This window comes from Roseivivax lentus (genome assembly GCF_900156805.1).
In the GTDB taxonomy this organism is placed as follows: Bacteria; Pseudomonadota; Alphaproteobacteria; order Rhodobacterales; family Rhodobacteraceae; genus Roseivivax; species Roseivivax lentus.
In genome coordinates this window covers 166,145-219,706 of record NZ_FTOQ01000004.1, presented here as the reverse complement: position 1 = coordinate 219,706, position 53,562 = coordinate 166,145, and the positions used below count along the sequence as shown (strand labels likewise).

General features: G+C 66.4%; 61 protein-coding genes (2 of these 61 only partly in view). 32 read left to right on the top strand and 29 right to left on the bottom strand.

All coding sequences use genetic code 11. The features are described 5' to 3' along the window. The 3 genes from BW990_RS09790 to BW990_RS09780 form a co-directional block, all read right to left on the bottom strand. Window positions 1-49: the beginning of a GNAT family N-acetyltransferase gene (locus tag BW990_RS09790; protein WP_076447665.1), read on the bottom strand. It extends 479 nt beyond the left edge of the window; 49 of the gene's 528 nt are visible here — the first part of the coding sequence; the start codon lies at window positions 47-49; its stop codon lies off the left edge, out of view. Between the two features lie 133 nt (window positions 50-182). Further along, window positions 183-1,682 carry a signal recognition particle protein gene (ffh, locus tag BW990_RS09785; RefSeq protein WP_076447662.1) on the bottom strand — a complete coding sequence of 500 codons (1,500 nt, stop codon included), beginning with the start codon at window positions 1,680-1,682 and terminating at the stop codon, window positions 183-185. A gap of 317 nt (window positions 1,683-1,999) precedes the next feature. Beyond that, entirely contained in the window at window positions 2,000-2,581 is a 582-nt protein-coding gene (locus tag BW990_RS09780) for an FMN-dependent NADH-azoreductase (protein ID WP_076447660.1), read from the bottom strand. 123 nt (window positions 2,582-2,704) lie between these two features. Here BW990_RS09780 and BW990_RS09775 point away from each other — a divergent pair, with 123 nt between their 5' ends. Next, window positions 2,705-3,586 (top strand): LysR family transcriptional regulator, encoded by an 882-nt coding sequence (locus BW990_RS09775; protein ID WP_076447658.1) that lies wholly within the window; start codon window positions 2,705-2,707, stop codon window positions 3,584-3,586. A 6-nt stretch (window positions 3,587-3,592) separates the two neighbouring features. On the opposite strand, the gene BW990_RS09770 is transcribed toward BW990_RS09775, so the two are convergent. Beyond that, a complete protein-coding gene (locus tag BW990_RS09770) occupies window positions 3,593-3,940 on the bottom strand; it encodes an ArsR/SmtB family transcription factor (RefSeq protein WP_076447988.1) in 348 nt (115 codons plus the stop codon). 256 nt (window positions 3,941-4,196) lie between these two features. Here BW990_RS09770 and BW990_RS09765 point away from each other — a divergent pair, with 256 nt between their 5' ends. From BW990_RS09765 to BW990_RS09740, 6 genes are all read left to right on the top strand, one after another. After that, window positions 4,197-4,541, top strand: a complete 345-nt coding sequence (locus tag BW990_RS09765; protein ID WP_076447656.1) for an AtpZ/AtpI family protein — start codon at window positions 4,197-4,199, stop codon at window positions 4,539-4,541. Next, on the top strand, window positions 4,531-5,286 hold the full coding sequence (locus tag BW990_RS09760) for a F0F1 ATP synthase subunit A (protein ID WP_076447655.1): 756 nt from the start codon (window positions 4,531-4,533) through the stop codon (window positions 5,284-5,286). The genes BW990_RS09765 and BW990_RS09760 overlap by 11 nt, the downstream gene beginning before the upstream one ends. Before the next feature lie 63 nt (window positions 5,287-5,349). Further along, window positions 5,350-5,586, top strand: a complete 237-nt coding sequence (locus BW990_RS09755) for a F0F1 ATP synthase subunit C (RefSeq protein WP_076447653.1) — start codon at window positions 5,350-5,352, stop codon at window positions 5,584-5,586. 88 nt (window positions 5,587-5,674) lie between these two features. Then, window positions 5,675-6,223: a F0F1 ATP synthase subunit B' gene (locus BW990_RS09750; RefSeq protein ID WP_076447651.1), complete on the top strand. Its 549-nt coding sequence runs from the start codon at window positions 5,675-5,677 to the stop codon at window positions 6,221-6,223. A gap of 8 nt (window positions 6,224-6,231) precedes the next feature. After that, window positions 6,232-6,795, top strand: coding sequence for a F0F1 ATP synthase subunit B (locus BW990_RS09745; RefSeq protein ID WP_076447987.1), 564 nt, complete (start codon window positions 6,232-6,234; stop codon window positions 6,793-6,795). A 120-nt stretch (window positions 6,796-6,915) separates the two neighbouring features. After that, on the top strand, window positions 6,916-7,608 hold the full coding sequence (locus BW990_RS09740; protein ID WP_076447649.1) for a hypothetical protein: 693 nt from the start codon (window positions 6,916-6,918) through the stop codon (window positions 7,606-7,608). Here BW990_RS09740 and BW990_RS09735 read toward each other — a convergent pair whose 3' ends face one another. Beyond that, window positions 7,609-8,772, bottom strand: coding sequence for an alkane 1-monooxygenase (locus tag BW990_RS09735; protein WP_076447647.1), 1,164 nt, complete (start codon window positions 8,770-8,772; stop codon window positions 7,609-7,611). It abuts the gene before it with no gap. Between the two features lie 146 nt (window positions 8,773-8,918). Further along, window positions 8,919-9,977: an A/G-specific adenine glycosylase gene (gene mutY / locus BW990_RS09730; RefSeq protein ID WP_076447645.1), complete on the bottom strand. Its 1,059-nt coding sequence runs from the start codon at window positions 9,975-9,977 to the stop codon at window positions 8,919-8,921. 90 nt (window positions 9,978-10,067) lie between these two features. On the opposite strand from mutY, the gene BW990_RS09725 reads away from it, so the two are divergent. Genes BW990_RS09725 through BW990_RS09715 form a run of 3 tightly spaced genes read left to right on the top strand, consistent with a single transcriptional unit; the run spans window position 10,068 to window position 12,430 of the window. Beyond that, entirely contained in the window at window positions 10,068-10,580 is a 513-nt protein-coding gene (locus BW990_RS09725; RefSeq protein ID WP_076447643.1) for a DUF721 domain-containing protein, read from the top strand. A gap of 27 nt (window positions 10,581-10,607) precedes the next feature. Continuing rightward, a complete protein-coding gene (locus tag BW990_RS09720; RefSeq protein ID WP_076447641.1) occupies window positions 10,608-11,309 on the top strand; it encodes a DsbA family protein in 702 nt (233 codons plus the stop codon). Beyond that, entirely contained in the window at window positions 11,306-12,430 is a 1,125-nt protein-coding gene (locus BW990_RS09715; protein ID WP_076447639.1) for a CaiB/BaiF CoA transferase family protein, read from the top strand. Before BW990_RS09720 ends, BW990_RS09715 begins: the two co-directional genes overlap by 4 nt. 48 nt (window positions 12,431-12,478) lie before the next feature. Here the strand turns inward: BW990_RS09715 and BW990_RS09710 are convergent, their stop codons facing one another. Then, a complete protein-coding gene (locus BW990_RS09710) occupies window positions 12,479-13,108 on the bottom strand; it encodes a TetR/AcrR family transcriptional regulator (protein WP_076447637.1) in 630 nt (209 codons plus the stop codon). A 67-nt stretch (window positions 13,109-13,175) separates the two neighbouring features. Continuing rightward, on the bottom strand, window positions 13,176-13,328 hold the full coding sequence (locus BW990_RS21800; RefSeq protein ID WP_159441622.1) for a hypothetical protein: 153 nt from the start codon (window positions 13,326-13,328) through the stop codon (window positions 13,176-13,178). Window positions 13,329-13,467: 139 nt separating this feature from the next. Between BW990_RS21800 and mbfA the strand changes: the two genes are divergently transcribed. From mbfA to BW990_RS09670, 8 genes are all read left to right on the top strand, one after another. Next, a complete protein-coding gene (gene mbfA / locus BW990_RS09705) occupies window positions 13,468-14,442 on the top strand; it encodes an iron exporter MbfA (RefSeq protein ID WP_076447635.1) in 975 nt (324 codons plus the stop codon). A gap of 47 nt (window positions 14,443-14,489) precedes the next feature. Further along, window positions 14,490-15,191 (top strand): nitroreductase family protein, encoded by a 702-nt coding sequence (locus BW990_RS09700; RefSeq protein ID WP_076447632.1) that lies wholly within the window; start codon window positions 14,490-14,492, stop codon window positions 15,189-15,191. Between the two features lie 58 nt (window positions 15,192-15,249). Next, window positions 15,250-16,179: an AEC family transporter gene (locus tag BW990_RS09695; RefSeq protein ID WP_076447629.1), complete on the top strand. Its 930-nt coding sequence runs from the start codon at window positions 15,250-15,252 to the stop codon at window positions 16,177-16,179. 62 nt (window positions 16,180-16,241) lie between these two features. Next, complete coding sequence (fghA, locus tag BW990_RS09690) at window positions 16,242-17,072, top strand: S-formylglutathione hydrolase (RefSeq protein WP_076447627.1); 831 nt, start codon at window positions 16,242-16,244, stop codon at window positions 17,070-17,072. Then, window positions 17,069-17,530, top strand: a complete 462-nt coding sequence (locus tag BW990_RS09685; RefSeq protein ID WP_076447624.1) for a YaiI/YqxD family protein — start codon at window positions 17,069-17,071, stop codon at window positions 17,528-17,530. The genes fghA and BW990_RS09685 overlap by 4 nt, the downstream gene beginning before the upstream one ends. After that, window positions 17,527-18,147 (top strand): HAD family hydrolase, encoded by a 621-nt coding sequence (locus tag BW990_RS09680; protein WP_076447622.1) that lies wholly within the window; start codon window positions 17,527-17,529, stop codon window positions 18,145-18,147. Before BW990_RS09685 ends, BW990_RS09680 begins: the two co-directional genes overlap by 4 nt. Next, entirely contained in the window at window positions 18,144-19,058 is a 915-nt protein-coding gene (locus tag BW990_RS09675; protein WP_076447619.1) for an ornithine cyclodeaminase family protein, read from the top strand. Before BW990_RS09680 ends, BW990_RS09675 begins: the two co-directional genes overlap by 4 nt. Continuing rightward, window positions 19,043-19,993 (top strand): alpha/beta fold hydrolase, encoded by a 951-nt coding sequence (locus tag BW990_RS09670; RefSeq protein ID WP_234990206.1) that lies wholly within the window; start codon window positions 19,043-19,045, stop codon window positions 19,991-19,993. The genes BW990_RS09675 and BW990_RS09670 overlap by 16 nt, the downstream gene beginning before the upstream one ends. Here BW990_RS09670 and BW990_RS09665 read toward each other — a convergent pair. Further along, a complete protein-coding gene (locus tag BW990_RS09665) occupies window positions 19,977-21,218 on the bottom strand; it encodes an MFS transporter (RefSeq protein WP_076447613.1) in 1,242 nt (413 codons plus the stop codon). The genes BW990_RS09670 and BW990_RS09665 overlap by 17 nt on opposite strands. A 74-nt stretch (window positions 21,219-21,292) precedes the next feature. After that, window positions 21,293-21,694, bottom strand: a complete 402-nt coding sequence (locus tag BW990_RS09660) for a tellurite resistance TerB family protein (protein WP_407690130.1) — start codon at window positions 21,692-21,694, stop codon at window positions 21,293-21,295. A gap of 148 nt (window positions 21,695-21,842) precedes the next feature. Between BW990_RS09660 and BW990_RS09655 the strand changes: the two genes are divergently transcribed. The 3 genes from BW990_RS09655 (at window position 21,843) to BW990_RS09645 (ending at window position 26,513) form a co-directional block, all read left to right on the top strand. Further along, complete coding sequence (locus BW990_RS09655; protein WP_076447607.1) at window positions 21,843-23,420, top strand: lysine--tRNA ligase; 1,578 nt, start codon at window positions 21,843-21,845, stop codon at window positions 23,418-23,420. A gap of 109 nt (window positions 23,421-23,529) precedes the next feature. Next, window positions 23,530-23,943 (top strand): DUF4864 domain-containing protein, encoded by a 414-nt coding sequence (locus tag BW990_RS09650; protein WP_076447604.1) that lies wholly within the window; start codon window positions 23,530-23,532, stop codon window positions 23,941-23,943. 287 nt (window positions 23,944-24,230) lie between these two features. After that, window positions 24,231-26,513, top strand: coding sequence for a glycosyl hydrolase family 28-related protein (locus BW990_RS09645; protein WP_076447602.1), 2,283 nt, complete (start codon window positions 24,231-24,233; stop codon window positions 26,511-26,513). A gap of 58 nt (window positions 26,514-26,571) precedes the next feature. Here the strand turns inward: BW990_RS09645 and BW990_RS09640 are convergent, their stop codons facing one another. Further along, complete coding sequence (locus BW990_RS09640) at window positions 26,572-27,066, bottom strand: HugZ family pyridoxamine 5'-phosphate oxidase (protein WP_076447599.1); 495 nt, start codon at window positions 27,064-27,066, stop codon at window positions 26,572-26,574. A gap of 20 nt (window positions 27,067-27,086) precedes the next feature. Next, a complete protein-coding gene (locus BW990_RS09635; protein ID WP_076447596.1) occupies window positions 27,087-27,776 on the bottom strand; it encodes a hypothetical protein in 690 nt (229 codons plus the stop codon). Between the two features lie 131 nt (window positions 27,777-27,907). Between BW990_RS09635 and parA the strand changes: the two genes are divergently transcribed. The 3 genes from parA to zapE are packed head-to-tail and all read left to right on the top strand — an operon-like array spanning window position 27,908 to window position 30,517. Continuing rightward, window positions 27,908-28,549 carry a ParA family partition ATPase gene (parA, locus tag BW990_RS09630; RefSeq protein ID WP_076447592.1) on the top strand — a complete coding sequence of 214 codons (642 nt, stop codon included), beginning with the start codon at window positions 27,908-27,910 and terminating at the stop codon, window positions 28,547-28,549. Between the two features lie 56 nt (window positions 28,550-28,605). Further along, complete coding sequence (locus BW990_RS09625; RefSeq protein WP_076447589.1) at window positions 28,606-29,454, top strand: DUF6206 family protein; 849 nt, start codon at window positions 28,606-28,608, stop codon at window positions 29,452-29,454. Beyond that, entirely contained in the window at window positions 29,447-30,517 is a 1,071-nt protein-coding gene (gene zapE / locus BW990_RS09620; protein WP_076447586.1) for a cell division protein ZapE, read from the top strand. The genes BW990_RS09625 and zapE overlap by 8 nt, the downstream gene beginning before the upstream one ends. Before the next feature lie 311 nt (window positions 30,518-30,828). Here the strand turns inward: zapE and BW990_RS20990 are convergent, their stop codons facing one another. The 6 genes from BW990_RS20990 to BW990_RS09590 form a co-directional block, all read right to left on the bottom strand. After that, complete coding sequence (locus tag BW990_RS20990; RefSeq protein ID WP_143526130.1) at window positions 30,829-31,398, bottom strand: LysM peptidoglycan-binding domain-containing protein; 570 nt, start codon at window positions 31,396-31,398, stop codon at window positions 30,829-30,831. Between the two features lies 1 nt (window position 31,399). Then, the gene (locus BW990_RS09610; protein WP_076447584.1) at window positions 31,400-31,966 is read right to left on the bottom strand and encodes a rhodanese-like domain-containing protein; all 567 of its coding nucleotides are present in this window, start codon (window positions 31,964-31,966) and stop codon (window positions 31,400-31,402) included. Window positions 31,967-32,067: 101 nt separating this feature from the next. Further along, window positions 32,068-33,342 (bottom strand): bifunctional folylpolyglutamate synthase/dihydrofolate synthase, encoded by a 1,275-nt coding sequence (locus BW990_RS09605; RefSeq protein ID WP_076447581.1) that lies wholly within the window; start codon window positions 33,340-33,342, stop codon window positions 32,068-32,070. Between the two features lie 46 nt (window positions 33,343-33,388). Further along, on the bottom strand, window positions 33,389-34,336 hold the full coding sequence (gene accD, locus BW990_RS09600; RefSeq protein WP_076447579.1) for an acetyl-CoA carboxylase, carboxyltransferase subunit beta: 948 nt from the start codon (window positions 34,334-34,336) through the stop codon (window positions 33,389-33,391). An 82-nt stretch (window positions 34,337-34,418) separates the two neighbouring features. Beyond that, window positions 34,419-35,297, bottom strand: coding sequence for a CPBP family intramembrane glutamic endopeptidase (locus tag BW990_RS09595; RefSeq protein ID WP_076447576.1), 879 nt, complete (start codon window positions 35,295-35,297; stop codon window positions 34,419-34,421). Beyond that, window positions 35,297-36,241 (bottom strand): fatty acid desaturase family protein, encoded by a 945-nt coding sequence (locus BW990_RS09590; RefSeq protein WP_076447573.1) that lies wholly within the window; start codon window positions 36,239-36,241, stop codon window positions 35,297-35,299. The genes BW990_RS09595 and BW990_RS09590 overlap by 1 nt, the downstream gene beginning before the upstream one ends. A gap of 99 nt (window positions 36,242-36,340) precedes the next feature. Here BW990_RS09590 and BW990_RS09585 point away from each other — a divergent pair, with 99 nt between their 5' ends. Further along, complete coding sequence (locus BW990_RS09585; RefSeq protein WP_076447570.1) at window positions 36,341-36,958, top strand: HAD-IA family hydrolase; 618 nt, start codon at window positions 36,341-36,343, stop codon at window positions 36,956-36,958. A gap of 72 nt (window positions 36,959-37,030) precedes the next feature. Here BW990_RS09585 and lpdA read toward each other — a convergent pair whose 3' ends face one another. From lpdA to sucC, 9 genes are all read right to left on the bottom strand, one after another. Further along, window positions 37,031-38,419 carry a dihydrolipoyl dehydrogenase gene (gene lpdA, locus BW990_RS09580; RefSeq protein ID WP_076447567.1) on the bottom strand — a complete coding sequence of 463 codons (1,389 nt, stop codon included), beginning with the start codon at window positions 38,417-38,419 and terminating at the stop codon, window positions 37,031-37,033. 37 nt (window positions 38,420-38,456) lie between these two features. Next, complete coding sequence (locus BW990_RS09575; protein WP_076447565.1) at window positions 38,457-38,852, bottom strand: MAPEG family protein; 396 nt, start codon at window positions 38,850-38,852, stop codon at window positions 38,457-38,459. Further along, window positions 38,849-39,415, bottom strand: a complete 567-nt coding sequence (locus BW990_RS09570) for a hypothetical protein (RefSeq protein WP_076447562.1) — start codon at window positions 39,413-39,415, stop codon at window positions 38,849-38,851. Before BW990_RS09570 ends, BW990_RS09575 begins: the two co-directional genes overlap by 4 nt. Next, on the bottom strand, window positions 39,412-39,801 hold the full coding sequence (locus tag BW990_RS09565) for a cupin domain-containing protein (RefSeq protein WP_076447559.1): 390 nt from the start codon (window positions 39,799-39,801) through the stop codon (window positions 39,412-39,414). Before BW990_RS09565 ends, BW990_RS09570 begins: the two co-directional genes overlap by 4 nt. 99 nt (window positions 39,802-39,900) lie before the next feature. Beyond that, on the bottom strand, window positions 39,901-41,493 hold the full coding sequence (odhB, locus tag BW990_RS09560) for a 2-oxoglutarate dehydrogenase complex dihydrolipoyllysine-residue succinyltransferase (RefSeq protein WP_076447556.1): 1,593 nt from the start codon (window positions 41,491-41,493) through the stop codon (window positions 39,901-39,903). A gap of 5 nt (window positions 41,494-41,498) precedes the next feature. Next, window positions 41,499-44,471 carry a 2-oxoglutarate dehydrogenase E1 component gene (locus tag BW990_RS09555; RefSeq protein ID WP_076447553.1) on the bottom strand — a complete coding sequence of 991 codons (2,973 nt, stop codon included), beginning with the start codon at window positions 44,469-44,471 and terminating at the stop codon, window positions 41,499-41,501. Window positions 44,472-44,631: 160 nt separating this feature from the next. Beyond that, window positions 44,632-45,519 carry a succinate--CoA ligase subunit alpha gene (gene sucD / locus BW990_RS09550; RefSeq protein WP_076447550.1) on the bottom strand — a complete coding sequence of 296 codons (888 nt, stop codon included), beginning with the start codon at window positions 45,517-45,519 and terminating at the stop codon, window positions 44,632-44,634. Window positions 45,520-45,571: 52 nt separating this feature from the next. Next, a complete protein-coding gene (locus tag BW990_RS09545) occupies window positions 45,572-45,871 on the bottom strand; it encodes a hypothetical protein (protein ID WP_234990205.1) in 300 nt (99 codons plus the stop codon). Further along, window positions 45,868-47,061, bottom strand: a complete 1,194-nt coding sequence (sucC, locus tag BW990_RS09540) for an ADP-forming succinate--CoA ligase subunit beta (protein ID WP_076447547.1) — start codon at window positions 47,059-47,061, stop codon at window positions 45,868-45,870. The genes BW990_RS09545 and sucC overlap by 4 nt, the downstream gene beginning before the upstream one ends. 312 nt (window positions 47,062-47,373) lie before the next feature. On the opposite strand from sucC, the gene BW990_RS09535 reads away from it, so the two are divergent. After that, a complete protein-coding gene (locus tag BW990_RS09535) occupies window positions 47,374-48,402 on the top strand; it encodes a glycosyltransferase family 2 protein (protein ID WP_083950538.1) in 1,029 nt (342 codons plus the stop codon). A gap of 2 nt (window positions 48,403-48,404) precedes the next feature. Continuing rightward, window positions 48,405-49,412, top strand: coding sequence for a glycosyltransferase family 2 protein (locus tag BW990_RS09530; protein ID WP_076447541.1), 1,008 nt, complete (start codon window positions 48,405-48,407; stop codon window positions 49,410-49,412). Between the two features lie 3 nt (window positions 49,413-49,415). Here BW990_RS09530 and mdh read toward each other — a convergent pair whose 3' ends face one another. Next, window positions 49,416-50,378 carry a malate dehydrogenase gene (gene mdh / locus BW990_RS09525; RefSeq protein WP_076447538.1) on the bottom strand — a complete coding sequence of 321 codons (963 nt, stop codon included), beginning with the start codon at window positions 50,376-50,378 and terminating at the stop codon, window positions 49,416-49,418. A 170-nt stretch (window positions 50,379-50,548) separates the two neighbouring features. Between mdh and BW990_RS09520 the strand changes: the two genes are divergently transcribed. Beyond that, on the top strand, window positions 50,549-51,301 hold the full coding sequence (locus tag BW990_RS09520; protein WP_076447535.1) for a sulfite exporter TauE/SafE family protein: 753 nt from the start codon (window positions 50,549-50,551) through the stop codon (window positions 51,299-51,301). Window positions 51,302-51,316: 15 nt separating this feature from the next. Here BW990_RS09520 and BW990_RS09515 read toward each other — a convergent pair whose 3' ends face one another. Continuing rightward, the gene (locus BW990_RS09515) at window positions 51,317-51,625 is read right to left on the bottom strand and encodes a hypothetical protein (protein WP_076447532.1); all 309 of its coding nucleotides are present in this window, start codon (window positions 51,623-51,625) and stop codon (window positions 51,317-51,319) included. Window positions 51,626-51,825: 200 nt separating this feature from the next. On the opposite strand from BW990_RS09515, the gene BW990_RS09510 reads away from it, so the two are divergent. The 4 genes in view from BW990_RS09510 to BW990_RS09495 are tightly spaced (at most 19 nt apart) and all read left to right on the top strand, a layout consistent with a single transcriptional unit that may run on beyond the window. Continuing rightward, window positions 51,826-52,677: an HpcH/HpaI aldolase/citrate lyase family protein gene (locus BW990_RS09510; RefSeq protein WP_076447530.1), complete on the top strand. Its 852-nt coding sequence runs from the start codon at window positions 51,826-51,828 to the stop codon at window positions 52,675-52,677. A gap of 5 nt (window positions 52,678-52,682) precedes the next feature. Next, complete coding sequence (locus BW990_RS09505; protein ID WP_076447527.1) at window positions 52,683-53,228, top strand: NnrU family protein; 546 nt, start codon at window positions 52,683-52,685, stop codon at window positions 53,226-53,228. A 19-nt stretch (window positions 53,229-53,247) separates the two neighbouring features. After that, complete coding sequence (locus BW990_RS09500) at window positions 53,248-53,451, top strand: DUF1737 domain-containing protein (RefSeq protein ID WP_076447524.1); 204 nt, start codon at window positions 53,248-53,250, stop codon at window positions 53,449-53,451. Next, window positions 53,448-53,562, top strand: partial view of a MaoC family dehydratase gene (locus BW990_RS09495; RefSeq protein WP_234990204.1) — the 5' portion only. It continues 944 nt past the right edge of the window; only the first 115 of its 1,059 coding nucleotides appear in the window; the start codon lies at window positions 53,448-53,450; its stop codon lies off the right edge, out of view. The genes BW990_RS09500 and BW990_RS09495 overlap by 4 nt, the downstream gene beginning before the upstream one ends.

The following is a 53,562-nucleotide window of genomic DNA, read 5'->3' as shown; positions in this document are numbered from 1 at the left end:
GCAGGATCAGCCGGTCGCTGTGCAGAACGGGCGCGTTGGTGAGGCTCATTCCGGGCCTCTGGCGCAGGCGGCGCGGGAAGGGCGGGCGTATTTGGAAAGAGGCAAGACAGGGCGCGCGCGCACCTGTCCCGACGCCGCGGGAGCGGCGGGGCGAGACAGGGGATATGCGGCGCGCTGCAGCATCACTTCTTCTTGCCGAAACCCGAAAGACCGCCGGGCAGGCCGCCACCCATTCCGCCAAGGCCGCCCTGGCCGCCCATGGCCTTCGCCGCCGCCTCGAGCTGCTTGGAGTCCATCTGCGACGGATCCATGCCGGCGGGCATGCCGCCCTTGCCGAACATGCCGCTCATGGCCTGTTTCAGCATGCCGCCTTTGCCCATCTTGCCCATCTTCTTCATCATGTCGCCCATCTGGCGCTGCATCTTCAGAAGCTTGTTGAGGTCGGACACTTCGAGGCCCGCGCCCTTGGCGATCCGCTTCTTGCGGGAAGCCTGGAGGATCTGCGGGTTGGCGCGTTCCTTTTTGGTCATGGAATTGATGAGCGCGATCTGCTGGCGCAGGATCGAATCGTCGATGCCGGCACCCTCCATCTGCTTGGCCATCTTTCCCATGCCGGGCATCATGGACATCATGCCTTCCATGCCGCCCATCTTCATCATCTGCTCGAGCTGCATGCGCAGGTCGTTCATGTTGAACTGACCCTTCTGGAAGCGCTTCATCATGCGCTCGGCCTGTTCGACCTCGAGCGTCTGCTGGGCCTTCTCGACGAGGGCCACGATATCGCCCATGCCGAGGATGCGGCCCGCGACGCGGTCGGGCTCGAAGGTTTCGAGCGCGTCCATCTTCTCGCCGAGACCCACGAACTTGATGGGCTTGCCGGTCACCGCGCGCATCGACAGCGCCGCACCGCCGCGCCCGTCGCCGTCCATCCGGGTCAGCACGACGCCCGAGACGCCGATCTTGTCGTCGAATTCCTCGGCCACGTTCACGGCGTCCTGGCCGGTCAGGCCATCGACCACCAGGAGCGTCTCGCGGGGGCTGACGGTGTCGCGCACGGCGGCGGCCTGGGCGATCAGATCCTGGTCGATATGCAGGCGGCCCGCAGTGTCGAGCATGTAGACATCGTAGCCGCCGAGGCTCGCCTGGGTCTTGGCGCGCTTGGCGATGGCGACCGGGTCCTCGCCCTTGACGATGGGGAGCGTATCGACGCCGATCTGCTTGCCGAGGATCTCGAGCTGCTCCATCGCCGCGGGGCGGTTCACGTCGAGCGAGGCCATCAGGACCTTCTTGCGGTCGCGCTCCTTGAGGCGCTTGGCAAGCTTGGCGGTGGTGGTGGTCTTGCCCGAGCCCTGCAGACCGACCATCAGGATAGGTGCGGGCGCGTTGTCGATGCGCAGCGTGCCGGGTTCCTCGTCGTCGCCCTTGAGGACGGCGATCAGCTCGTCATGGACGATCTTCACGACCTGCTGGCCGGGGGTCACCGACTTGGTGACAGCGGCGCCGGTCGCTTTCTTCTCGACGGCCTTGATGAAATTGCGTGCCACCGGCAGCGAGACGTCGGCCTCAAGGAGCGCGACGCGCACTTCGCGCAGGGCCGTGCGCACGTCGTCTTCGCTGAGCGCACCCTGCTTGGTCAGCCGGTCGAAGACGCCACCCAGGCGATCTGACAGATTCTCGAACATCGGGGGTGCCCCCTCCTCATTCTGGATACCTGTCCCGAAGATGGGGGCAGGGCCGCGGCGCATCAAACCCAAAGGTCCAAACCAGTAACGCCCCCGTGGGCGCAACGCGCTGACGGAGGTCGATCCCGGGCATGGCCCATGGGACCGGAAGCGTGGCACTTCCGGGTAATGGGCGGCGTATAGGCGGCTGGGTGCGTGCCTGTCAAGCGGTGGGGCTGGTGGGCGCTCGCCCCGGGCGGGCGGCAGGCACGAGAAAAGCCGCCGGATGCGATCCGGCGGCTGGTTTTCGCGTTCTGGTGCCCTGGTGCCTGCGGGGCTCAGGCGGCGAGGTCGTCGATCTGCGCTTCCGCGGCGCGGATCGTCGCCTCGGGTTCGATGGCGAGCTGGTCGGCGGTGACGATGTCGACGTCGGTGATACCGATGAAACCCAGGACGTGCCGGGCATAGGTCGAGGCGAAATCGATCGTGGACCCGGCTTCGGTGCCCCCGGAGGCCACCACGAGGATCGCGCGCTTGCCCTCGAGCAGGCCTTCCGGCCCGGCCTCGGAATAGCGGAAGGTGACGCCGGCGCGGGCGACGAGATCGATCCAGGTCTTGAAGCTGACCGGTGCGCCGAAATTGTAGATCGGCAGGCCGATGACCAGCGTATCGGCGGCGCGCAGTTCCGCAATCAGGTCGTCGGACAGCGCGAGCGCCGCCTTCTGATCGGCGCTGCGATCGGCCTCGGGCGTGAAATTCGCGCCGATCCAGTCCTCGTTCACCGCGGGCAGGGGTTCGGCGAGGTCGCGGGTGATGACGCGTTCCGCGGCAAGGCGGTCGATCACGCGGTCGGTGAGCCTACGGGAGATGGAGCCCTCGCGGCGCGCGGAGGTGTCGATGCGGAGAACGGTATGGGTCATGAGGCGGGTCCTTATCGGGAAAGTGAAGATTTCCCTTCTACTTGGCCCTTGCGTCTCCGCACGCAATCCGCCCAAATCCACATGACCTGTGATGATGCGCACAGATATGCGCGGGAGGCCGGGATGGAAAACTGGGACGAGGTGCGCACCGCTTTTCAGGTGGCGCGCATGGGCACGGTGTCGGGCGCGGCCTCCGTGCTCGGGGTGCATCATGCCACCGTCATCCGCCATATCGACGCGATCGAGGCGCGGCTCGGGGTCAAGCTGTTCCAGCGCCACGCGCGCGGCTACACGCCCACCGAGGCGGGCCAGGATCTGCTGCGCGTCGCGCAGACCACCGACGAGCAGTTCCAGCAGCTTACCAGCCGGATCAAGGGGCAGGGCGCGGACGTGTCCGGAGAGCTCACGATCACGTCGCTGATCAATTTCGCGCCGCTGATGGTGCCGGCGCTGGCCTCGTTCCAGGAGGCCTATCCGGATGTCATCGTGCGCTACATGACCGATGACCGGGTGTTCCGGCTGGAATACGGAGAGGCGCATATCGCGCTTCGCGCGGGCGCGCAGCCCGACGAGCCCGACAACGTGGTGCAGCGGTTCATGACCCATCAGGTCGGGCTTTATGCGTCCGAGGAATACATCGCGCGGCACGGACGGCCCGAGACGCCCGGGGCGCTGGTGACCCATCGGTTCATCGGGTCCGAAAATCCCGACAGCCGGGCGCCGTTCTTCCGCTGGCTGAAGGAGAACGTGCCGCGCGAGCGCGTGGTGTTCCGCACGGCGGATGTCCGCGTGATGCTGCGCGCGGTCGTGGCCGGGGTCGGCATCGGCTTCGTCTCGGTACGGGAAGCCGAGGAACAGGGGGGGCTGGTGGAGATCATGCCGCCGCTGGAGGATTGGGCGTCGACCTCATGGCTGGTGACCCATGTGGACCTGCACCGCACGGCGAAGGTTCAGGCGTTCCTGCGGCACATCAAGGAATTCGTGGCGACCAACAAGCTGGGGTGAAGCCGCTCATCCGCCCTGGCGGGCGTCCTCGCCGGTGCCGAATTCCGCCTCCAGAAAACGCTCGAAGGCGTCGAGGTTGATCGGTTCGATCTGGCCGAAGCCCTGCATCCAGATCGCGGCCTCGCGCAGCGCATCGGGTTCGAGCTGGCACCATTTGAGCCGCCCGCGCTTGTCCTGGCTGATCAGCCCGGCCCCCGCGAGGATGGCGAGGTGCTTTGAGACCGCCGCGAGCGACATCTCGAACGGCGCCGCCACATCCGTCACCGCCATGTCGTCCTCGAGCAGCATCGCGAGGATGCGACGCCGCGTGGGGTCGGCGAGAGCGGCAAAGACAAGGTCGAGATCACGGGCCATGGAGTGCGACATGCCGGGCAATCCGCACCGGCGTCAAGCGCCCTGCGGACATACTTAACCCCGGGGTTGAATAACGTCTGCGGGACGCCTGAGGGCGTGATGGCCGGCCTGTGCGGTTTCAGCGGTTTTCGGGCGCCTTAAAATAATGAATAATATTAATTACTTGAAGCTTATCGTGCCGCGACCTGCCGTCGCTTGACTCGGGTGGCGGGCGCGCATAGCACCATGGCGAACTCTGACTGGGGCTGGTGACGGCTTGGACGATACCGACCGCAAACGGCGCATGGACGATCTCGACGCGAAGATCGCGGCGATGAAGGCGGCCAAGGCGCCGCCGAAGCGACACCAGGACGAGCACTACAGCCAGGCGCAGCTTGCCTGGCGGATGGTGATAGAGCTTGTGGCTGGTCTCGGGATCGGCTTCGGCATCGGATACGGGATCGACGCGCTCTTCGATACGCGGCCCTGGTTCCTGGTGCTGTTTACATTGCTGGGTTTCGCGGCGGGCGTGAACGTGATGATCCGCTCCGCCAAGGAAATCCAGGAGCAACGACTGGCCGAACTGGCCGAAGAGGATGAGAGGACCGAAGATGGCAACTGAAGCTGGCGGCGAAGAATCCGGCCTTGTGTTCCACCCGATGGACCAGTTCATCGTCTCCCCGCTCTTCGGGGACGGTCCGGTGGGCATGTTCACCATCACCAACGTGACGCTCTGGATGGCGCTGGCGATCCTCTGCGTGGTCGGCCTCATGGTGCTGGGCACCGGCGGTCGTTCGATCGTGCCCTCGCGCATCCAGTCCGTCGCCGAGCTGGCCTACGGGTTCATCTACAAGATGGTGGAGGACATCACCGGCAAGGACGGCGTGAAGTACTTCCCGTACATCATGACGCTGTTCCTGTTCATCGTCTTCGCCAACTTCCTCGGCCTGCTGCCGATGGCCTTCACCACGACCTCGCATATCGCCGTCACGGCGGTCATGGCGCTGGCGGTGTTCCTCGGCGTGACGATCCTCGGTTTCGTGAAGAACGGCGCCGCGTTCCTCGGCCTTTTCTGGGTCAGCTCCGCGCCGCTGGCGCTGCGGCCCATCCTCGCCCTGATCGAGGTGATTTCCTACTTCGTGCGCCCGGTCAGCCACTCCATTCGTCTGGCGGGCAACATGATGGCCGGTCACGCGGTGATCAAGGTTTTCGCAGGCTTCGCGGCCATCGCCGCGATCTCGCCGCTGTCGGTCCTGGCGATCACGGCGATGTACGGCCTCGAGGTGCTGGTGTCCTTCATCCAGGCCTATGTCTTCACCATCCTGACCTGCGTGTACCTCAAGGACGCGCTGCATCCGCATCACTAACGCAGCGGTGGGTTCTCACCCATCCTACGGCACCAAAGCAATTCCATCGTAAGGAGAAAGATCATGGAAGGCGATATCGTACAAATGGGCGCATTCATCGGCGCGGGCCTCGCATGCATGGGCATGGGCGGAGCCGCAGTCGGTGTGGGCAACGTGGCAGGCAACTACCTGGCCGGCGCCCTGCGCAACCCCTCGGCCGCCGCGTCGCAGACCGCGACGCTCTTCATCGGCATCGCATTCGCGGAAGCACTGGGCATCTTCTCGTTCCTGGTCGCGCTTCTGCTGATGTTCGCCGTCTAAGAGGCGTCCGAGCTATCCTTACGCGACGGGCGCGGCCGGATCATTCCGGCCCGCCCGCTGATTGCAGAGAGGCTTGACGGAGGACGCCATGGCGACCGAAACCACTGCCGCAGCAGGCGACGGGCTGGCAACCAGCCCAGAGACCGCTCCGGGCATGCCGCAGCTCGACTTTTCGACCTTCGGCAACCAGATTTTCTGGCTGATCGTCACGCTTGTCGTGATCTACTTCGTGCTGTCGCGCGTTGCGCTGCCGCGCATCGCGGCGGTCCTGGCCGAGCGTCAGGGCACGATCACGAATGACATCGCCAAGGCGGAAGACCTGAAGAAACAGGCAGCCGAAGCGGAACAAGCCTATGAAAAGGCGCTGGCTGACGCACGCGTCGCCGCCCAGAAGATCGCCGAGCAGACCCGCGAGGAGATCAAAGGCCAGGTGGCCGACGCTCAGGCCAAGGCCGATGCGGAGATTTCCGCGAAGACCGCTGAATCGGAAAAGGAGATCGACGCGATCCGGGCTTCGGCCATGGAAAACGTTGAGGCCGTGGCCAAGGACACCGCCGCCGCGGTCGTCGCCGCGCTGGGCAGCTCCGCCGATCAGGCCGAAATCGACAAGGCCGTCGACGCACGGATGAAGGGGTGAGCACGATGATGACACGCATTGCACTCGCCGCAGCAACGAGCCTCGGCGTCGCCTCCCCGGCCCTGGCCGCGGGCGAGGTCTTCTTCTCGCTGCGCAACACCGATTTCATCGTGCTTCTGGGCTTCATCGTCTTCATCGCGGTGCTGATCTACTTCAAGGTGCCGGGCCTGCTGGGCAAGATGCTCGACGACCGGGCCGCCGGCATCCAGTCGGAACTCGACGAGGCCCGCGCCCTGCGCGAAGAGGCGCAGACGCTTCTGGCGAGCTACGAGCGCAAGCAGCGCGAGGTCCAGGAGCAGGCAGACCGCATCGTGGCCAAGGCCCGCGAGGATGCCGAGGCCAACAAGGCGCAGGCGCTGGCCGATCTCGACAAGTCGATCGAACGCCGTCTCGCCGCGGCGGAAGACCAGATCGCCTCGGCCGAGCAGTCGGCGATCAAGGACGTGCGCGACCGGGCCATTGCCGTGGCGGTCGCCGCAGCCCGTGACGTCGTCGCCCAGAAAATGGGCAAGGCCGACAAGGGCAAGCTGATCGACGCTGCCATCGACGAGGTGGGGCGGAAGCTGCACTGAGGCACCGCTTCACCATGCGTTTTTGGAAGGACCCGGCCCCGCGCCGGGTCTTTTCGTCTTCGGCCCCTGTTCGTGCCCGGGCGGGGTCGCTAAAAGGCGGCATCGTCGCGGAGCCGTCGCATGTCCATCCTGTCCCTGACCCAGAAGGAATTCTCCCGCGCCGCCGGTGCGCGCGCGGTGGTCTGGGTCGATCCCGCCTGCGTGCATCTGCACAGCGGATCGAAATGGCCGGTGTTCCGCAAACGCATGCAGCGGGCGGGACGCGTGGTGCCGAGGGCCCTGCTGGACCTCGCGCGTCCCGCGCTCAAGGCGCGCGAGCCGTTCTTCATTCCGGCCGATCTGTTCCAAGATGGCCAGCCCGTCGCCGAGACGCCGAAATACCGCAAGGTCGCCGATTTCATCGCGCATCGCGACACGCCGAAGGACAGTCTCTGGTACGCCCAGCTGACCGATGAGTTGAAGGCGACGGGCGTCGCCCGGCACAAGGCCATCGAGATGCGCAGCGAGGCGGAGATCCTAGGCTTTCTGGAGGAATATGTCGGCGGCCTGATGGACAGCCTGCGCGAACACGGCTTTTCGTCGGACGAGTCGAGCTACGAATCCGCGGCGCTCATCAATCGCGACGGGTCACTCACCAAGACGGGCTCCGGCAATCACCGGTTCAATATGTGCCATGCGCTGGGGATCGCGCCTTTCCCGCTCAAGATCGTGGGCGCGCATCGCGACTGGTTCACCGCGCAGGACGGCGCGGACGGCGCGACGCTGGAGACACTGCTGTCGCGCATCCAGGAGGTCGGCGCGCAGCACCGCTGATCAGCGCGGCATCGGCGTGCTGTGGCTGTTGTAATCGGACCAGTCGGTGATCTCGGGATAGAAGCGCCGCCGCCATTCCCGCACGCGCGGGTTCATCACGCGCCGCCAGAGCGGCGGGATCATCGCGGCCATGGTCATGACCGGATAGCCGTAGGGCAGTTGCGGCGCCTCGTCGGCATCGTAGTTCTGCAGCAGCGGGAAACGCCGGTCGGGCTTGTAATGATGGTCCGAATGGCGCTGCAGGTTGATGAGCATCCAGTTCGAGGCCATCTGCGCCGCGTTCCAGCTGTGCCGCGGTTTGACATGCTCGTACTTGCCGTCGCCCAGATGTTCGCGGGTCAGGCCGTAATGCTCGATGTAATTCACCAGTTCGAGCTGCCAGATCGCGACCCCGGCCTGCAGCAGGAAGAGCCCGACCCCGGCCCAGCCCGCCACGGCGAAGGCGAGCGCGAGGAAGCCCGCCTGCAGGAGCAGATACAGGAAGAACGGGTTCTTGTGATGGGTCCAGGGCAGGTTGCGGCGCGCCAGCATGTCGCGTTCGGCCTTGAAGGCCGAGACCAGCGACTGCACCAACACCCGCGGATAGAAGCGGTGGAACCCTTCGTTGTAGCGCGCGGTGACCGGATCGCGGGGCGTCGCCACGTAGCGATGATGAACGAGCATATGCTCGGACCGGAAGTGCGAATAAAGCACCATGGCGAGCAGCAGATCAGCCATCCAGCGCTCCCACTTGTTCTTCTGGTGCATCAGCTCGTGGCTGTAATTGATCCCGATCGTGCCGGAGATGACCCCCATCCCGAAGAAGATGCCGATCTTCTCGCCGGTGCCGAGATGCGCCGCGCCGCTGGTGTAGATCAGCAGCCCGAAAAGCGTGGCGGCCTGCAGCGGCGCCCAGATCAGCGTGACAAGGCGGTACCAGAAAAGCTGGCTTTCATCGGTGTCCGGATCGGCATTGTCGAGGTTGAGACCGAGCGCGGCGTCGAGCGCGGTGAACAGGTACCACGTGACCAGCGGCGTCAGTGCGATCCACCAGCCGCCCTTGACCGCGCCCAGCCACAAGAGCGGCGGAAGCCCGACCGAGATCCAGAAGGGCAGGGCCGCCGACAGCCGCGCGATGCGGTCGGGCGACAGGAACCTGGGGTTGGAGAGACCTTGATCGCTCATCTCGGACGTCCATGACTGCTTGGCGGCGGAATTGGCCTCAGGCTACAGCGCGCAGCGGCCCGTCGCCTAGTGCGCAGAAGCGCGCGCTGCCGCAAGGTCAGCGCCTGTTGCGTTTCCGTTTCGTCCACGATCCCGATCCAGACCGCCTATTGCGGCCGGGCGAGGTCGAAGGCCTTGCGCATGAGCGTCGGCAGGTCGGCGGGGCGGAATTCCTCGGGGGCCACGAATTCCCCGCGCTCGGGCGCGCGCTCCATCGGGACCAGCGCCGTGCGCAGGCTCAGGCGCAGGTGAAAATGCGTGAAGGTGTGGCGCGCCTCTGCGGACAGGGTCTTCCACTCGGCGCGGATCGGCGGGGCTTCGGCGGGAGTGCCGAGCGTCTGGTCGATCCAGTCCGAGCCGGGCCAGCCCAGCATGCCGCCCAGAAGCCCGCTGTCGGGGCGCCGCTCCAGCAGCCAGGCACCATCGACGCGGCGCACCAGGTAGGCGATGCCGGTGCGCACCGGCTTTTTCTTCTTCGGGGCCTTCTTCGGCAACTCGGCCTGCGTGCCCGCATCCCAGGCCGCGCAGGCGCCGCGCCAGGGGCAGAGGCCGCAAGCCGGGCGTTTCGGCGTGCAGATCGTCGCGCCGAGATCCATCACCGCCTGGGCGTAATCGCCCGGACGCTGCGCGGGTGTCAGCGCCTCCGCGTGGCGGGTCAGGATCGGTTTCGCCTGCGGCAGCGGGGTGTGCTCGTCATGGAGCCGGGCCATCACCCGTTCGACATTGCCGTCGACCACGGTGGCCGGCTCGTCATAGGCGATGGCGGCGATCGCGGCGGCGGTGTAGGGCCCGACGCCCGGCAGCGTCAGCAGGCCCGAATAGCTGTCGGGGAAGACGCCGCCGTGATCGGCGACCACGGCGCGGGCGCATTTCAGCAGGTTGCGGGCGCGGGCATAATAGCCAAGCCCGGCCCAGGCGGCCATGACATCGACATCCGGTGCCGCGGCAAGATCGCGGACCGTGGGCCAGCGGGCGGTGAAGGCCTCGAAATAGGATTTGACGGCGGCCACGGTTGTCTGCTGCAGCATCACCTCCGACAGCCAGATGCGATAGGGATCGGGCAGCACGCCCGCCTTCCGTGCCGCGGGGCTCACGCGCCAGGGCATGGCGCGAGCATGCCGGTCGTACCAGACAAGCAAGGCTTCGGGCTCGGCGATGTCACGCACGGATCAACGTCCTTTGATCGGGGGCTGGTCGGTCGGGGTGGCGCTGGCCACGCAGGGCTTTAGTATAGGGCGCGAACGGGAGTGCCAAGCATGACACGACAGCAGGGGACGACACGCGGTTTCGCGCAGGCCTCGGGGCTTCTGAAGTCTCGGATCCGTCGGGCGTCCGAGACCCGGGGCTTCGCCGAATCGCGGGTGCTGACCCATTGGCTGGAGATCGCGGGCGAAGAGACCGCGCGCATCGCGCGGCCGGTCGAGATCAGCTATGCCCGCGGCGGCATGGGGGCGACGCTGGTGCTGCTGACCACGGGCGCCCATGCGCCGGTTCTGGAGATGCAGAAGGAGCAGATCCGCGACCGCGTCAATCAGGTCTACGGCTACAACGCCATCCAGCGCGTGCGCGTCACCCAGACCGCGCCCACCGGTTTCGCGGACGGGCAGGTGGCCTTCGCCCCGGCCCCAAAGGCGCCACCGCGTGTGCCCGCGCCCGAAATCGTCACCGAGGCGCGGCAGACCGCCGACGGTGTCGCCGATGACGGGCTCAGGCTTGCACTTGAACGTCTGGCCACCAACGTCTTATCCAAAGTGAAAAATCGGGGCTGAGCGCCCCATCCAAAGGAAGGTGACTTCATGAAACGGATGATCTCCGCGACGGCATTGGCCGCGGTTCTGGGCCTCGGCGGCTGGTTCGCATTGCAGAACAACGGCGTGACGACCAGCACGGACGCGACGGCGGATCTGACCCTGCCCGGGGCCGCCAATGCCCAGAGCGCCGCCGCGTCGGATGGCGGGAGCGCCCCGGCGGTGATGGAGATGGCGCTCGGCGCCGAGGACGCCCCCGTAGAGGTGATCGAATACGCCTCCTATACCTGCCCGCATTGCGCGAGCTTCCACGCCAATGTCTTCGACGAGATCAAGAAGAACTATGTCGACACCGGCAAGGTGCGCTTCGTCTACCGCGAGGTCTATTTCGACAAGTACGGTATGTGGGCGTCGCTGGTGGCGCGCTGCGGCGGCAACCAGGACCGCTTCTTCGGGATCACCGACATGATCTACCAGAGCCAATCCGACTGGGCGCGCGCGGGATCGGATGCCGCCATCGCCGAGGGGCTGCGCAAGATCGGCCGCCTCGCGGGGCTCGGCAATGACGAGCTGGAGGCGTGCCTCACCGACGGCGACAAGCTGCGCGCGCTGGTGGAATGGTACCAGGCCAATGCAGAACAGGACGAGGTGCGTTCGACCCCGTCCTTCGTCATCGAGGGCGAGCTTTACTCCAACATGAATTACGGGGACTTCGCGGAAATCCTCGACGCGAAACTCGCCGATCAATGAGTGTCTCCGCCCCGCGGGGGCCGCTCGAGGGCCTGAAGGTGATCGAGCTTGCGCGCATCCTGGCCGGCCCCTGGGCCGGTCAGACACTGGCCGATCTCGGCGCCGAGGTCATCAAGGTCGAGGCCGCGGCGGGCGACGACACCCGCCAATGGGGCCCGCCCTTCATCGAGCGCGAGGGCGATGTCTCGGCGGCCTATTTCCATTCCTGCAATCGCGGCAAGACTTCGGTCGTGATTGACCTGCGCACCGAGGACGGCCAGGCCGCGTTGCGCGATCTGGTGCGTGATGCCGATATCCTGATCGAAAACTTCAAGGTCGGCGGGCTGGCCAAGTACGGCGCCGACTACGACAGCCTCTCGGCGGTCAATCCGCGGCTGATCTATTGCTCGATCACCGGCTTCGGACAGGACGGGCCCTATGCGCATCGGGCGGGCTACGATTACATCATCCAAGGCATGTCGGGCCTGATGTCGATCACCGGCGATCCCGATGGCCAGCCGCAGCGCGCGGGCGTCGCGGTCACCGACCTGTTCACCGGGCTCTATTCCGTCGTGGGCATCCTCTCGGCGGTGGAGCAGCGGCACCGGACCGGGCGCGGCCAGCATATCGACATGGCGCTGCTCGATTGCGCGGTGGCGGCGACGGCGAACCAGGCCCTGAATTACCTCTCCACCGGCACGCCGCCGGGCCGGACGGGCAATTACCATCCGAACCTGACGCCCTACCAGGTGTTCGAGGTCGCCGATGGCCATATCATCATCGCCACCGGCAATGACGGCCAGTACCGGCGGCTCTGCGCGCTTCTGGGCGTGCCCGAGATGGCCGAGGCGCCGCATTTCCTGACTAATGCGGACCGGATCGCCCACCGCGCCGAGATGACGGACCGGCTGACCGCCGCGACACGCACCTTCACCAAGGCCGATCTTCTGGCGGCCTGCGAGGCGCAAGGCGTGCCCGCGGGGCCCATCAACGACATGGCCGAGGTGATGGCGGACCCGCAGGTGCAGGCGCGCGGCATGCAGATCGCGCCCGAGGGGTTGCCGGGCGTGCGCGCGCCCTTCCGCTTCTCGGATGCCGATCTGGTGCTGGAGAAGGCCGCGCCGAAACTGGGCGGGGGATAGGGCCGGAGGGCAATCGCGTGCCGGCGGCGCGGGAGGCCGCCCGGCGGCTTATTCCGACGTGCCGTAGCGCGCCATGAAGATGCGCACCGCTTCCTCGACATTGCGCAGCTTCTCGGCGTCGGTGACCGGCCCGCGGATATTGAACAGCCGCTGCATGTGCAGGCCCGACTTGCACAATTCTCCGAACTGGTAGGCGGCGCGTTCGCGGTCTTCCTCGGGAATGGCAATATCGCCGCGCGCGATGATCAGGTCGAACAGGCCCAGCATCGCGTTCTTGAACCGGAGCGGGCCACAGCGCCAGAATTCCTCGGCCAGCGCGGGGAAGCGTTCCGCCTCGGCGAGGCACAGGCGGAAATTCTCGATCGCCATGGGCGAAAAGATGATGTCGAGAAAGCTCTTTCCCGCCATGCGCAGCAAGGTTTCGCTGTCGAGCGAGCGGTCGAGATGGGTCACGGCCTCGTCGGCCTGGTCCTGGCATTGCAGGCGCGCGACCTCCATGAACAGCAATTGCTTGTCCGGGAAGTAGGAATAGAGCGTCGCCTTCGAGACACCGGCGGCGCGGGCGATATCGTCCACGCTGGCGCCGTCGAAGCCATCCCGCAGGAAGACGTCGCGCGCGCCGTCGATGACCTGTTCGTATTTGCGACCCTTGCGGATCTTTTCGACTGACGCGTCCATGGTGTCTCCCCTGTCTGGGAAGAAGTATAAACCGTTCAGTTCAGTTTCAACAAACCCTGTGTCGAATTCAGCGGACCTGTTCGGCCGGCGGCGCGGGCCGTGTCACGGTTTCGCCGGAAGCTTGGGGGAACCAGTAATCCACGAAGGACGGTGTGAAGGTGGTCGCGGTCGCGGGACCGGCGAGCACGAGGGCGATTGCCAGGGCGAGCGTATGACGCATGATGATCTCCTGTGGATGATCTCCTGTGTCTGTATCTTCAGAAATAAACTGAACCGATCGGTTCACTTTTTCTTTCGCCACGGGCTTGCCCTTCCGGCTTCCGCACGTAGATTAGAATTCTTCTAAACTGGAGACCGCCATGCGCTTCATCACCAGCCGACGCCGCTTTTCCGATCTGAGCGAGCAGGAAATCCTCGCGCTCGCCATTTCCTCGGAGGAGGATGACGGCCGCATCTACCGGATGTATGCGGAGAATCTCCGCGAGGACTTCCCCGGAACCGCCAAGGTGTTCGACGGCATGGCCGCCGAGGAGGACGGGCACCGGGCGTCGCTGATCGCGTTGCACCGAAAGCGCTTCGGTGAAGTCATCCCGCTCATCCGGCGCGAACATGTCGCGGGCTTCTATGCGCGCCGCCCGGTCTGGCTGGTCGAGAATCTGGGCCTCGAGCGCATCCGCTCCGAGGCGCGGCAGATGGAGCGGGACGCCGAACGCTTCTATCTCGACGCGGCCAGCCGGACCAAGGATGCGGAGACGCGCAAGCTGCTGGGCGATCTCGCCTCGGCCGAGGCCGGCCACCAGAACAAGGCCGACGCGCTGGAGCAGGAGCATCTTTCCGACGCCGCCCGCAGCGCCGAGGATGACGGCGCCAAACGGCAGTTCCTGCTGACCTGGGTCCAGCCGGGTCTGGCGGGGTTGATGGATGGCTCGGTCTCGACGCTGGCGCCGATCTTCGCCACCGCCTTCGCGACGCAGGATACCTGGACCACCTTCCTCGTGGGCCTCGCCGCAAGCGTCGGTGCGGGCATTTCCATGGGCTTTACTGAGGCGGCGTCGGATGACGGCCAGCTTTCCGGGCGGGGATCGCCGGTCAAGCGCGGTTTCGCCTCGGGGGTGATGACCACGCTCGGGGGGCTTGGCCATGCGCTGCCCTACCTGATCCCGGATTTCTGGACCGCGACGATCATCGCCTTCGTCGTCGTCTTCGTCGAGCTCTGGGCCATCGTCTGGATTCAGAACAAGTTCATGGACACGCCCTTCCTGCGCGCGACCTTCCAGGTCGTTCTGGGCGGCGCGCTGGTTTTCGCGGCGGGGGCGCTCATCGGCTCCGGTTGACGCGGGCGGGTCCGGCTGCTCTCAATCCCGGGCAAAGGAGTGCGCCCATGCCCCGTGACGATGACCGCCCGACCTACACGCCGCTGCCGCTGCCCGACCGGGTGCAGCGCACCCCGGACGCGGCCATCGAAGCGGCGGAGGCCTTCCGCGATTACATGCGCAAGCGGCATTCCGTCCGCGACTATTCCGACCAGCCGGTGCCGCGGGCGGTGATCGAGGCCTGTGTCGCCGCGGCCCATACCGCGCCTTCGGGCGCCAACCGCCAGCCCTGGCATTTCGTGGCGATCTCCGATCCGGACATGAAGGCGCGGGTGCGCGCGGGCGCCGAGGATGAGGAGCGTCAGTTCTATGGTGGCGGCGCGGGGGATGCCTGGCTGCAGGCGCTCGAGCCCATCGGCACGGGCGTGGACAAGCCGCACCTGACGCAGGCGCCTTGGCTGATCGTGGTCTTCGCCGAACGCTGGGGCGTGGACGCGGACGGCGCGCGCTACAAGAACTACTACGTGCCCGAAAGCGTGGGTATCGCCACCGGCATGCTGATCACCGCGATCCACGAGGCGGGCCTCGTCTGCCTCGAACACACGCCCAACCGGATGAAGTTCCTCAACGAGATGTGCGGCCGTCCGGAGCGCGAAAAGCCGGTTATGATCCTGCCCGTGGGCTACCCGTCCGACGACGCCACCGTCCCGCAGGCGGCCAAGCGCAAGAAACCCCTGACCGCGGTCATGACAGTTTTCGAGACACGCTGATCTCCGCGAACCCGCCCTTGCGATTGACCCTGCCGATGCAAGCGCCCACAAAGATCGCATGCTGGCGATCTTCCTCAAGACCCTGCCCTTTTTCGCGCTGATCGGGCTGGGATACGGCGCGGCAAAGACGCGATTCTTCACCGAGGAAGCCAGCGCCTACCTGACCAAGTTCGTCTTCTACTTCGCCCTCTCGGCGATGCTGTTCCGGTTCTCGGCGAACCTGTCCATCGGCGAGATCTTCGATCCGTGGCTGGCGGCGGCCTATCTCTGGGCGACGGCCTTCGTCTACGGCATCGCGCTGATGGTGGCCTTCTGGCGCCGCGTGAAGGTGGAAACCGCGGCCATCGAGGCGCAATGCGCCGCCATCGGCAACACCGGTTTTCTCGGTGTGCCGATGCTCGCGCTGCTTCTGGGCGAGGCGGCTGTCGCGCCGATCATCCTGATTCTGTCGATCGACATGATCGTCTTCTCCTCGCTGCTGGTCATCCTGATCGAGGGCTCGCGCGACGGGCGAATGAGCCCGGGCGTGCTGCGCACCATCGGCATCGGTCTCCTGAAGAACCCGATGATCGTGTCGATTTCGCTGGGCCTCATGGTGGCGGCCTCGGGAATGGGTCTGCCGCAGCCGGTCAACGAATTCGTCACCATCCTCGGCAATGCGGCGACACCCGGGGCGCTTTTCGCCATCGGGGCCTCGCTCGCGTCCAAATCCGCCGAGCGGCTCGTCATCGCGGGCTGGCTCAGCTTCGCCAAGCTCGGCCTGCATCCGCTTCTGGTGGCCGTGGGCACGTTTCTGCTGTTCCCGGTCGATCCCTTCGCGGCCGGGGTCGCCGTCTCGGCGGCGGCGCTGCCGGTGGCGGGCAACGTCTTCATCCTGGCGCAGCATTACGGCACCTCGCCGCAGCGCGTCTCGGCCTCTATCCTGATTTCGACGGTGGCCAGTATCGTGACCGTCTCGGCCTGGATCGCCTGGGTGACCGGCGGATAGGCCTTGCCGCGCGCCCGTTCCCCGCGCTAGCCCTTGGTCCGACCCGACATGAGGAGCGCCCGATGGAAACCAAATCCGAAAACCGATGCCATGGCGGGGTGCAGGGCGTCTATTCCCACGCTTCCCAGGCCTGCGGCGGCGCCATGACCTTCGGACTGTTCCTGCCGGAAGAGGCCGCCGACGCGCCGGTTCCGCTGCTCTGGTACCTCTCGGGCCTGACCTGCACGCATGAGAACGCCATGACCAAGGCGGGCGCGCAGGCCTGGGCGGCGGAGCAGGGCATCGCGCTTTGTTTTCCCGACACCTCGCCCCGGGGCGATGACGTGGCCGATGACGAGGCTTTCGACCTGGGCCAGGGCGCGGGCTTCTACGTGAACGCGACCGCGGCGCCCTGGGCCCCGCATTTCAACATGTGGGATTACATCACCGCCGAGCTGCCGATGCTTCTGGGGCGCAACTTCGCCCTCGATATGGAGCGGCAATCGATCTGCGGCCATTCCATGGGCGGGCATGGCGCCCTGACCATCGCCATGCACCATCCGGAGCGGTTCCGCGCCGTCTCGGCCTTCGCGCCGATCGCGCACCCGACGCAAAGCGATTGGGGCCGCAAGCAGTTCACTGCCTATCTGGGCGCGGACGAGACCGCATGGGCCGCGCATGACGCGACGCTTCTGATGCGCGAGCGCGGCTTCGACGGGCCGGTGCTGGTCGATCAGGGCACCGACGACAATTTCCTCGACCTGCTGATGCCCGAAGCGCTGGCCGAGGCGATGACCGCGCGGCGGCAAGAGGGCGCTTTCCGCATGCAGAAGGGCTACGACCACAGTTATTTCTTCATGTCGACCTTCATGGAAGAGCATGTCGCCTTCCACGCAGAGGCGCTCTATCGGTGAGTATCCTCTATGTCGATGCCGATGCCTGCCCGGTGAAGGAAGAGGCCGAACGCGTCGCGACGCGCTACAAGGTGCCGATGAAGCTGGTCTCGAACGGGGGGCTGCGCCTGTCGCGCAATCCGCTTGTCGAGGTGGTGATCGTGCCCGACGGGCCGGACATCGCCGATATGTGGATCGCCGACCGGGCCGGGCGTGGCGACGTGGTCGTCACCGGGGATATCCCGCTGGCTGCCCGCACCGTGGCCTCGGGCGCGCGGACCCTGTCCCATAACGGCGAGGCGTTCACCGCGGCCAATATCGGACCGCGTCTGGCGCAGCGCGACCTGATGGCGGATCTGCGCGCCGCCGACCCGTTCCGGCAGGGCGGCGGGCGGGCGTTCTCCAAGGCGGATCGCGCGCGGTTTCTCGATGCGCTGGAGCGCGAGGTGCGCGCGGCCCTGCGCGAGGGCACGCCATGAGCAGCCGGGCGGTCGTCTTCGATATCGGCAACGTGCTGATCGAGTGGCAGCCGGAACGCTTCTTCGATGCGCGGATCGGACGGCAGGCGCGCGAGCGGCTCTTCGCCGAGGTGGACCTGCACCATTACAACGATCTCATCGACCGCGGGCATGATTTCCGCGCCACGATCTATGACGCCGCCGAGGCGCATGCGGATTGGCGCGACGAGATCCGGCTCTGGCACGATTGCTGGGCCGAGATCGCGGGGCCCGAGATCCCGCATTCCCTGCGGCTTCTGCGCGCGCTGCGCGGCAAGGGTGTGCCCTGCTATGCGCTGTCGAATTTCGGCATCGGGACCTTCGAGGTGGGCGTCGCGAAATGGCCGTTCCTGCGCGATTTCGACCGCAGCTTCATCTCGGGGCATATGGGCGTGGCAAAGCCCGATCCGTCGATCTACGCAGCACTCGAGGCCGAGGTGCCTGAAGGGCCCGACGGGCTTCTCTTCACCGATGACCGGGCCGAGAATATCGCGGCGGCCGAGGCGCGGGGCTGGCGCACGCATCATTTCGAGACACCCGAGGGCTTCGCCGCGCGATTGGTGGCCGAGGGGCTTCTGGAGCCGGAGGAGGCCCGATGACCGAACCGCTCGTGATCCCGTTCGAGGCAGGCGAGGCGCGGCTCGACTGGCTGGGTCTGACGCGCGCCTTCGAGGCCGGGCACATGCTGCCCAAGGCCGAGATCGCGGATACGTTTCTCTATCGCGGTGGCGATACGCTTTTGAACCGGGCGGCCTGGATCGACGGGCTGGGCGTGGCGGTGAAGGCGGCGACGATCTTTCCGGGCAATGCGGCCATGGGCAAGCCGGCGGTCAACGGGGCGGTCAACCTGATGTCGGACAGTGACGGCACGCTGGAGGCGCTCATTGATTTCCACCTCGTGACGAAGTGGAAGACCGCGGGCGACAGCCTTTACGGCGCGCTGAAGCTCGCCCGCCCGGACAGCCGGGAGATCCTGATCGTGGGCGCGGGCACCGTGGCGCGGTCGCTGATCGAGGCCTATGGCGCGGGCTTTCCCGAGGCCCGCTTCACGCTCTGGAACCGTTCTGCCGCGCGGGCCGAGGAGATGGCGGCGGACATCCCCGGCCTGCACGTGGCGACCGACCTCGAGGCGGCGGTGGGTCGCGCGGACATCATCGCCACCGCCACCATGGCGACCGAACCGGTGATCCGCGGCGCGTGGCTGCGGCCCGGCCAGCACCTGGACCTGATCGGGGCCTACCGGCCCGACATGCGCGAAGTGGACGACAGCGCCCTGCGCCGCGCCCGGATTTTCGTCGACAGCATGGACACCACGCTCGGCCATATCGGCGAGCTGAAGATTCCGCTGGCCGCCGGGACGATTGCGGAGCGGGATGTGTTGGCGGATTACTACACGCCCGATCTGTTCACCCGCGCGGCGGACGACATCACCATCCTGAAGAACGGTGGCGGCGCGCATCTCGACCTGATGTGCGCGCGCTACATCCTCGATGCGTGGCAGGCGGCATGAACTGGGGGCTCGCCCTTCTCGCGTTGCTGGCGGCCTGCCTGCCCGCGCTTCGCGAAGCGCGGCGTCGGCCGATGGATGCCGAGGCCCGGCTGGAAGCGCCGGGCGATATCGTTCCGCTCAGCCAGGGGCGGACCCATTGCCGCTGGATCGGTCGGGCGCGCGGGCCGGTCGTGGTCTGCGTGCACGGGCTGACGACCCCGTCGCCCGCCTGGAACGCGCTGGCCGCGCATCTCGACAGGGCCGGGTTTCGGGTCCTCCTCTACGACCTTTACGGGCGCGGCTATTCCGACGCGCCGCGCGGCCAGCAGACACCGCGCTTCTTCGCCCGGCAATTGCGCGATGTGCTCGATCATTACGGCCTCGACGAGGATGTCACGCTGATCGGCTATTCGATGGGCGCGGTGATCGCGGCGGCCTTCGCGGTGGAGGAACCGGCGCGGCTGCGCCAGCTCGTGCTGGTGGCCCCCGCGGGGATGGGCATGCCGATGAGCCGGGTGCAGCGGTTCTGCGTGGAATGGCCCTGGATCGGAGACTGGCTGTTCCACATGCTCTATCCCGCCCACCATGCGCGCGCGATTGCGCAAAGCGACGCGCCCGAGGAGGTCCGCGCAGTCCAGCGGGCCGAACTGACGCGCAGCGGTTTCGTTCCCGCGGTGTTGTCGAGCCTGCGCTATTCCCTGCGCAAGCCCGCTCCGCGCCTGCACAAGGCGCTGGCCCGCGAAGCGGTGCCGGTGCTGGCGGTCTGGGGCGATGCGGACCGGGTCATCCCGATCTCGGGGCTGGGTCAGCTGGCGCAATGGAACCGCAACGCGCGGCAAGAGGTCATCGAAGGGGCGGATCACGGCCTGCCCTTCACCCATGCGGACGATCTGGCCCAGGCGCTGGCGCGCCTCTTCGAGGCCGCGCGCCCGCGCCTGTCTACGCCGCGCGACTGACCGGCCGGCCCGGCGCCTCGCGCACTGGCAGGTGGACGATGGCCGACAGCGCGCCGACGCCCACCCCGACCCACCAGACCATCGTGTAATCCCCGGTCAGGTCGTACATCCGTCCCCCGAGCCAGACGCCGATGAAACTGCCGAGCTGGTGGCTGAAGAAGATGATGCCGTAAAGCGTGCCCATGTAGCGCAGCCCGTAGATATGCGCGATCAGGCCCGAGGTCAGCGGCACGGTGGCGAGCCACAGCGAGCCCATCACCGCCGAAAAGACCAGCACCGATCCCGGGGTGATCGGCAGCATGATGAAGACCGTCGCGGCGATCGTGCGGCCCACATAGATGCCCGCGAGCAGGTATTTCTTCGGAAAACGATTGCCGAGATAGCCCGCCGTCAGGGTGCCCGCGATATTGGTCAGCCCGATCACCGAAATGGCGATGGCCCCCAACGCCGAGGTGGTGCCGATCCCAAGCTTATCGAGCAGACCGCCTTGCAGGATCGGGCCGCACATCTCGGTCACCAGCGCGGGGAAATGCGCCGTGATGAAGCCCAGCTGATAGCCGCAGGAGAAAAAGCCGATGAAGATCAGCGAGAAGGAGGGATCGCGGAAGGCGCGGTTCAGGATCTGGCCGAGGCTTTCCTCTATTTGCGCGCGGGATGCCTGCGGCGCGCGCATCATGGGCAGGACCGCAAGCACGGCGAGGATCGCGGCGGCGAAGATCAAAAAGACCGATTGCCAGCTCATGAAGCCCAGAAGCCATTCCGCGACCGGTGCGCCGAAGACCTGCGCCGCGGAGCCGGCGGCGGTGGCGATGGCCAGCGACATGGACCGATTTGCGTCCGACGCAGCGCGTCCCACCACTGCGAGGATCACCCCGAAGCCGGTGCCCGCGATGCCGAAACCCACGAGGATTTCAAGGAGTTGATGCGCCTCGGGTGTCACCGCGAAGGACGACAGCACCAGCCCGATCGCATAAAGCAGCGCGCCGAGAACGATGGCGAAGCGGTCGCCGAGCTTTTCCGCGGCGGCGCCGAAAAGCGGCTGACCGATGCCCCAGGCCAGGTTCTGGATGGCGATGGCGAGGGAAAACTCGCTGCGCAGCCAGCCGAATTCCTCCGCGATGGGGATCTGGAATACGCCGAAGCTCGCGCGGATCGCGAAGGACACGAGCAGGATCAGGCAGCCCGCGATCAGAACCGGGCTCATCATGGGGGCGGTGCGTTCCATGACGCAGGAGTGACGCGGCTCCGCATCCATCGCAAGATCGGGATTGTACCGATACGGCGCGGGGCAGGCGGCGGTCAGGCGCGCAGGTGGCGTGCCCTCGCGCCGCGCTCGATCGCGGCCGCATGCAGCCGGTCGATATTGAGCTCGTATCGAATCTCTTCGAGCAGGCGCAGCTCGGTATCGGCGAGCGTGCCATCGGCGGCGGCGACGTCGCAGGACAGCGCATAGGCGGTTTCGTGCAGCCGCTCGGGCAGGGCATCGCGCATGAGACCGAAAAGGGCATCGAGCCCGTCTTCCTGATCGAAGAGATCGAACACCGTCTGGCTGACGGTTTTGATTCGGTCCGCGTCATAGTTCAGGAAAACCGGCAGCGTGCTGACGATGGACTGAATCTTGATGAGCTCCGCCGTGCGGATGTCCTCGTCCGAGGCGGACACGGCCACCATCAGCGCGACCAGCGCGTCCTGCGGGGACATGGGGTGTGCGATAGTATCGGCCATTTCAACCTCGATCCGTTGGGCGTATGCCCCGGTAAATATTGACGCCTCCCGGCCCCCGCAATAGGAAGCGGCGCTTGACGCGGCCGGGGTCCTTCCGGTCCGAGCATACAGGAGCAAGAGACGCATGTCCGATTTTCGCGAAGCCGCGATGAATTCGAAGGCCTGGCCGTTCGAAGAGGCGCGCCGTCTGCTCAAACGCGTCGAAAGCGCCGGGGGCGCCAAGGATCACGTCCTGTTCGAGACTGGCTACGGCCCCTCCGGCCTGCCGCATATCGGTACTTTCGGCGAGGTTGCGCGCACGACGATGATCCGTCGCGCCTTCGAGGCGATCTCGGATATCCCGACGCGGCTGATCTGCTTCTCGGACGATCTCGACGGTATGCGGAAGGTGCCCGACAACGTGCCCGATCCCGAGGCGCTGAAGGAGCACCTGCAGAAGCCGCTGACCTCGGTTCCGGACCCGTTCGGCACGCATGAAAGCTTCGGCCATCACAACAACGCCATGCTGCGGCGGTTCCTCGACACGTTCGGGTTCGACTACGAGTTCTACTCGGCCACGGAATATTACCGCTCCGGCGCTTTCGACGAGGTGCTGCTGCGCGCCTGCGAGCGCTACGACGACATCATGGCGGTGATGCTGAAGAGCCTGCGCGAGGAGCGCCAGCAAACCTATTCGATCTTCCTGCCCATGCATCCCGAGACGGGCCGCGTCCTCTACGTGCCGATGAAGCATGTGGATGCCGCGAAGGGCGAAATCACCTTCGACGACGAAGAGGGCCGCGAATGGACGCTGCCGGTCACCGGCGGTCGCGTGAAATTCCAGTGGAAGCCCGATTTCGGCGCGCGCTGGGCGGCCCTCGGCGTCGATTTCGAGATGTATGGCAAGGACCATTCCACCAACACGCCGATCTACGACCGGATCTGCGAGATCCTCGGCGGCAAGAAGCCCGAGCATTTCACCTACGAGCTGTTCCTCGATGCGGGCGGCGAGAAGATCTCGAAGTCGAAGGGCAACGGGCTGTCGATCGACGAATGGCTGACCTACGCCTCGACCGAGAGCCTGTCCTATTACATGTTCCTCAAGCCCAAGACCGCGAAGCGGCTGAGCTGGGACGTGATCCCGAAGGCAGTGGACGAATATCACCAGCAGCTGCGCGCCTATCCGGGCCAGGACGCCAAGGGGCAGGCGGCGAACCCGGTCTGGCACATCCATGGCGGGGACGTGCCCAAATCGACCATGGTGGTGCCGTTCTCGATGCTGCTGAACCTCGTGTCCGTCTCCGGCGCCGAGGACAAGGAGACGCTGTGGGGCTTCATCATGCGCTACGCCCCCGATGCCTCGCCCGAGCATAATCCCGACCTCGATCAGGCGGCGGGTTTCGCGATCCGCTACTACGAGGATTTCGTGAAGCCCACGAAGGTCTTCCGCGCACCGGACGAAAAGGAAGAGGCCGCGCTGCGGGATCTTGCCGCACGGCTGCAGGCCCATGAGGGACCCAACGACGACGAGACGCTGCAAAGCCTCGTCTTCGCGGTGGGCAAGGAGCACGGCTTCGATCCGCTGCGCGATTGGTTCAAGGCGCTTTACGAGGTGCTTCTGGGCGCGAGCCAGGGCCCCCGGTTCGGCGGCTTCATCGCGCTTTACGGCGTGTCGGAAACCGTCACGCTGATCGAACGCGGGCTGCGCGGCGAACTGGGCTGAGCGGGCAATTCGCGGGACGCGGTGAAACTCATCGCCCCACGGCCCCGTGATTTTGGCATGGAAGGTGGACGCCCTACCTTCCTTGCCATCGTCACGAGGAGGTTCCGCCATGAAACGCCTGTTTGCCGCATTCGCCCTGCTTTTGTGGTCGCTGCCTGTCCATGCACAGGACGTGGTCGCGCCGGTTCCGGGCATCGAGGCCACCATTTCCAGCCAGATGGAGGCGTTTCTCGACCGGGATGTCGATGCGGCCTTCGATTACGCCAGCCCGATGATCAAGGGCCTGTTCCGCAACGCGCAGAATTTCGGCGCCATGGTCGAACAGGGCTATCCGATGGTTTGGACGCCTGCGGACGTGAGTTTCGGCGATCTGCGGCAGGAGAACGGCGCGCTGTACCAGAAGGTCGTGGTGACCGATGCGGGCGGGCGCGTGCATGTGCTCGATTACAAGATGATCGAGACCGAGAACGGCTGGCGCATCGATGGCGTGCAGGTCCTGCGGGCGGATGCCTTTGCGGCGTGAGGCAGGGCGTGTTGTCGGGGTCGGTTTGACCGAGCGAACCTGACCCTTCGCGTGCCTTCTCCGGCGTTTGGCGGCGCACTGGCGCGCCTGCGAAAGCGGGTGGCGGCATCGCGTGCAGGTTGCCCCACATGCCGGGATGCTCGAGACATCCCCGGCCCCGCCGCTGTCACGCCGTCCTGCCATGCAACGCGCGGCCCGGTCAGGCGGCGTTAGGCCCCCGGTCCCTATCCCTGATCGCGAATATGCGGGCGGCGTGATGCAGCCTGCGCGCACGGAAAGGGACAGCGATGAACAAGGCGATAACGGACGGTGTGGTGCTGATGCCGACCCCCTTCTCGGAGGGGCTGAACGTCTGGTCGAGCGGCGATGGCCGGCCGGGCTCGGACACTTATGCGAGCACGCCCACCGCCTCTTTCGTCGCGGCGGATCAGGATTTCGGCGGCTGCCTCGAGCTGTTGAAAACCGACGCCACCCAGCGCATCCGCTATATGGGCGAGGTCCCGATCGAACCCGGCTGCTACCTGCGCGTGACGGCGCGGGTGAAATGCGTCTCGGGATCGCTGCCGTCGGTGCGCGTGGCGGCCTGGGCGGGCAATGCCAGCGGCAATGCGGTCACGGGCATTCCGCTTTCGGGCGATGCGGTGGCGATCCCGACCTATGGCCAGGTCGTCGAGGTCTCCGCGATCATCGGCTCGGGCAATCGCGGCGGCGTCGATCTGGTCTGGGGGCGGCAGCCGACCTACGGGCATTTCGGCATCGACTTCACCGGCGCGTCGGGCGGCCTGCTGCGGGTCGACGACTTCGTGATCGAGGATGTGACCTCGGTCTTCCTGCGCGAGATGCTGGGCTATGTGGACGTGCGCGATTACGGCGCGCGGGGCGACGGTGTGACCGATGACAGCGCAGCCTTCGAGGCGGCCGACCAGGTCACGAACGGGCGCACGCTCTTCGTCAGCCAGGGCAGCTATTTCCTGGGCCAGGACGTGACGATCAACTCCGAAGTGATCTTCGAGGGCACCGTCTCCATGCCCACCAGCCGCCGCCTGTCGCTGACCAAGAATTTCAGCCTGCCCTCCTATATCGACGCTTTCGGCGACGAGGAGGTCGCGCTGAAGAAGGCGCTGCAATCGCTGATGAACGACGCCGACCACGAGAGCCTCGACATGGGCGGGCGGCGCGTGACGCTGTCGGGCCCGCTCGATGTGCAGGCCGCCGTGGCGAACCGGACGACCTATGCGCAGCGGCGGGTGCTGCGGAACGGCCAGTTGCAGGCCACCGAAGCGGGCGACTGGGCCGAGGAGGTGGTCACCAGCCAGGCCAGCTATTCGCCCTCGAACCAGTTCCGCCTGACGAATGTGACCAACATCGCCAATATCCAGGTCGGCAGCCTCGTGGAGGGCGCGGGCGTCGGGCGCGAGATCTACGTCCGGTCTGTCAATGTGGGGGCGGGTGATCTGACCCTGTCGCAGCCGCTGTCGGACGCGACGGGCACGCAGAATTACACCTTCACGCGCTACAAATACATGCTCGATTTCTCGGGCTTCGACCGGCTCGATGTCTTCCAGATCGAGGATATCGAGTTTCAATGCGCGATCGAGGCGAACGGCATCCTTCTGGCGCCCGAGGGCACCGTCATGGTGGTCCGGGAATGCGTGTTCAACCGCCCGAAATTCCGCGGCATCACCTCGCCCGGCGAAGGCTGTCAGGGCATGCTGATCGAGCATTGCCAGTTCATCAGCCATGAAGGCGGAATGCTGACGCAGAACCGCCGGTCGGTCGCCATCAATGTCAACGCCAACGACGTGAAGGTGCGCGATTGCCGGGCCTCGCAGTTCCGGCATTTCCTCGTGGCCTCGGGCGCGCAGAACCTGATCACCGGCAACCACTTCTTCCAGGGCGACACCGCGACGAATGGCATCCGCAGCGCCGGCATCGTTCTGGCGCTTCGGGCCTGCAACACGCAGGTGTCGAACAACTACATCGACAATTGCTTCGTCGAATGGACCAACGAACGCGAGCCCGAGCCCGATTTCACCGGCGGGTTCGGCTTCGCGGGCCTGTCGATCACCGACAACGTGTTCCTGTGCTCGAACGTCGCCACGACCTTTTCCTACATCGTGGTGAAGCCCTACGGGACGGGGCATTTCCTCAATGGTTTCAACGTCTCAGGCAATACGTTCCGCGCCTCGTCGGGCAAGATCGACCGGGTGGAGCGGGTGGATACGTCCTTCGCCAATCTCGAGTTCGGCAGCATGAAGCGCGTCACCTTTTCCAACAACACGTTTGCCAACGTGGAGAAGGCGACCCGCAATCCGCTGGTCGTGCGCCATGACCAGAACACCCATTCCGACACTTGGGTGGTGGAGACCAACAACGAGCTGCCCTTCGATGGCTGGGCGCAGGAGGTCGACGCGGTCAGCCACATGTCGCGGCTTCGCAACTCCGCCAATGTCAGCGAATGGATCATGCCCTATTGCTCGGTCCGCGAGGGCGGGCAGAACAACCGCGTGCATCTGATCTACGGCAGGCCGGTTCTGGGCGATGCGAATGTGACGATCCGGATGGATTGATCGCGCGTCTTCGCATGGCTTTCGAAGGCCGCCCGCGTTGCCGGGCGGCCTTTTCGCGTCAGGGCCTCAGGTCTTCGGGCGTGAGCCGATACGCCTTGCCGAACCCGCCATTGAGATAGGCGGCGCTGATGCGAAACCGCAGGATCGAGAAATCCGCAAAGCCGATATAGAGCTGCGCCTTGGGATAGGCTTTCAGGAACGTGGCGGCGAGGTCGGGATGCTCCGGCGCGCCGTGGCGGACAAAGCGCGCCTCCGCCTGCAGGGTCAGGCGGGGATGGGTCAGCGGATCGCCCCTGGGCCCCGGCTCTCCCAGCAGAAGCGAACAGGCGGGGTTTTCGCGCAGCGCCTGGCTGTGGGTCGACAGGTCCGACACGAGGCTCAGCGGCGTCCCGTCCGTGCCGGGGGCAATACCCACCCGGGTGACCATCGGCGCGCCGGTTTCGGGCTCGATCGTGCCAAGCGCGCCGAAGCGGGCCCCGGCGATCAGCTCCCGCGCCAGCTGGCGCGCGGCGTCATCGGTGGGGCGGATCGGGTCGATGGGCGTGTCTGTCATGCCCGCAAGGTATGCCGCGGTCAGAACTCGGTCCAGATGCCGAGTTTCAGACCCATGCTGTCGTCCCCCTCCAGACCGTAGGTCACACCGAGTTCCAGCGACACGTCCCGCCAGACGGGCATCACGACCGAAGGGGCGAGCCTGACGAACGGATCGTCGCCATCCTTCTGCCCGGCCTGGATCTGCAGCATCAGTTTGCGCCGTCCCAGCGCACGCCCATAGGTCAGGTCGAGCTTCACGTCCGTCGCGCCGCGATCGCCCTGATGTTCGGCCAGAAGATCGCCATTCAGCCAGCCGCCATTCCATCCGTAGCCGAGGCTCAGGCCCGGGCGGAGCACCGTATCGCCATCGATCTGACCGGCGCCCCCTTCGACGGCGATCTGCAGCCGGGCCTCGGGGCGCACGATGGGGCGGCGGGCGAAGACGATCAGCTTTTCCGCACCGGAGACCGAGTGCCCGAGGTCGAGGCCAATCGTCCAGCGGGGCGTCAGCCCGTATTCGAGATAGAGCGTGTCGTAGCGGTTTTCCGCCATCCGTGCGCCCGTATAGCCAAGCGACTGCGGCCAGGTCAGGTAGCTGACGGTCGAGGCAAAGCCCGTTCCCACCTCGCGCGGCCAGGCCCCGGCCTCGGCAGGATTGGGCCAGAGCCCCGCAAGGCAGCCGAGTATGGCGAGGAAAGCCGAAGGAAGCGGGCGGGCTGCGCGTGTCATCCCGGCAGCATCGGCGCGGGAGGGTTAATGGTGCGTTAAGCACGATTGACACCGCGTGATGGCGGGAGCGGTGGCAATCCCATGCTGCAGGTGCAGAATGGGTCAAATTCTCGTCTGGGGGGACGATTCGCATGACCGGTTCGATCATTACCGTGGCCCAGCAGAAGGGCGGTTCTGGCAAGACGACCCTGACGGCCAACCTCGCCGTCGGTTTCCTGCGCCAGGGCAAGTCCGTGGCCCTTGTGGACACCGATCCGCAGGGCAGCCTCGGACGCTGGTTCATGACCCGCGTCGAGGAATATCCCGATGCCACCGTCGGGCTCGATTTCGCGACCTCGTCCGCCTGGGGCATCACCTACGAGACGCGCAAGCTCGCGGGCGCCTGCGACATCGTCATCATCGACACCCCGCCCAAGGCCGACAGCGATCTGCGCCCGGCGCTGCGGGTGGCCGACCTCGTTCTCGTGCCCGTCGCCATGAGCCATGTGGACCTCTGGGCCACCGAAGGCGTGCTCGACCTGGCGCGGCGGGAGGACAAGGAGGCGCTCGTGGTGATGAACCGGACCCGCGCCCGCACCCGCCTGGCCGGAGAGGTGGCGGAGGCCGCCGCACGCCTCGATGCGTCGATGGCCGAGGCGGAGCTTGCCAACCGCACGATCTATGCCGAGGCGCTGGGCCGGGGCCTTTCGGGCGCCGAGGGGCGCAAGACGCCCGCGCGCGCCGAGGTCGATGCGCTTGCCGCCGAGGTGGCGCAGCGGCTGGCAAAGGGCTAAACGGGGCGGGCCGGTCCCCGACCGGACCCTTCCTCACCGTTGCCTTCGGAGTGACCATGACCGATCTTGCCGCTCTGGCCGAGCTGATCCGCGCCGACACCGCCACGCGCGGCCGCGCCATCTCGAAACTGGGCTATTTCTGCGCGCCGTTCCAGCCGCCCGCGGGCCCCTTTTCGGACCGGGTCATCAAGGTCTATCGCGGCGCGGCCACCGAGGCGCAGCTGACCCGTCTCGCGACGGCGCATGACGATTACGTGCGGGTGCTGACCGAATGCGGCGTGACCCTGCCCGAGACCGCCTTCCACCTCGTCGATATCGACGGGACCGGAACGAAAACCCCGGTCATCGTGCAGGAGGCGCTGCCGCTCGACAGCCTGATGCGCCCGCGCATGCTCGAGGACAGCCGCGAGCAGACCCTCGCGATGATGCAGGCGGCGGGCGAGGTCATCGCGCGGTTCTGGATCGCGGCGGAAGAGGTCGAGGCCCGGGTCGGCTTCCATCCCTCGATCCGCAATTTCGCGATTCGCGACGGCAAGGCGGTCTTCTTCGACACCTTCCCGCCGCTCATCCACTACACCCGCGACGAGATGGGCAAGCTTCTGCTGCAGTTCTCCGAAAAGCGGCTGATGCGCCTGATCGGCCCGCTGATGCAGACCCGCGTGACCGGCATCCAGGACGAATGGTATTCGCCGCCCGAGACGCTTGTGGGGCTGGTCGGATCGGCCTGCCGCCTGCGTCCGGAATACGCCGACAGCTATCTCGACTGGGGCCGCGATTTCGCGCAGAGCCACATGCCGCAATGGGCCGAGGCGGCGCTGGACGGGCTCGACGGGCCGCCGCAGCTGCCGGGCTACTGGACCGGCTTCCGCAAGCTTCTGGGTCTGCAGGGCGAACCGAATGTCTGACCGCCTGACCGCGCTTTACGAGGCGCGTCTGGCCGAGGGCGTGCTGCACGAGGATGCCGCGCAACGCGAGGTCCTGCCGGAATTCGCGCGCATCGCCGAGGCGGTGAACGATCCGCCGAAGAAGGGCCTCTTTCGCAAGCCGCCACCGCCGCCCAAGGGACTTTATCTCTGGGGCGGGGTCGGGCGAGGCAAGTCGATGCTTATGGACCTGTTCGTCGAAAGCCTGGAGGTGCCCGCGCGCCGCGTGCATTTCCATGCCTTCATGCAGGAGGTGCAGGCGGGCGTTCATGCCGAGCGCAAGGCCGGCCGCGAGGACCCGATCGCGCCGGTGGCCAAGGCCGTTTCGGACAGCGTGAAGGTCTTCGCCTTCGACGAGATGCAGATCACCGATATCGCCGATGCGATGATCGTCGGGCGCCTCTTCGAGAAGCTGTTCGCGGCGGGCTGCGTGGTCGTCACGACCTCGAACCGGGTGCCGGACGACCTTTACAAGGACGGGCTGAACCGCAACCTCTTCCTGCCCTTCATCGCGCTTCTGAAGGAGCGGATGGTCGTGCACGAACTGGTCGCGCATCGCGACTACCGGCAGGACCGGATGCAGGGCGCAGACACCTTTTTCACGCCCAACGATGCCGAGGCCCGCGCGGCGCTCGATGCGCTCTGGCAGCGGCTGTCGGGCGGCACCGAGGAAGAGCTGGTCCTGCATGTGCAGGGGCGCGAACTGCACCTGCCGCACTTTTCGAACGGGGTGGCGCGGGCGCGCTTCTTCGACCTGTGCGGCAAGGCGTTGGGCCCCGCGGATTACCTCAAGCTCGCCGAGACGGTGCGGGTGCTGATCCTCGAGAACGTGCCGCAGCTCGGGCGGTCGAACTTCAACGAGGCCAAGCGCTTCGTGACGCTGATCGACGCGCTGTACGAGGCGAAGACGAAGCTTGTCATCTCGGCGGCGGCCTCGCCGGAATATCTCTATGTGGAAGGGCCGGGCGCGTTCGAATTCGAACGCACCGCCAGCCGTCTGCGCGAGATGCAGTCCGAGGATTGGGGCCGCGCGTCGCTGGAGTGAGGGGCGACGAAAAAGGGGTCCCGAAGGACCCCAAGGCTCGCTGCTGCTCGATCCGGCTTTGCCGCCTGTTCTTGCCGTGTGACATCGCGCACCGGTCCCGTCCGCACGCATGAGGTCGCGCGATAATCTGGTTGCCTAGTCTCGTCGATGTCGTGTCCCCCGGGGTCTGATGCGCCTGTCTCCCCGCGCCGTCGAACCCGTCTTCCAAGAATCATAGCGTGATTGTTTCGCGCACGTCAACATATAGTATGACCGTCAAGACATCGTTTTCTGCAGCTTCAGTCTTATCAACAGGTTGTGGTCGGAATGCTCTATCGCGCGGGCAGACGAAGGACCTGGCCCGCCTTCAATGCGCGGGGATCCGTCAGTTGATCTGCATTCGCGGCGTATAGCGGGCCGGTCATGTTCGCATCGCCATAGATCGCCTGCGCGATGCCCACGAGGCTGTCGCCGGACACCACGGTGTAGATATCGCCAGCATGCGCGCTGGCGCCGGAAGGCTTCGCGGCGGGTTCGGTGCCCTGCAACGCCCGCTGGACCGCGGCGTGCAGAAGGCTGCCCGGCTGTCCGGGGGCGACGCTGCGCCCGGTGGCGAGGTTGATCCGCGCAATGGCCGCCCAGGTGATGTCGCGCAGCCCGTCGCCCGGCGCCGTTTGCGGTTCGGCGATCGCGAGACCGGGGAAGGTCGTTTCGGTCCGGGTGACGGCATCTGCGACCGGCGCAGGATCGGCACTGCGGACGATGTCGCGTTCAGGCGCTGGCAAGGGGCGCGCGGTCTCTGCGGTCAGCGCCCTGTCGGGTGGCATGGCGCCGGGCTGCAGCGCGATCAGAAGGCCAGTGATCACCACGAAGCCCAGCGTGTAAAGCACGATCCGCACCATCTCAGCTGCCCGGTCCCGTGGTCAGTCCAAGCGCCGTCCAGACATCGAGCCCGCCGCGGTAATACTGCATCCGCTCAGCCGGATAGCCGGCCTCAAAAAGCGCGCGCAGGGCCATGACCGGCACGGGGTCGAGCGGGCCCTGACCGAAGACCACGAGCGTCAGATCGGGGCTGCGTCCTGGGGCGAGGCCGAGGGCGGCCAGCAATTCGGCGCGGTAAGGATTGTCGCTGTGCAGGGTGAAGCCGGGCACGCTGATCGCGCCGGGCAGCATGCCGGTGGCGAAGGGGCCGGGCGCGCGCGCATCCACGAGAACGCCGCGCATTTCGCTCACCGGACCGGCAAGAAACGCGACCAGTTCCGCCTCGCCGATGGCGCTGACGCCGGGGGCGGCTTCCATCGGTTGCAGGCAGGCGGGTGGACAGGCGGGACCGCTGCGCGCGACGGTGACAGGCTGACCGGCCACCTGCGTTTCAAGCCGCTCCAGCGTCGGGGTCAGACCGGCCGTTTCCGCCGCGGCCAAGGGCGGCAGCGACAGGGCCATGACGCAGGAAAAAAGCGGCACACGCATCAACACACTCCGGGGGCAACGACCGCCCCGAACATTCCACATCATTTAGGCAATGATGCCGTCAGGGGTCAACACGTAGTGATTCGGGCGAGGTCTTGTGGTCAGCCATGTTCGCGCAGGATCGCGCCCGCGAGGTAGAGCGAGCCGCAGATCAGGATACGCGCGTCGGGCTCCTGCGCCACGATGCCGTCGATCGCGGCGCGGGGGGACGCCGCGACCTCGGCGCGCAGCCCCGCGCGGGTGGCGGCGGCGGCGGTTTCCTCGGCGGTGAGGGTGTTCTTCTCGCCGGGGATTGACACCGCGTGCAGGGCGCGGACCTGACCGTCGAAGGCGCGCATGTAGCCCGTCGCATCCTTGGTGTTGAGCATGCCGCAGACAAGGAAGGTGGGCTTTCCGGGCAGGGTGGAGAGATGCTGCGCCAAGGCCGCGCCCGCCGCCGGATTGTGCCCGCCATCGAGCCACAGCTCCGCTCGGCCCGCCGCCGCGACGAGCGGTCCGGTCTTCAGCCGCTGCATCCGCGCGGGCCACTCGGCCCGGCTGACCGCCGCCTCGAACGCCGCCTCGCCGCAGCCCAGATGCCGGAGCGCTGCCAACGCCGCGCCCGCGTTGTCGAACTGGTGCCGTCCGGGCAGGTTGGGGCGCGGCAGATCGAGAAGACCGCGTTCGTCCTGAAAGACGATGCGGCCATGCTCTTCCGTGACGTGCCAATGCTGGCCATGGGCGATGAGCGGCGCGCCAAGCGCCTGCGCGCGGGCTTCGATCACCTCGGCCGCCGCGTCCTCCTGCGGGCCGACGACGCAGGCCACGCCGCGCTTCAGGATGCCTGCCTTTTCGCCCGCGATCTTTGCCAGCGTGTCGCCGAGAAAGGCCTCGTGATCCATCGAGACCGGCGTGATGACCGTGAGCGCCGGCCGCTCGACCACGTTCGTCGCATCGAGCCGCCCGCCGAGCCCGGTTTCCAGCAGCAGGTATTCCGCCGGCGCGCGCGAGAAGGCCAGAAGCGCCGCGCAGGTGGTGATTTCGAAATAGGTGATCGGCGTGCCGCCATTGACCGCGTAGACCTCGTCGAGCAGCGCCGTCAGGGCGGGCTCCGGGATCAGCGTGCCGGACAGGCGGATGCGTTCGTGAAAGCGCGCGAGATGCGGCGAGGTATAGGCGTGGACACGGTGGCCCTCGGCCTCGAGCCCCGCGCGGATCATCGCCTGGGTCGACCCCTTGCCGTTCGTGCCCGCGAGGTGGATCACCGGCGGCAGCGCGCGTTCGGGATGACCGAGCTTTTCCAGAAGCACCCAGACCCGGTCGAGCACCAGATCCATGTATTTCGGATGCAGCGCCAGCATCCGCTCGAGGATCGTGTCTGACGAGACGTCGGTCATCCGCGCCGCCCGATGCCCGGGGCGACCGGTCCGCGATGCGGGGCGATCATGATTGCGTGTCGGATTGCGCGGTGTCCGCGCTTTCTTCGGTATCGGACGCGACCACCGGCTCGGCGGGTGGCGGCAACTCGCCCCAGACGGGCGGGGGCTGCTGCATCAGCATGCGCAGGATCGTTACCAGCTCCTCGCGCAGATGGCGTCGGTCGGTGACCCGGTCGAGCATCCCGTGTTCGAGCAGGTATTCCGCCCGCTGGAAGCCCTCGGGCAGCTTTTCGCGGATGGTCTGCTCGATCACGCGGGGGCCCGCGAAACAAATAAGCGAGTTGGGTTCGGCGATCTGGATATCGCCCAGCATCGCGTAGGAGGCGGTGACGCCGCCCGTCGTGGGATGGGTCAGCACGACGATATAGGGCAGCCCCGCCTCGCGCAGCATCTGGATCGCGACGGTGGTGCGCGGCATCTGCATCAGCGACAGGATGCCTTCCTGCATGCGCGCCCCGCCCGCGGCCGAGAAGAGCACAAGGGGACGGCCCAGACGCACCGCCTCTTCGGCGGCGGCGATGATCGCGTTGCCCACATACATGCCCATGGAGCCGCCCATGAACGAGAAATCCTGCGCCGCGGCGACGATCGGCGTGCGCCCGACCTCACCGGCGGCGACAAGCATCGCCTCGTGTTCGCCCGTGGCTTTCTGGGCGGCGCGCATGCGGTCGGGATATTTCTTCTGGTCGCGGAAATGCAGCGGGTCGGCGACCGGTTCGGGCACGCGGACCTCGGTGAAGATGCCGCTGTCGAACAGCGCCTTGAAGCGCGCGCGCGGCGTGATCTGCATGTGATGGCCGCAATTGGCGCAGACATGCAGATTGTCGGTCAGCTCGCGGTGAAACAGCATGGTTCCGCATTCGTCGCACTTGGTCCACAGGTTCTCGGGCACTTCGCGGCGCGAGAAGATGGAGTTGATGCGCGGGCGGACGTAGTTGGTGATCCAGTTCATATAAACGGCTCTGACGCTGCGTCGGACGCGTCCGGCTTATGCCGGGAGGGGGGGAATTGCAATCGCGTGTGGGCGATGGCGGTCAAACCCGAAGCGCCAGCCGCGCGGCCAGCCACGCCACGATCAGCCCCGCGAAATCCACCGGCAGCGCGGCGGCGATGGCCTCTTCGTCACCGGCGGTAAAGGGCAGGGTGAAGAGCGACAGGCCCGACAGCACCCCGTCGAGCGAGACGACGAGGATCGCCAGCACGTTATTGGCGAAATGCAGCGCGATGGCGGGGCCGAGCGTGCCCGACCGCGCCGTCAGATCGCCTGCCAGAACGCCGAAAAGCCCCGCCCAGAGCGCGATCCCGAGCGCGTTGGAGCCGAACGTGCCGGCGGCGTAATGACCCAGCGCGAAGAGCGCGGCCTGCGGGCCGATCCAGAACAGCGGCGAGCGGAAGCGCGCGGCAAGCTGGCTTTGCAGGTAGCCGCGAAACAGCACCTCCTCGGCGCCCGTCTGCACCAGAACCGCCGCCAGCCCCAGCGGCAGCAGCGTGATCCAGAGCCCGACGGGCAGGTTGAGCGACATCTGCCCGGTCACGCCCCAGCCCAGAAGGACCAGCATCAGAAGCTGCACGGCCGCGACGGCGCCCAGCACACGAAGGCTCTGCCGAACGGTTTCCCGTGCGGGGCCGATGATGCTTTCGGGGCCGCGATTCTGCATCAGGCGCGCGGCCACCAGCGTGCCCAGCGCTATCGTGCCCATGGCGAAGAGCAACACCAGAAGACCCCCGGGCGAGGTCCCGCCGAGGATCGTCATCGCGAAATCCTGCCCGGCCATGGAGAGCGCGCTCATCAGCAGCATCTGCGAGGTCAGCATGGTCACGACGGCGGCGAGAAGCAGCCCCACGGCCAGCCGCCAGAGCTGCGGTTTCTCGCTGGCCTCCTCGATCCGGGGGGCATAGGCGTCGTAACGCATCAACGGCTCAGCGACGCGGCCTGCGCCAGCACGGCGCGGTAATTCGGGGCTGTCTGCATCTTGTCGCCATGACCCTTCGCGATCATCATCTCGTGCAGTTTCGGCAGGTTGTGCGCGGGAACGTGCATCACCAGGTGGTGCTCGAGATGGTAGTTCACCCAATAGGGCGCGACCAGCAATCGCTCCAGCGGATTCGCGAGCGTGGTGCGGGTGTTGCGCAGGGGATCGTCCGAGAACTCGACCGCGCCATGCTCGGCGATGTTGCGGATGCGCAGGACAAGCTGGAACCAGGTCAGCAGCGGCAGCAGCCAGAAGGCGAACCACGCCCACCAGAGCCCGGTGAGCGCCCAGAACAGCGCGAAGATCACGGCGTTCGCGATCAGCGCGCGCCCGATCAGCGGACCGGAAAAGGCCTGCGCGAGGTCCTGGCTCGACGGGGTGCCCTCGACCTCGCCCGCCATCTTCAGGGCGAACATGACCTGTTGCGCGCGCTGCTTGAGACCCGTCTGCCCGGTGATGTCGCGGATGAACTTGCGGCGCAGCGAGGCGCGCGTCGTCGGGAAGGGTTTCGACAGGCGCAGATCGGGGTCACGCTCGGTCTGGGTGTAGCGGTGATGGGTCAGGTGGTAATGGCGGTATTCCGGCAGGTCGGCGATGATCGGCCGCCCGCAAAGCCACTCCCCCGCCCATTCATTGAACGCGCGGGTGCGGAACAGCGCGTTATGCGCGGCCTCGTGCATAAGGATGGCAAGGCCCAGCTGGCGCGACCCGATCACCATGACCGCCAGAACGAAGGTCAGCGGGTTGGGCCAGACGGCGAACAGGATCACCGCGCACAGGATCAGACCCCAGGCATGCGCCACCAGCCAGACACCCCACAGGTCCGACCGGGCCGAGAGGCTGCGGATTTCACCGGATGTGAGAAAGGCTTTGCCGGGTGTCATGACGGACCTCCGTCCTCAGCCTGCGCCCCGCATGCGCACCGGTCAAGAAAGACGCGGCGTCCCTTGAGCGCCGCGCCCCCGCGCCCTAGGTCGGTGGGCATGTCACGCACGGACCTGCATCTCGTCGCCTGGGATTTCGACGGCGTTCTCAACGACGGCTTCCGCGAGGGCCGGTCGATCTGGACCGATGATTTCGAGCGCGATATCGGCCATCCGATCTCGTCCTTCCGCGAACATTTCTTTGGCGACCGTTTCGAAGCGGTGGTAACGGGCCGCGAGGACCTGCGCGAGGCCGTCGCCGACTGGACGGACCGGGTGGGCTATCCGCATGGGCCGGACGCGGTCATCCGCTACTGGTTCGAGAAGGACACGCATCCGGTGCCCGCCATGCTCGACCGGCTCAGGCGGTTGAATGGCCGCGGCATCCGCCAGGTGATCGCCACCAACAACGAGGCCCATCGCGCGCGCTATATCGAGGACGAGATGGGATACGGCGCAAGGGTGGAGCATGTCTTCGCCTCGGGCCGGATGGGCGTGCGCAAACCCGATCCGGACTTCTTCCACCAGATCGTGGCCGAGACCGGCGTGGCACCCGAGCACATCCTTCTGGTCGACGATCTTGAGGAAAACATCGAGGCCGCCCGCGCGGCGGGCTGGCAGGGTTATCACCTGACCGATATCCACGAAAACGACCTCGACGCGGCACTGGGTCTCTAGGGCGCGTCCATCGCGGCCACGAAAAAGGGCCGCATCCCGAAGGCGCGGCCCCGATCCCGGCAGGCAAGCCGATCACATGTGGATGGGCCCGTCGCCGCAGGCGAGTGCGGCTTCGCGCACCGCTTCGGAATAGGTCGGATGCGCGTGGCAGGTCAGCGCCACGTCCTCCGCCGCCGCGCCGAATTCCATGGCGACGCAGAGCTCGTGGATCAAGTCGCCCGCCATTGGCCCGATGATATGGGCGCCCAGAATGCGGTCGGTTTCCTTGTCGGCGAGGATCTTCACGAAGCCGTCGGCGGCGAAATTGGCCTTGGCCCGGCCATTGCCCATGAAGGAGAACTTGCCGACCTTGTAGGCGTGGCCCGCCTCTTTCAGCTGTTCCTCGGTCTTGCCAACGGCGGAGACCTCGGGATGGGTGTAGATCACGCTCGGGATGACGTTGTAATTCACGTGGCCCGCCTTGCCCGCGATGACCTCGGCGGCGGCCATGCCCTCGTCTTCGGCCTTGTGCGCCAGCATCGGGCCCTCGGTCGCGTCCCCGATGGCGTAGATGCCGTCGACGCTGGTCTTGAAATGCCCGTCGGTCTTCACGAAGCCCCGGTCGGTGATCTCGACGCCGAGCTCCTTGAGCCCAAGCCCCTCGGTCACCGGCTTGCGGCCCGTCGCCACGAGCACCGTATCGGCCTCCAGCGTCTCCTCACTGTCGTCCTTCTTGAGCTTGTAGGTCACCTTGGCCTTGGTCTTGGTGGTCTCGACCCCCTGCACCGCGGCCCCGAGGATGAACTTCAGCCCCTGCTTCTGCAGGATCTTCTGGAAATTCTTCGACACCTCGGCATCCATCGTCGGCGTGATCCCGTCGAGGAATTCCACGACCGTGACCTCGGTGCCGAGACGCGCATAGACCGACCCCATCTCGAGCCCGATGACGCCCGCGCCGATCACCACCATCTTCTTGGGGATCTTGCCCAGCGACAGGGCACCGGTGGAGGAGACGACGATCTTCTCGTCGATCTCGACACCTTTCAGGGTGGCCACGTCCGAACCGGTGGCGACGATGATGTTCTTGGCCTCGTGCGTCTCGTCGCCGACCTTGACCTTGCCCGCTTCGGGGATTGAGCCCCAGCCTTTCAGCCAGTCGATCTTGTTCTTCTTGAACAGGAACTCGATGCCCTTGGTGTTGGCCTCGATGGTCTCGGCCTTGTAGGTCTGCATTTGGTCCCAGTCGACGGACGGGCTTTTGCCCTTCAGGCCCATCTTGGCGAAGTTGTGCTCGGCCTCGTGCAGCTGGTGCGTGGCGTGCAGAAGCGCCTTCGACGGGATGCAGCCCACGTTCAGGCAGGTTCCGCCCAGCGTCTCGCGTCCCTCGACGCAGGCGGTCTTGAGCCCGAGCTGCGCCGCGCGGATCGCGGCCACGTAGCCGCCGGGGCCGGAGCCGATGACGATGACGTCGTAGGATGCCATGAGGAATTCCTTTCCAGTGTCGTTCGGATATCGCGCCTCAGAAGAGCGCGTAGATCAGCATGAAAACGGTCGAGAGCCAACCCACCGACCAGATCAGCGACCGCCAGGGCCGCAGGCCGAAGTAATAGGCCGGCACGTAGAGAATGCGGGCGAGGAGGTAGAGCGCCGAGGCGAGCGCGGTGAGCGCGTCGGCCTCATCCGCATAGGTCACCACCATCACGGCGATGCCGAAGAGGATCAGCCCCTCGAAATGGTTCGCGATGGCGCGCTGCAGGCGGGCGGTCTTGTCGGACATCGGGCGCGAGGGCTCGCGGTCGCGGGCGGACATGGTGTAGCCCGGCCCAAGCTCCAGATTGGCGCGGATCGCGTAGATCACAAAGGTCAGGCATTGCAGCAGCGCGGCGAGGGTGAGGGCTGTGAGTTCGGGGGTCATGCGGCCCTCGCAATGGTTTCGGACAACGCCTCTGCCAGCAACCGCGCCTTCGCCTCGATGCTCATCCCGCGCGCCGAAAGGTGCGGCACGCTGCGATGCGGCACTTCGAATGCTGCGCAGCATTTTGCCGCCGCCTGACCGAGCGCAATCACCGGGCGGCCCTTGATTTCATGGCGCGTGATCCGCTCGAAACTCTCCATCACCAGCCGCTCCGGGATCGTGGCGGAGCGCGTGGCGGGCAGGGCGTGGAAGGCGTGCGTGAGGTAGATATCGGCGCGCACCATCCCGGTGCCCGCCAACGCCCGGTCGAGGACCCGGTTGAACAGCATCTCGGGCAGGTATCCGTCCCGCGCGATGCGGTCGCGATGGGCCCGCGCCGTGGGGGCGTCGATGTGGTTGTAAGAGATCAGGACCGGCCCCTCCGCATTGCCGCAGGACAGCTGGTAGGGGGAGACCAGATCGAGGTCGAGACCGATTTCATCCAGAGTGGTGAAACCGGCGGGCCGGAAGGCGCGGCGGGCGGCAAGCGCCTGTTGGAAAGGATATGCCGCCCGGCCGTTCATGCAGCGGCACCGTAATCGTAGACGACATCGGAAAAGCGATCGACGGGGAAGGTGAAATGCACCGTCAGGTCGGCATTGTCCTTGGCGGTGAAGCCATGCGGCACGCCAGCCGGGATGTAGACCGTGTCGCCCGGCGACAGCCGCATTTCACGATCCCCGAGACGGACGTGCCCGTTGCCCGCGAGCACGTAGATCACCTCGTCCACGTCATGGACATGCGTGCTCTCGGAATGGCCGTCATAGAGATAGAAGATGCCCTGGCACAGATTGTCCGACGGGCCGCCCTCCGCGTCGACCGTCAGGCGGTATTTCAGCCCTCCGTTTTCGGCTTCTTCCATGGTGACGAGGTCCGGGGAATTGTTGGGGATGTAGACGGGCTGGGCCATGTTTCGGGTTCCTTGGCGTTTGATTGCGTTGCCAAGCGAACGGGGCGTGCGCGGGCCGGGTTCCGGCCCACGCGGTTGGTGAGACGCCTGGTCGCGCCGTCAGAGATCCATCAGCAGGCGCCGCGGATCCTCGAGCGCTTCCTTCACCCGCACGAGGAAGGTCACGGCCCCCTTGCCGTCCACGATGCGGTGATCGTAGCTCAGCGCCAGGTACATCATCGGGCGGATCTTGATCTCGCCGTTGATGACCATGGGCCGGTCCTGGATCTTGTGCATGCCAAGGATGCCCGATTGCGGCGGGTTCAGGATCGGCGAGGACATCAGCGAGCCGTAGACGCCACCGTTGGAGATGGTGAACGTGCCGCCCTGCATCTCGGCCATGCTGAGCTTGCCGTCCCGCGCGCGCTTGCCCTTGTCGGCGATATCCGCCTCGATCTCGGCGAAGGACTTGCTGTCGGCGTCGCGGATTACCGGCACGACAAGGCCCTGCGGGGTCCCCGCCGCGATGCCCATATGCACGAAGTTCTTGTAGACGATGTCGGTGCCGTCGATCTCGGCATTGACCTCGGGCACTTCTTTCAGCGCGTGGCAGCAGGCCTTGGTGAAGAAGGACATGAAGCCCAGGCGCACGCCGTGCTTCTTCTCGAAGAGGTCCTTGTACTGGCTGCGCAGCGCCATGGTCTCGGTCATGTCCACCTCGTTGTAGGTGGTGAGCATGGCCGCGTTGTTCTGTGCGTCCTTGAGGCGCCGCGCGATGGTCTGGCGCAGGCGCGTCATCTTCACGCGCTCCTCGCGGGCCTCGTCCTCGGCGGCCACAGGGGCACGGGGCGCCTGCTTGGTCTCCGGCGCGGGGGAGGCTGCGCCGGATTTCGCCGCGGCGATGGCGGCATCCACGTCGGACTTCATCGCGCGCCCGTCGCGGCCCGACCCCCGGACCTGGTCGCGGCTCACGCCCTTTTCGGCCATGGCCTTCTTGGCGGACGGCGCGTCCTCGACATCGGCGCGGCCCTTGCCGGCTTCGGGCGTCGAGTATTGCGTCTCGCCCTTGGGCGCCGCGGCCTCGTCGCCGCCATCGGACTTTCCGGCTGCGGGCTTCGATGCGCCGGCCTCGCCGGCGGATCCCTTGGCGATCACTGCGAGATGGCCGTTCGCCTCGACCGTGGTGCCTTCCTCGGCGATGATCTCGGCCAGCGTTCCGGCGGCGGGGGCGGGCACCTCGACCGAGACCTTGTCGGTCTCGAGCTCGCAGAGCGTCTCGTCCGCCTCGACGCTGTCGCCCACCTTCTTGAACCAGGTGGAGACCGTCGCTTCGGAGACCGACTCGCCCAGGGTGGGCACCATCACGTCGACCTTGTCGCCCTGTGCGTCGCCCTGATCGCCGCCGCTGCCCGCGACCTCTTTCGGTGCGGCCTCCTCGGTCTCTTTCGAGCCCTTGTCGGCTTTGCCCTCGGACGCCCCTTCGGAGATGTTGGCCAGAAGTGCGTCCACCCCCACGGTCTCGCCTTCGCCCGCCACGATCTCGTCGAGCGTTCCGGCGGCGGGGGAGGGTACCTCGACGGTGACCTTGTCGGTTTCGAGCTCGCAGAGCATCTCGTCGACTTCCACGCTGTCGCCGGGTTTCTTGAACCAGGTGGCGACCGTCGCCTCGGACACGGATTCGCCCAGCGTGGGCACACGGACTTCGGTGGTCATGTCGCTTATTTCCCTTCGATCGTCAGCGCTTCGTCGACGAGCGCCTTTTGTTGCTCTTTATGGGCGGAGGCGAGGCCGGTGGCCGCCGAGGCCGAGGTCGCCCGGCCCACGTAACGCGGCCGCGGATGGTCTGCGCCGATCCGGCTCAGCACCCATTCGATATTCGGTTCGATGAAGCTCCAGGCGCCCTGGTTCTTCGGCTCTTCCTGGCACCAGATGAACTCGGCTGTCTTGAAGCGCTGCAGCTCGTTGACCATCGAGTTCGCCGGGAACGGGTAGAATTGCTCGACCCGCATCAGGTAGATGTCGTCGATGCCGCGGCTGTCGCGTTCCTCCAGCAGATCGAAATAGACCTTGCCCGAGCAGAGCACGACGCGCTTGATCTCCGCATCGGGCTTCAGCTCGGTGTCGGAATGGCCCTTCTCCGCATCGTCCCAAAGGACCCGGTGGAAGGACGAGCCCGTGGTGAAGTCGTCCGCGTTCGAGATACAGAGCTTGTGCCGCAACAGCGATTTCGGCGTCATCAGCATCAGCGGCTTGCGGAACGACCGGTGCAGCTGGCGGCGCAGGATGTGGAAGTAGTTCGCGGGCGTGGAGCAATTCGCCACGATCCAGTTGTCCTGACCGCAAAGCTGCAGCCAGCGCTCCAGACGGGCCGAGGAATGCTCCGGGCCCTGGCCCTCGTAGCCATGCGGCAGCAGGCAGACGAGGCCCGACATCCGCAGCCATTTCGATTCACCCGACGAGATGAACTGGTCGAACATGATCTGCGCGCCGTTGGCGAAATCGCCGAACTGCGCTTCCCAGAGCGTGAGCGCATTGGGTTCGGCCAGCGAATAGCCATACTCAAACCCGAGGACCGCGTATTCCGACAGCGCCGAGTCGATCACCTCGTAGCGGGCCTGCCCCTCGCGGATGTGGTTGAGCGGGTAGTACCGTTCCTCGGTTTCCTGGTCGATCAGGGCGGAATGGCGCTGGCTGAAGGTGCCGCGCGTCGAATCCTGACCCGACAGCCGCACCGGGTAGCCTTCGAGCAGAAGCGAGCCGAAGGCCAGCGATTCCGCCGTGGCCCAGTCGAAGCCCTTGCCGCTCTCGAACATCTTGGCGCGGGTCTCCAGAAGGCGGCCCACGGTCTTGTGCACGGGAAAGCCATCCGGCGTCGTGGTGATGGCGCTGCCCACGGCTTCGAGGGTTTCCGGCGGGATGGAGGTCTTGCCGCGCTGGTACTTGCCCTGCTTCTGCCGGTCGAGATGCGACCAGCGACCGTCGAGCCAGTCGGCCTTGTTCGGCTTGTAGGTCTTGCCCGCCTCGAACTCCTCGTTGAGGAAGCTCTGGAACGAGGCCTTCATGTCCTCGATCTCACCCTCGGGGATGAGGCCGTCCTTCACCAGCCGCTCGGTGTAAAGCGACAGGGTCGTCTTGTGACCCTTGATCTGCTTGTACATCAGCGGGTTGGTGAACATGGGCTCGTCGCCCTCGTTATGGCCGAACCGGCGGTAGCAGAAGATGTCGATGACGACGTCCTTGCCGAATTTCTGGCGGAACTCCGTGGCGACCTTGGCGGCATGCACCACGGCTTCCGGATCGTCGCCGTTGACGTGGAAGATCGGCGCCTCGACCACGAGCGCGTTGTCCGTCGGGTAGGGCGAGGAGCGCGAGAAATGCGGCGCGGTGGTGAAACCGATCTGGTTGTTCACCACGATATGGATGGTGCCGCCGGTGCGATGCCCGCGCAGGCCCGAGAGCGCGAAACACTCGGCCACGACGCCCTGGCCCGCGAAGGCCGCGTCACCGTGCAGCAGGATCGGCAGGACCTTCCGGCGCTCGGTATCCTTGAACTGGTCCTGCTTGGCGCGGACCTTGCCGAGGACCACCGGATCCACCGCCTCGAGATGCGAGGGGTTGGCGGTCAGCGACAGGTGCACCTCGTTGCCGTCGAATTCGCGGTCCGACGAGGCGCCGAGGTGGTATTTCACGTCGCCCGATCCATCCACGTCCTCGGGCTTGAAGCTGCCGCCCTGGAACTCGTTGAAGATCGCGCGGTAGGGCTTGCCCATCACGTTGGCCAGAACCGACAGGCGGCCCCGGTGCGGCATGCCGATGACGATTTCCTTCAGACCCAGCGCGCCGCCGCGCTTGATGATCTGCTCCATCGCCGGGATCGTGCTTTCGCCGCCGTCGAGACCGAAGCGTTTGGTGCCCATGTACTTGACGTGCAGGAACTTCTCGAAGCCCTCGGCCTCGACCATCTTGTTCAGGATCGCCTTCCGGCCCTCGCGGGTGAACTTCACTTCCTTGCCGTAGCCCTCGATCCGCTCTTTCAGCCAGGCGGATTGCTCGGGGTCGGAAATGTGCATGTATTGCAGAGCGAAGGTGCCGCAATAGGTGCGCTTGAGCACCGAGATGATCTCGCGCAGCGAGGCGATCTCGAGGCCCAGCACGTTGTCGATGAAGATCGGGCGGTCGAGGTCCCGCTCGGTGAAGCCGTAGGACTTGTAGTCGAGCTCGGGATGCTCGGAGGCGTCGCGCATGCCCAGCGGATCGAGATTGGCCGCGAGGTGGCCCCGGATGCGGTAGGCGCGGATGATCATCAGCGCCCGGATCGAATCGAGCACGGCGCGCTGCACCTGATCGTCGGTCAGCTTCACGCCTTCCGCCTCGGCCTTGGTCTGCACCTTCTGCGCGGCGCCTTTCGCCTCGGCGGGCACCATCGGCATTGGCCATTCGCCGGTCAGCGCGGCGGTGAGGTCGTCCGTGGGTTGGGGCGGCCAGTTCTTGCGCGCCCAGGAGGGGCCTTCGGCCTCCTTCTTCACCGCGATCTCGTCGTCGCCGAGGCTTTGGAAGAAGGCCTGCCAGGCCTCGTCCACCGCGTTGGGATCGGCGGCGTAGCGGGCATACATCTGTTCGAGGTATTCCGCGTTGTGCCCCTGCATGAAGCTGGAGGCGCGGAAGGTATCGTTCGGGCTTTGATCCGTCATGTTCGTGTCCTTTCGACCGATCGCTAAGCATCGGGAGGAAGGTCCGGTTGGGCCTTCGTCGCGGGGCTTCTCTTCAGGTGCGCATGCCCCGGGCGGGACCCGGGGGGCGCGCGTGCGTTATTTTGCGGCCAATGCCGCGGGCCCCGAGGGGCCGGGGCGCTCAGCCCTTGTCGATCGCCGCGACCACCGCTTCTCCCAGCGTTGCGGGGCTGTCGGCCACCACGATGCCCGCCTTGTTCATCGCTTCGATCTTGTCCTCGGCGCCGCCCTTGCCACCGGCGACGATGGCGCCCGCATGGCCCATGCGGCGGCCCGGAGGCGCCGTGCGGCCCGCGATGAAGCCCGCGGTGGGCTTCCAGCGGCCCTTCTTCTTCTCGTCCGCCAGGAACTGCGCCGCGTCCTCTTCGGCGGAGCCGCCGATCTCGCCGATCATGATGATCGCCTCGGTCTCGTCATCGGCCAGGAACCACTCGAGCACGTCGATATGCTCGGTCCCCTTGATCGGGTCGCCGCCGATGCCGACGCAGGTCGACTGGCCGAGGCCCACATCGGTGGTCTGCTTGACCGCCTCGTAGGTCAGGGTGCCGGAGCGCGACACGACGCCCACCTTGCCGCGCTTGTGGATGTGGCCCGGCATAATGCCGATCTTGCAGGCATCCGGCGTGATGACACCGGGGCAGTTCGGCCCGATCAGCTTCGACTTCGAGCCTTCGAGCGCGCGCTTGACCTTCATCATGTCGAGGACCGGAATGCCTTCGGTGATGCAGACGATCAGCTCCATCTCGGCGTCGATCGCCTCGAGGATCGAATCCGCGGCGAAGGGCGGCGGCACGTAGATGACGCTCGCATTGGCCTCGGTCGCGTGCTTGGCCTCGTGCACGGAGTTGAAGACCGGCAGGTCGAGATGGGTCTGCCCGCCTTTGCCCGGCGTCACGCCGCCCACCATCTTGGTGCCGTAGGCAATCGCCTGTTCCGAATGGAAGGTGCCCTGCGAACCGGTGAAGCCCTGGCAGATCACCTTGGTGTTTTCGTCGATAAGAACGGCCATCGTTCAATCTTCCTTCATGTTTGCCGTGCGGCCCTCGGCCCCGGCATGCCGATCAGTAATCGGCGGTGTCATCTTCCACGAGTTCGTCGAGCGCCCGGATCGCCACCAAAGCGGCACCCATCAGGATCATCGTCCGACCAAGTGATTTCGTGAGGTTGCGGGGCACGAAGCCTGCGATCCCGTCCCGTGCGGCCCGCGCGGCATCCTTGCCGCTGCGGATGTTGCGCAGGTCGGGGCGTTCGGCCGGTTCCGGCAGGCGCAGCGCGTCGGGCTCGACACGGCGCGCCGCCAGTCCCAGACCGATCAGGCCGAGCCCGATCAGGAAGGGCGTATGATCCGCCTTCCGGCTCACCCCTTGACCGCTTTCACGATCTTCTCCGCGCCGTCCTTGAGGTCGTCCGCGGCGATCACATCGAGGCCGGAAGTGTTGATGATTTCCTTGCCCTTTTCGACATTCGTGCCTTCGAGACGCACCACCAGCGGCACCTTGAGGCCCACTTCCTTGACCGCGGCCACCACGCCCTCGGCGATCACGTCGCAGCGCATGATGCCGCCGAAGATGTTCACCAGGATGCCTTTGACGTTCGGGTCCGAGGTGATGATCTTGAACGCCTCGGTGACCTTCTCCTTTGTGGCGCCGCCGCCCACGTCGAGGAAGTTGGCGGGCTCGGCACCATAGAGCTTGATGATGTCCATCGTCGCCATGGCAAGGCCTGCGCCGTTGACCATGCAGCCGATCTCGCCGTCGAGCGCGATGTAGTTCAGATCGTACTTGGAGGCTTCGAGTTCCTTCGAATCCTCCTCGGTCTCGTCGCGCAGTTCGGCGATGTCGGGCTGGCGATAAAGCGCGTTGCTGTCGAAGCTGACCTTGGCGTCGAGCACCTTCAGATCGCCGCTGGTCATGACGATCAGCGGATTGATCTCGAGCATTTCCATGTCGCGCTCGATGAAGGCGGTGTAGAGCTGGCCCATCAGCTTGACGCATTGCTTGACCTGCCCGCCCGTGAGCCCGAGGGCAAACGCGATGCGGCGGCCGTGGAACGCCTGGTAGCCGGTGGCCGGATCGACGCTGAAGGACAGGATCTTGTCGGGCGTGGAGGCCGCGACCTCCTCGATATCCATGCCGCCCTCGGTCGAACAGACGAAGGACACGCGGCTCGAGCCGCGATCCACGAGCAGCGCGAGGTACAATTCGCGCTCGATGTCCGAGCCGTCCTCGATATAAATGCGGTTGACCTGCTTGCCCGCAGGGCCGGTCTGGTGCGTGACCAGCGTCTTGCCGAGCATCTTCTTGGCTTCGTCCGCGGCCTCTTCGACCGACTTCGCCAGCCGCACGCCGCCTTTTTCGCCCGCATCGGCTTCCTTGAAGCTGCCCTTGCCGCGTCCGCCCGCGTGGATTTGCGCCTTGACCACCCAGAGCGGTCCGTCGAGGTTGGCGGCTTCGGTCTTGGCATCCGCCGCGCGCAGCACCACCCGGCCATCCGAGACCGGCGCGCCGTAGCTGCGCAGAAGCGCCTTGGCCTGATACTCGTGGATATTCATGTCATCCGTCCCGTTCTGCTTTGTTTGGCCCAGCTATAAAGCGTGTTGCCGCCGGATTTGCAGCGAAAACCGATGAGTCCACCGCTAACAGGGCGAAAAAGCGACATTTGTGATCACAGTATATTTTGCTGTGATCACATGATTGGGGCGTTCCGGCCGTCTTGAGCCGATGCATCGCGGGAATCCCTGTCATGGTCGGCGACGGTGCGGTCCTGCATCACCGGCGCCGAAAGCGGCGCAGCGGTTTTGACAGCTGCGGCGCCGGTGACTTACCGTTCGCGAAACAACAAGAACCCAGACAGGTTTCGAGCGATGCCCCCAACCCCTCCGCCCTGCGCGGTGGCTCCCGGCGCGACCGGGCCGCGCTGGAGCGTGGTCGCCACGGTGCGGGAACCCGCAGCGCTGCTGCAGGCCTTCGCGGCGCATCACCTCGCGCTCGGGGCGTTGCATGTCCATCTCTATCTCGACGCGCCCAATCCCGATCTGCGCGCGGCCATCGGTGGCGACCCGCGCGTGCGCCTGATCGATTGCGACGCCGATTTCTACGACGCGCTGGGGCGTCGGTTTCCCAAATGGATCAATCGGCGGCAGATCATCAACGCCAACCATGCCGAGACGCAAAGCGCCGCGGACTGGCTGTTCCATCTCGACGCGGACGAGTTCCTGGCGGAGGACCCGGCGCCCGAGCTTTCTGCCGCGCCGCCGGACGCGCTCGGCTTCTGGGTGCCCAACGGTGAGCGCGTCTTCCTGCACGCGACGCCTCCGGAGACCATCTTCGACGGCGCCCTGGCGCTGCCCCTGACCAATATTCGCCGCCTCGACCGGGTGCGCGGGCCGGATATGTCGGCGCTGACCCGCTTCGGCCTTCTGGCCCATGACATGGGCAAGGGCGCGCTTCGGGTGGGCCATGCGGTCGGCGCGGGGATCCACCGTCCGCGCGTCGGGCCCGATGCGACCCATGTCGCGCAGGACCTGCGGATCAGCCATTTCGACGGGATGACGCGGCTGCACTGGGCGCTGAAGCTGCAGCGCCACGCGCAGAACGGTATCGCCTCCAAGCCGGGGCGCACGCATGTCGGCTACCGGGATCGCCAGATCGCGCTCGCCGCCGAAAGCGGCGGCGACCTTGCGCCGATCTTCACGCTGCATGACCGGTTGCGCGTTTTGCCGCCCCGGATCGCGCGGCAACTGACCCGTCTCGGCAAGCTGGTGCCGACGGGCGTGGACGCCGCCGCCGCCATCGCCCAGGTCTTCCCCGGCCGCGCCGTGGACCTGTCGATCGCCGCCTTCGATGCGGCGCTCGGCGCCACAGAGGCCGCGCCCGTCGCGCGGCAGGCCTGAACATGCGCTGGGGCGTCGTCACCACCGTCGCGGAGCCGCCCGCGCTGCTGGCCGCGTTCGTGGCGCATTACGCGCAGTTGGGGGCCGGGGCGATCCGGCTCTATTTCGACCGGCCCGATCCGGAGGCCGCGGCGCTGATCGCGCAGGTTACGGGGGTCGAGGTGATCGACGCCGATGCCGCCTTCTACAGCGAGGAACTGGGCCTGCGGGGCAAGCCCGCGCAGCTCAACCGCAAGCAGCGGTTCAACGCAGATCACGCGATGCGGACGATGGAGGTGGACTGGCTGCTGCACGTGGATGCGGACGAATTCCTCGCGGCAGAGGATTTCGCGGCGGAGCTTGCGGCGCAGCCTCCCGATGTCGACAGCCTGCACATCGCCAATGGCGAACGGGCCTGGATCGCCGGGCAAGCACCGCAGACGATCTTCGACGGGGTGCTGCGCTGGCCGGTCGCGGGCCCGCGGCGGCGCATTCGGCGCATCCTCGGCGCGGAGGTCGCGGAGTTCACCGATCGCGGCTTCTGCGGGCATCTCTGGGGCAAGAGCGTCACGCGCACTGGGCGCGGTCTGAAACTCGGGCTGCACAAGCCGCGCCGGGACCCGCCTGCACACCAGGTCGCTGCCAAAGCCGCCAAGCTCTGCCATTTCGACGGGCTGACGCGCCGGCACTGGGTGGCGAAGCTGATGCGCTATGCCGAGCTTGGCATGTATGCCGAACCGAAGGGGCCGCATCGCTGCCGGCATGCGCAGGTGGCGCATGTGAAGAATGCGGGCTCCGATCCCGCGGCGGCCTTCGCGCTGCACGACATGATCCGCGTGATCCCCGAAGACGTGGCCGAAGGCTGGCGCGAGGCCGGTCTGATCGAAGCCATGCCCTGCGATCCGGCCGGGGCCGCGCGGGCCCTGTTCGGCGACGCGGTCGATCTCTCGCCCGAGGCCTTCGATGCCGTCCTTTCACAAAAAGAAACGCGCGCCCCGGGGGACGCGCGTCTCATCGCAGATCCGTCGTGACGGTCAGGCGAGGCTTTCGTCGATCCCCTTGCAGGCATCCACAAGGCCCTTCACCGCGTTGACCGAGCTGTCGAACATGGCCTTCTCGTCCTTGTTCATCTCGATCTCGACGATGCGCTCGACACCACCCGCGCCGATCACCGTGGGAACACCCACATACATATCCTTGAGGCCGAAGGCGCCGTCGCAATAGGCCGCGCAGGGCAGGACGCGCTTCTGATCCTTGAGATAGGCCTCGGCCATCTCGATCGCGGAGGTGGCGGGCGCGTAGAAGGCCGAACCGGTCTTCAGAAGGCCCACGATCTCGGCGCCGCCGTCGCGGGTGCGCTGGACGATCGCGTCGAGCTTCTCCTGCGTGGTCCAGCCCATCTTGACGAGGTCGGGCAGGGGCACGCCGGCGACGGTCGAGTAGCGGGTCAGCGGGACCATCGTGTCGCCGTGACCACCCAGAACGAAGGCGGTGACGTCCTTCATCGAGACGCCGAATTCCAGCGACAGGAAGTGCCGGAAGCGCGCCGAATCGAGTACGCCCGCCATGCCGCAGACTTTCTCGTGCGGCAGTCCGGAAAACTCGCGCAGCGCCCAGACCATCGCGTCGAGCGGGTTGGTGATGCAGATCACGAAGGCGTCGGGAGCGTTGTCGCGGATGCCCTCGCCCACGGATTTCATGACCTTGAGGTTGATGCCCAGAAGGTCGTCGCGGCTCATGCCCGGCTTGCGCGGCACGCCGGCGGTCACGATGCAGACATCGGCCCCGGCGATATCGGCGTAATCCTGCGTGCCCTTGAGCGCGGCGTCGAACCCTTCCGACGGGCCGGATTCCGCGATGTCGAGCGCCTTGCCCTCGGGCGTGCCCTCGGCGATGTCGAACAGAACGACGTCGCCCAATTCCTTCAGCGCGACGAGATGGGCGAGCGTGCCGCCGATCTGCCCTGCGCCGATCAGCGCGATCTTGGGTCTGGCCATGGATTTCTACTCCGGTTCGGTCAAAATTCGTTTGCTGGCGTAAGCAATCGCGCGGCCTCGCGCAAGCCCGCCGCGTCGCAGCACGACGAAAGGACGGTGCAAGAACGCCCTGTCGCAGCCCCGTGCGAGCGGCTAAGCCTGCGGGGAACGCGACAAATCCGGGATCCCTCATGGAGCTTCTGAGCTGGCCCATCTTCGCCATCTGCGTGCCCGCGGTGATCTTCGCGGGCGTCTCGAAGGGCGGTTTCGGATCGGGCGCGGCCTTCGCGGCGGCGTCGATTCTGGCGATCGTGCTCGATCCGGGCACGGCGCTGGGGATCATGTTGCCGATCCTGATGCTGATCGACGTGGCCTCGATGCCGGCCTATTGGCGGCAATGGTCCTGGCCCGAGGCGCGGCTGCTGATCTATGCGGGGCTTCCGGGCGGCGCCTTGGGCGCGCTCTTCTATGGTCTGACCAGCCCCGACGCGATCCGCCTCGTCATCGGGCTGGTCTGCCTGTCCTTCATCGCCTGGCAGCTGGGGCAGAAGACGAACCTCATCCGGATCGAGCGCGAGATGGGCACCAAGACGGGTGTGGTGGCCGGGCTCGCCGCGGGGTTCACCAGTTTCGTCAGCCATGCGGGCGGGCCGGTCGCGGCGGTGTACCTGCTGGGCCGGGGCCTGTCGAAGACCGCCTACCAGGCGACCACGGTGCTGGTCTTCTGGGCGCTCAACCTTTCCAAGGTCGGCATGTACGGCGCGATGGGGCTGCTGTCGCGGGACGGGCTCATCCTCGCGGCCCTGCTGGTGCCCTTCGCGCTTCTGGGCACGTGGATCGGCGTCAAGGCGCACCGGATCGTGCCGGAGCGCGTCTTCTTCGGCATCACCTACGTCCTGCTGGCGGTCACCGGATCGAAGCTGATCATGGATGCGCTGGGCTGAGGCCTTCGTCCGGCATCACGCCGGGCGGCCCGGTGGCACGACCATCAGCGTCTCGAAATCGGTGCCGCTGGCCAGCAGGCAACTGATCCCGTCGGCGCGGGTCATCAGCACCGTCCAGGTGCCGTTTTCATCCGAAGCGAAGACCTCAATCACCTGGTTGTTGGCGGCAAGGCCCACCGATTGCGGCGCCTCGCCATAACGCTTGGCGAGCTTCTCGATGATGACGTCGCGCGGGGCGCAAGCCTTGCGCGCCTCTGCCTGGGTCGGCAGCCCGAGCATGAGAGCTGTGGCGAGACAGGAAAGAACGAGACTGATCTGGCGCATGGTGACCCCGCAAGGCGTGACGGTGCCCGCGACGGGGCGATGCAGAAAGACTGCCGCAAGGCCCCTCAAGATCGGGTTAACGGGCCGCCCGGCGCGGGCGTTCTCTGCGCTGCGGCATTTTTTCCTTGAATGTTTCGCACAAAACTGGTGGGTCTGAGCGCAACAATATTTCGCAAACGACCATCCGAGGACGCCGCCTCATGCTGACCCGCCCCTTCCGCTCCGTGCTCTACATCCCCGGCTCGAAGCCCCGCGCAATCGAGAAGGCGCGCGGCCTGCCCGTGGACGCGATCATCTTCGACCTCGAGGACGCGGTCTCTCCCGAGGAGAAGGCCGCGGCGCGCGACACCCTTGCCGACGAGTTGGCAAAGGGCGGATTCGGCTCGCGTTTCAAGCTGGTGCGGATCAACGGGCTCGAGACGGAATGGGGCGCCGACGACGCCCGGGCCGCGGCCACGATGCAGACGGATGCGGTGCTGGTCCCGAAGGTCGAAAGCGCGAGCTATCTCAGCGAAGTCGCGGCGCTGACCGACGAGGCGCGGCTCTGGGCGATGATGGAGACGCCGCGCGGCATCCTGCACGCGGCCTCCATCGCGGCCTACCCGCTGCTGGACGGCTTCGTCATGGGCACGAACGATCTGGCCAAGGAATTGCGCTCGCGGACCACGCCCGACCGGCTGGCCATGCTGCCCGCGCTCGGTCACTGCCTGCTGGCCGCGCGCGCCGAGGGCATCGCCATCGTCGACGGGGTCTACAACGCCTTCAAGGATGACGAGGGGCTGGCCGCCGAATGCCGTCAGGGCCGCGATATGGGCTTTGATGGCAAGACCTTGATCCACCCCGCGCAGGTCGCGATCGCCAACGCCGAATTCGGCCCCTCCGAGGCCGATCTGGACCTCGCCCGCCGACAGATCGAGGCCTACGAGGCCGCCAAGGCCGGCGGGCAGGGCGTTGCTGTGGTCGATGGCCGGATCGTCGAGAATCTGCACGTAGACACGGCGCGCAGCTTGCTGGCACAAGCGGAGGCAATCGAGGCCATCGCGAAAGGATAACGCCCATGCTTCTGCTGATCTTCGGACTTGCGCTCTGGGTTCTGGCCCATCTCTTCAAACGGCTCGCGCCCGAGGCGCGCGAAAACCTCGGCAATGCAGGCAAGGGCGTGGTGGCCGTGGTCGTCCTCGCCGGTCTGGCCGCGATGATCTTCGGCTACCGCGCAGCACCCTACGTGGCGGTCTGGACGCCGCCCTCCTTCACCTATCACATCAACAACCTGCTGATGCTGGGCGCGGTCTTCCTCTACGGGATGAGCGCCACGACCGGCCGCCTGCGCGGCGCGATGCGGCACCCGCAGCTGACCGCGGTCATCGTCTGGGCGGTCGCGCACCTTCTGGTCAACGGCGATCTCGCCTCGCTGATCCTGTTCGGCGGCCTGCTGCTCTGGGCCGTGGCCGAGATCGTGATGATCAACCGCTCCAGCACCTGGGATCGTCCGGCGCCCGGCCCTGCGAAGAAGGACGTGGTGCTCGTCGTCATCACCATCGTGATGTACGGCGTGATCACCGGCATCCATGCCTGGCTTGGCGTCTGGCCCTTCCCGTCGTGATGCAAACGGAGATCCCGACATGAAACTCTACCGCATGCTGACCGAGGACGACACGTCGGCCTTCTGCCACAAGGTCTCCGAAGCGCTGTCCAAGGGCTGGGAGCTTTACGGCGACCCGGTCTACGCCTTCGACGCGGCCAACGGCGTGATGCGCTGCGGCCAGGCCGTGGTGAAAGAGGTCGAGGGCACGTACAGCCCCGACATGAAGCTCGGAGCACAATGATGAGAGACGAGATGGCCCGCCCGCCCAAGACCAATGCCGGATATTTCTTCGAGGATTACCGCGTCGGCCAGGTGATCGATCACGCGGTGCCCCGCACCCTCGGGCCGGGCG

What these genes read in the sequence shown, in the direction of transcription:
- BW990_RS09590 (WP_076447573.1), bottom strand. Translation starts at nt 36,241, where the DNA reads ATGACACCCGGCAAAGCCTTTCTCACATCCGGTGAAATCCGCAGCCTC.
- sucC (WP_076447547.1), bottom strand. Translation starts at nt 47,061, where the DNA reads ATGAATATCCACGAGTATCAGGCCAAGGCGCTTCTGCGCAGCTACGGC.
- BW990_RS09605 (WP_076447581.1), bottom strand. Translation starts at nt 33,342, where the DNA reads ATGACCGACGTCTCGTCAGACACGATCCTCGAGCGGATGCTGGCGCTG.
- BW990_RS09770 (WP_076447988.1), bottom strand. Translation starts at nt 3,940, where the DNA reads ATGGCCCGTGATCTCGACCTTGTCTTTGCCGCTCTCGCCGACCCCACG.
- BW990_RS09700 (WP_076447632.1), top strand. Translation starts at nt 14,490, where the DNA reads ATGCCCCGTGACGATGACCGCCCGACCTACACGCCGCTGCCGCTGCCC.
- lpdA (WP_076447567.1), bottom strand. Translation starts at nt 38,419, where the DNA reads ATGGCATCCTACGACGTCATCGTCATCGGCTCCGGCCCCGGCGGCTAC.
- BW990_RS09780 (WP_076447660.1), bottom strand. Translation starts at nt 2,581, where the DNA reads ATGACCCATACCGTTCTCCGCATCGACACCTCCGCGCGCCGCGAGGGC.
- BW990_RS09535 (WP_083950538.1), top strand. Translation starts at nt 47,374, where the DNA reads ATGCCCCCAACCCCTCCGCCCTGCGCGGTGGCTCCCGGCGCGACCGGG.
- odhB (WP_076447556.1), bottom strand. Translation starts at nt 41,493, where the DNA reads ATGACCACCGAAGTCCGTGTGCCCACGCTGGGCGAATCCGTGTCCGAG.
- fghA (WP_076447627.1), top strand. Translation starts at nt 16,242, where the DNA reads ATGGAAACCAAATCCGAAAACCGATGCCATGGCGGGGTGCAGGGCGTC.
- BW990_RS09755 (WP_076447653.1), top strand. Translation starts at nt 5,350, where the DNA reads ATGGAAGGCGATATCGTACAAATGGGCGCATTCATCGGCGCGGGCCTC.
- BW990_RS09745 (WP_076447987.1), top strand. Translation starts at nt 6,232, where the DNA reads ATGACACGCATTGCACTCGCCGCAGCAACGAGCCTCGGCGTCGCCTCC.
- BW990_RS09520 (WP_076447535.1), top strand. Translation starts at nt 50,549, where the DNA reads ATGGAGCTTCTGAGCTGGCCCATCTTCGCCATCTGCGTGCCCGCGGTG.
- BW990_RS09650 (WP_076447604.1), top strand. Translation starts at nt 23,530, where the DNA reads ATGAAACGCCTGTTTGCCGCATTCGCCCTGCTTTTGTGGTCGCTGCCT.
- BW990_RS09530 (WP_076447541.1), top strand. Translation starts at nt 48,405, where the DNA reads ATGCGCTGGGGCGTCGTCACCACCGTCGCGGAGCCGCCCGCGCTGCTG.
- BW990_RS09675 (WP_076447619.1), top strand. Translation starts at nt 18,144, where the DNA reads ATGACCGAACCGCTCGTGATCCCGTTCGAGGCAGGCGAGGCGCGGCTC.
- ffh (WP_076447662.1), bottom strand. Translation starts at nt 1,682, where the DNA reads ATGTTCGAGAATCTGTCAGATCGCCTGGGTGGCGTCTTCGACCGGCTG.
- BW990_RS09500 (WP_076447524.1), top strand. Translation starts at nt 53,248, where the DNA reads ATGAAACTCTACCGCATGCTGACCGAGGACGACACGTCGGCCTTCTGC.
- BW990_RS09570 (WP_076447562.1), bottom strand. Translation starts at nt 39,415, where the DNA reads ATGAACGGCCGGGCGGCATATCCTTTCCAACAGGCGCTTGCCGCCCGC.
- parA (WP_076447592.1), top strand. Translation starts at nt 27,908, where the DNA reads ATGACCGGTTCGATCATTACCGTGGCCCAGCAGAAGGGCGGTTCTGGC.
- BW990_RS09505 (WP_076447527.1), top strand. Translation starts at nt 52,683, where the DNA reads ATGCTTCTGCTGATCTTCGGACTTGCGCTCTGGGTTCTGGCCCATCTC.
- BW990_RS09710 (WP_076447637.1), bottom strand. Translation starts at nt 13,108, where the DNA reads ATGGACGCGTCAGTCGAAAAGATCCGCAAGGGTCGCAAATACGAACAG.
- BW990_RS09565 (WP_076447559.1), bottom strand. Translation starts at nt 39,801, where the DNA reads ATGGCCCAGCCCGTCTACATCCCCAACAATTCCCCGGACCTCGTCACC.
- BW990_RS09510 (WP_076447530.1), top strand. Translation starts at nt 51,826, where the DNA reads ATGCTGACCCGCCCCTTCCGCTCCGTGCTCTACATCCCCGGCTCGAAG.
- BW990_RS09625 (WP_076447589.1), top strand. Translation starts at nt 28,606, where the DNA reads ATGACCGATCTTGCCGCTCTGGCCGAGCTGATCCGCGCCGACACCGCC.
- BW990_RS09750 (WP_076447651.1), top strand. Translation starts at nt 5,675, where the DNA reads ATGGCGACCGAAACCACTGCCGCAGCAGGCGACGGGCTGGCAACCAGC.
- BW990_RS09610 (WP_076447584.1), bottom strand. Translation starts at nt 31,966, where the DNA reads ATGCGTGTGCCGCTTTTTTCCTGCGTCATGGCCCTGTCGCTGCCGCCC.
- BW990_RS09655 (WP_076447607.1), top strand. Translation starts at nt 21,843, where the DNA reads ATGTCCGATTTTCGCGAAGCCGCGATGAATTCGAAGGCCTGGCCGTTC.
- BW990_RS20990 (WP_143526130.1), bottom strand. Translation starts at nt 31,398, where the DNA reads ATGGTGCGGATCGTGCTTTACACGCTGGGCTTCGTGGTGATCACTGGC.
- zapE (WP_076447586.1), top strand. Translation starts at nt 29,447, where the DNA reads ATGTCTGACCGCCTGACCGCGCTTTACGAGGCGCGTCTGGCCGAGGGC.
- BW990_RS09735 (WP_076447647.1), bottom strand. Translation starts at nt 8,772, where the DNA reads ATGAGCGATCAAGGTCTCTCCAACCCCAGGTTCCTGTCGCCCGACCGC.
- BW990_RS09695 (WP_076447629.1), top strand. Translation starts at nt 15,250, where the DNA reads ATGCTGGCGATCTTCCTCAAGACCCTGCCCTTTTTCGCGCTGATCGGG.
- BW990_RS09515 (WP_076447532.1), bottom strand. Translation starts at nt 51,625, where the DNA reads ATGCGCCAGATCAGTCTCGTTCTTTCCTGTCTCGCCACAGCTCTCATG.
- BW990_RS09660 (WP_407690130.1), bottom strand. Translation starts at nt 21,694, where the DNA reads ATGTCCCCGCAGGACGCGCTGGTCGCGCTGATGGTGGCCGTGTCCGCC.
- sucD (WP_076447550.1), bottom strand. Translation starts at nt 45,519, where the DNA reads ATGGCCGTTCTTATCGACGAAAACACCAAGGTGATCTGCCAGGGCTTC.
- BW990_RS09665 (WP_076447613.1), bottom strand. Translation starts at nt 21,218, where the DNA reads ATGGAACGCACCGCCCCCATGATGAGCCCGGTTCTGATCGCGGGCTGC.
- BW990_RS09740 (WP_076447649.1), top strand. Translation starts at nt 6,916, where the DNA reads ATGTCCATCCTGTCCCTGACCCAGAAGGAATTCTCCCGCGCCGCCGGT.
- mbfA (WP_076447635.1), top strand. Translation starts at nt 13,468, where the DNA reads ATGCGCTTCATCACCAGCCGACGCCGCTTTTCCGATCTGAGCGAGCAG.
- BW990_RS09715 (WP_076447639.1), top strand. Translation starts at nt 11,306, where the DNA reads ATGAGTGTCTCCGCCCCGCGGGGGCCGCTCGAGGGCCTGAAGGTGATC.
- BW990_RS09680 (WP_076447622.1), top strand. Translation starts at nt 17,527, where the DNA reads ATGAGCAGCCGGGCGGTCGTCTTCGATATCGGCAACGTGCTGATCGAG.
- BW990_RS09555 (WP_076447553.1), bottom strand. Translation starts at nt 44,471, where the DNA reads ATGACGGATCAAAGCCCGAACGATACCTTCCGCGCCTCCAGCTTCATG.
- BW990_RS09585 (WP_076447570.1), top strand. Translation starts at nt 36,341, where the DNA reads ATGTCACGCACGGACCTGCATCTCGTCGCCTGGGATTTCGACGGCGTT.
- BW990_RS09760 (WP_076447655.1), top strand. Translation starts at nt 4,531, where the DNA reads ATGGCAACTGAAGCTGGCGGCGAAGAATCCGGCCTTGTGTTCCACCCG.
- accD (WP_076447579.1), bottom strand. Translation starts at nt 34,336, where the DNA reads ATGAACTGGATCACCAACTACGTCCGCCCGCGCATCAACTCCATCTTC.
- BW990_RS09725 (WP_076447643.1), top strand. Translation starts at nt 10,068, where the DNA reads ATGACACGACAGCAGGGGACGACACGCGGTTTCGCGCAGGCCTCGGGG.
- BW990_RS09645 (WP_076447602.1), top strand. Translation starts at nt 24,231, where the DNA reads ATGAACAAGGCGATAACGGACGGTGTGGTGCTGATGCCGACCCCCTTC.
- BW990_RS09575 (WP_076447565.1), bottom strand. Translation starts at nt 38,852, where the DNA reads ATGACCCCCGAACTCACAGCCCTCACCCTCGCCGCGCTGCTGCAATGC.
- BW990_RS09640 (WP_076447599.1), bottom strand. Translation starts at nt 27,066, where the DNA reads ATGACAGACACGCCCATCGACCCGATCCGCCCCACCGATGACGCCGCG.
- mdh (WP_076447538.1), bottom strand. Translation starts at nt 50,378, where the DNA reads ATGGCCAGACCCAAGATCGCGCTGATCGGCGCAGGGCAGATCGGCGGC.
- BW990_RS09720 (WP_076447641.1), top strand. Translation starts at nt 10,608, where the DNA reads ATGAAACGGATGATCTCCGCGACGGCATTGGCCGCGGTTCTGGGCCTC.
- BW990_RS09775 (WP_076447658.1), top strand. Translation starts at nt 2,705, where the DNA reads ATGGAAAACTGGGACGAGGTGCGCACCGCTTTTCAGGTGGCGCGCATG.
- BW990_RS21800 (WP_159441622.1), bottom strand. Translation starts at nt 13,328, where the DNA reads ATGCGTCATACGCTCGCCCTGGCAATCGCCCTCGTGCTCGCCGGTCCC.
- BW990_RS09635 (WP_076447596.1), bottom strand. Translation starts at nt 27,776, where the DNA reads ATGACACGCGCAGCCCGCCCGCTTCCTTCGGCTTTCCTCGCCATACTC.
- BW990_RS09595 (WP_076447576.1), bottom strand. Translation starts at nt 35,297, where the DNA reads ATGCGTTACGACGCCTATGCCCCCCGGATCGAGGAGGCCAGCGAGAAA.